Genomic DNA, 57098 nt, shown 5'->3' with positions numbered 1-57098 from the left:
TTGCCACGCATCGGGGCGGTTTTGGCGGAACGTGCGGGAACGATCACAAATGACCTTGCTGCGGCAGAGGACCTGAAACAGCGCGCTGTTGAGGCTGAGGAAGCCTACAACAAAGCACTGGCAGAAGCCCGCGCCGAAGCACAAAAGATCGCTGCCGAGACGAAGGCGTCTATTCAGGCTGACCTCGACAAGGAATTGGCAAAAGCCGATGCCGAAATCGCGGCCCGGGCTGCAGAAAGCGAAAAGGCAATCGCCGAGATCCGCGACAGCGCGGTCGAAAGCGTGAAGACCGTCGCAACCGAAACCGCTGCTGAACTTGTTTCGGCATTGGGCGGTAAAGCCGATGACAAGGCCGTGGCAGCTGCCATCGCCGAACAGATGAAAGGGTAAGCCATGAAACGTCTCACCCTCGCATTCGTTCTGCTTGGTTCGCCTGCATTCGCGGCTTCGAAGAACCCGTTTTCGCCTGAGTTCTACTCGCTGTCGAATACGGACTTCATCGTCGCAATCGGTTTCTTCTGCTTTATCGGTATCCTGGTCTACTTTGGCGTGCCAAAGATGTTGACCAAGGCGCTGGATGATCGCGCGGTTCAGATCAAATCTGAACTGGACGAAGCCAAAGCTCTGCGGGAAGAAGCTCAGACCCTATTGGCCAGCTACGAGCGCAAGCAAAAGGACGTTCAGTCCCAAGCTGATGCAATCGTTGCCGCTGCCAAGGAAGAGGCTGAAGCCGCTGCTGCGAAAGCCAAAGACGATATCGCAACATCCGTTGCCCGCCGTCTGGCCGCTGCTGAAGATCAGATCGCATCGGCGCAAGCTTCGGCTGTAAAAGAGGTCAAGGATCAGGCCGTCAACGTGGCCATCGCGGCCGCTGCCAGCCTGATGAGCAAAGGCATGACTGCCGCGTCAGCCAATAAGATGATCGACGACAGCATCGCTCAGGTCGAGAGCAAGCTGCACTAAGCAGCGCTGGTTATCGAAATTGACGAAGGGCTCGCCACCGGCGGGCCCTTTTCATTTGGGACTATTTGGCTTGCTCGTGCTCGAACCGTTGGCGTGCAACGACCTCGTGTTGGTCCGCTTTGCGTTGCTCCAGCAGCGATGCCTCGACAAAGGCAAGATGCGTTTCGACGGCCTCACGCGCCGCTTCTGGGTCGCGGTCCTGAATCGCTGCATTGATGGCGCGGTGTTGATCCAACAGATGATCGCGCGTCGTCCGTTGTTTGAACATCATTTGCCGGTTGTAGAACACGCCCTCGCGCAGCAGGTCGAACATGGACCGCATCATGTGAAGCATGACCACGTTGTGGGACGCCTCGATAATCGACAGGTGGAATTCAGCATCTAGTGCCGCCTCCTCTTTGCCCGATCGTTTGGTGTGGGCCACCTCCATGCGCTGAAGAACTGTAGCGATCACTTTGAGATCAGTTTCAGAACCCAAACGTGCCGCGCGTTCGGCGGCCAGTCCTTCCAGGTCACGGCGAAATGCAATGTAGTCGAAGACGGCTTCATCATGGCTACCCATGAGTTGAACCAGTGCGGGTGAGAAGGCCGAACCAAGGACATCTGCGATATAGATGCCCGCGCCCGCACGGCTGGCGAGCAATCCTTTTTCCTGAAGCTCTGCCACCGCCTCACGCAGGGACGGGCGTGAGACGCCAAGCCGCTCCGACAGTTCGCGTTCCGATGGCAGCCGTTCCCCCGGGCGCAGGATGCCGCGCAAGATCAGCAATTCGATTTGCCGCACAACCGCACTGGACAGCTTTTCGGCTTCAATTTTCTGAAATGGCATAGGCACCCCGTCGAATTGGTCAAATTATATGACCAGTCTGGCGGGGTGCGCAATGAGTTTAGAGCAGAGGCTCTTAGGCTGCGTTCGGACGGATGATGATATCAACGCGTCGGTTCTGAGCGCGGCCCTCTGGTGTGAGGTTGTCGGCAACTGGCTCCGCCTCTCCGCGCCCAAAGGCCCGGATACGTGACGACGAAACGCCGTTCGCGATCAGTTCACCTGACACTGCATTGGCGCGACGTTGGCTTAGAGCCTGATTGTAACCGGCGTCGCCTGTGTTGTCCGTGTGCCCGACAATATCAACCGTTGTGTCCGGGTAAGCCTGGAGGTTGGACGCAAGCGCACCCAGATCGCGGCGCAGGTCAGGTCGCAGATCGGCGCTGTCGATGGCAAACAGGATGTCCTGCGGCATCGTCACAATCAGCTCAGAACCTGTATTCCGGATGCGGACCTGATCATTGCCCAGCGACGCGCGCAGGTCAGCCTCTTGCTGATCAAGACGTTGCCCGATCAGGGCTCCGGCGCCTGCACCGATCGCGGCTCCGACGATTGCGTTTTTGGCTTTCTGATCCCCGCCCGTGGCGAGACCGGTGATGGCACCCACGGCGGCCCCGGTCAGGGCACCTTGCTGGGTGCGGTTTTGATCAGGCGCGTCGGGGTCAAAATTCGTCGCATCGATACAGCCGGACAGGGCAATCAGGCCTGCGCCGGCAACCAGAGTGAGTTTGTGCATGGAGTTGCTCGTTCCTTGAAAATGGGGCCAGCTCCCCCGGCCCCGTTTTTGTTGAATTCGGGTTAGCGATTGGCCGCTGCGCTGCCTGCGAGTGCGCCAATAGTGGCTCCTACGACGGCACCGCGGCCTTGGGTGTTGTCCCCGGCAAGCGCTGCGCCCGCGACGGCCCCGATGGTCGCACCGGTGGCGACCGACCGTTCTTCGGCCGTCAGGGTTGAACAGGCGCCCAATGTGGTCATCGCGATCAGGGCAAAAGCTGCTGTGAGTTTGGTCATGGGGTTTTTCCACAAATCATGTCTTACACGCCTACCACATGGGGGCTGCACCTGTTGATATGCAATAACAGGCCGATTTGTTCCCCCGAATGGCAAGAGATTGCCTATCCCATAGCCTCTTCCAAACCGTCAGTCCCTTCGGTTTGTGCGGCCTCATAGGCCAACATGGCCCGTTTCACGGCCAAGCCCCAGTGATAGCCACCAAGCCCGCCTGATTTGCGCAGGGCGCGGTGGCACGGCACGATCCAACTGACCGGGTTCCGCCCAACGGCGGTGCCCACCGCCCGCACGGCACGCGGTGCGCCAACCCGGTGCGCGATCTCTGAATACGTCGTCACCTGACCGGATGGGATCTGCATCAAGGCCTCCCAAACCTTGATCTGTAGTGGCGCACCGATCAGGAGTACACGTGTCTCACCACCCCCGAAAGCAGCGTGAACATCGTCTCGGATCATGTCGGGGTCTTCGCGGTAAGACGCGTTGGGCCATCGCCCCCTCATATCCTCCATCGCGGCCTTGCGGCCAGTTTCATCCGCGAAGGCCAGACCACAAATGCCGCGATCTGTGCCCATGGCAAGCGCTTCGCCAAAGGGCGACTGGAACCAGCCATAGCTGATCGTTGTTCCTGCACCGCCCTTGGCAAACTCACCGGGGCTCATGGCTTCCCACCGGATAAAAAGATCATGCAGCCGGGATGTGCCAGACAGGCCAACCGCCCCTGCGGTCTCAAGGGTCGTGAACCGCTCTTTCAGCAGCGATTTGGCGTGGCCGAGCGTCAGGAACTGTTGATACCGTTTCGGTGATACGCCCGCCCAACTCGAGAAGGTGCGTTGGAAATGTGCGGGGCTCATCCCGGCTTCTGCGGCCAAAGCGTCCAGTGAGACAGGTCCCTCGGCGGCATCAATGGCCTCTATCGCGCGCCGGATGACGCCATAATGATAGCTGTGTTCCATATCCATGATCGTGCCTCCATCGCTATGATCTGTTCTAGCAATGCGATCTTGTCCAGACGATCCGAATGATGCGCATCCAGCGATTTTGCGGCCTTTAGGCGTAGAAGCTGGCGGACGAAAAGAAGGGGACCATTGGCCCCCTTCGATTAGCTTGATTTGGCAGCTGAAATGCTTGCTGAAACAGAGGCTACATCTGGCCGATGGAAAAGAAGTAGGTTTCACCAGAGTGGTCATCGACGCCGTCATTGTCGGTGCTGACCCAGGCTGTGCCGTCTTCCATGATGGCCAGACCTTCGACTTTGTCCTGCACATATCCGTTGGTCATCAGCAGGTCAGGCAGCAGGTCGCGGACCTCTTCTTTGGACACGACGGGCAGGTCGCCGCCAAGCGGCGCCGGCACCATGTCTGACATCGGGATGCGGTAGACCTTTTTGGTCACTGCGCCCGATGCGATCTGGTTGTCACGCTCTATCACGTACATGAAATCGCCATGGGCGGTGATTTCCGACAGCCCGACCCAACCGGTTGCTGGCTCCGCCTTTTGGTACAGAACTGCGCCCCATTCTTCGGTCTCGGTGTTGTAGGCGACGAGTTTCACGTGGTTCGCCGGATCGTCGGCCCATTCGCGTTGTGTTGCCATCCAGAGGGTGTCGCCCACCTTGGTGATGCCTTCGAAGCCATAGCGACGCTCGACGGCGCGCAATTCAGACGGCAAAGCGATCTCTTCGTCGATATTGCCGTCGGCTTCGACGTAGTAGATGCCGTGCGGGATCATCCGGTCGGTGCGGCCTTCGGATGCGATCCAAAAGCCTTTGCCGTCAAAGTGGATGCCTTCCATGTCAAGCTTTTGCGCCGGGCGGCCTGCGCGGGTCACGACTGTTGCGTCGGTGATCTGTGCAGGTGTCACGGAGGTGTCGATTGTGAAGATCGTTGGCTGATAGCCGTAGAAGCTATCGTTCACCGCATAAACAGTCGAACCTTCGCCAGCCGACATGCCCGAGATGGCGCCCCAGCCGATCAATTCGTCTGCACCGGCAGAGGTCAGCATCGGATACTGTGCGGCACCTTCTGCAAATTCGTAGATCATGACATGCGCCTCGGCGGCCCCATCTTCGCGCCCGTCAACCTCGTTGGCCGAGACCAGCAGGTTACGCTCTGGGATTGACACGTAGCCCTCTGGCCCGATGCCCGATGGTAGAAGCTGTGCCAGAACGGGGGCAGCAGGGTCGGTCACGTCATAGACACCAACGACCGATCCGCGCTCGGACCCGACGAACACCATCGGTGTGCCGTCGAATGTGGCGGTTTCGATCGACTCCGGCTCGACGCCTTTGCTGTCCGAGCGTTTGTCGGGGTAGTGCCCGATCTGAACCAGCGCATGTTCAAAGGTTGCTCCAGCCTCGTAAACCACGGCGCCGTCCTTGTTAAAAATCGTCCAGCCGCGCGAGCCGCCGTCCATGTCGCCTTCGTTGGCGGTGGCAAAGTGGTCATCGTCCAACCATTTCACAGCGTCGGGTTCACGCACGCGGCCCGGCTGGCTGTCGGTAAAGATCAACGCGCCGCGTTCGTCCACGGTGTCGATGCCGTCCAGATCAACCGCACCTGCGGAGAAGTGGCTGACAATGGTGCCGTCTGCGGCGACCACAACCATGTGGTTGTTTTCCTGCAGCGACACGACAACTTCACCCAGACCGTTGATGTCAACGAATTCTGGTTCCGGGTCGTTTCCGTCAACTTCGGCCAGACCGGTCAGGTCGACCGTGCGGAGGCTGTCGCAGTTCAGGTTGCCGTCTGCGATATCGACCATGACAAGGAAACCCGCAGGCATCTGGCCAGTGCGGCCGTCGCCAAGGTCTTCATCGCGTTCGTTTTCGATGGCGACTGCAACGAATTCACCGTTGGTCGCGACCGAGTCCGGCTGACCGCCCAGGTCACATTTGGCAAGCTCGGTGCCTGATGGCACGGCCAGCGCCATCAGGTGGCCGGAGGTGTTGATGAAGTCTTCGGAGGTGTTCACACCGACAAAGGCGGTTGCGCCTGAAATCGCCACAGCGGTGGGTTCGCCGTCCAATTTGACGAAGCCAGCCGGGGTCGGGTTCGCGGGGTCTGTGATATTCACCATGCCAACGCCTTCGGCGGGGCTGTCAGTGTAGACCAGCGTCATGCCATCGGCGGTGACATCGATGATCTCAGGCGACGATTCCTGATCCCGCATGTCTTCGGCATGGTTCAGCATGACCGGAAAGCTTGCGATGCGGTTGAAGTTCTTCTCGGCGGCGACGCCCGTTGCGGCGATGGCCAGTACCGAGGTCAGGCCCAAAAGTCGTGACATAGGATCCCCCTCTACTGTCAGAGGGCGATGTGCGGGGGCTTTGTAACGGCGCAATAACGAAGATGCGTAGGTTTTATGAAAGGCTTCGGCCGCTCCGAACCGCGCCTTGTCCTTCTATGTTTTAAAAATACTCCGGAGAGCACGAGAGGCAGCGCCTCTCGTCCGCCGCGTCAGCGGCGCCCGCCCATGGTCACAGCCAGCGCGAGCTGGCGAAGAGGGAGGCGGGAGTGCCCGCCATCCCGAAGTCGCGCATCAAACGCTCATGCACATGTATTTCAGTTCCATGTACTCTTCGATCCCGTGATGCGATCCTTCTCGGCCCAGACCGGACTGTTTCACGCCGCCAAAGGGCGCAACCTCGGTCGAGATGATCCCGGTATTGATGCCCACGATCCCGTATTCCAAGGCTTCGGCAACCTTGTAGACCCGGCTCAGGTCGTTGGCATAGAAATATGCCGCCAGTCCAAAGATCGTGTCATTGGCCATCTCGATCACATCGTCTTCGGTGTCGAATTTGAAGAGCGGGGCCATCGGGCCAAAGGTTTCCTCTTGGCTGACTTTCATGGCCTGTGTCACGCCGGTCAGGATCGTTGGCTGAAAGAACTGCCCACCCAGATCATGGGGTTTGCCGCCCATGTAGACTTCGGCCCCTTTGGAAGTGGCGTCGTCAATGTGATCCTTGACCTTGGTCACGGCGGGCTCTGAAATCAACGGTCCAAGGTCCGCGCCGTCGAACCCGTCGCCGACTTTCAGATCAGAAACGGCCTTGGCGAATTTCTCGGCAAAGGCGTCATAAACGCCAGACTGCACATAGATGCGATTGGCACAGACACAGGTCTGTCCGTTGTTGCGAAACTTGCAGGCAATGGCACCGGTGACAGCGGCATCCAGATCGGCATCATCAAACACGATGAAGGGGGCATTTCCGCCCAACTCCATCGAGCATTTTTTGACCTGATCGGCGGCCTGCGCCAAAAGGATACGACCCACGCGGGTTGATCCGGTGAAGGTGATCTTGCGAATGCCGGGGTTTTCGCAGAATTCTTTGCCCGTCGCCGATGCATCGTTCGACGGCACGATCTGCAAAACGCCCGCAGGCAGCCCGGCCCGTTCAGCCAGAACCCCAAGTGCCAAGGCAGACAAAGGCGTCAGCTCAGAGGGCCGTGCAACGAAGGCACAGCCAGCAGCCAGCGCAGGCGCGGCCTTGCGCGTGATCATCGCGTTCGGGAAATTCCAAGGCGTGATCGAAGCGGCGACGCCGATGGGCTGCTTGATCACCGTGATGCGTTTATCGGCCTGATGACCGGGGATCGTTTCGCCATAGATGCGTTTGGCCTCTTCGGCAAAGAACTCGACGAAAGACGCGCCATAGGCGATCTCGCCCTTGGCCTCGGCAATCGGTTTGCCCATTTCGGCGGTCAGGATCGTCGCAAGATCGTCCTGCGCGGCCATCATCAAGTCAAACCACCGGCGTAGGATCTGGCTGCGTTCCTTCGCTGTTTTTGCGGCCCATGCCTTTTGCGCCTTCTCCGCGCCTGCAATCGCCTGTGCGACATCGCTGCGGCTGAGGTCTGCAACCGTTGCGATGACATCGCCCCGGGCTGGATTGGTGACGTCAAAGGTCGCGCCATTTTCTGCATCGACCCAGGTTCCATCCACATAAGCCTTTGTGGCCAAAAGCTCGGGGTCTGATAGCATGGCGGCAAGGTTGGTCGCGGTATCCAGCATGGCGTGTCCTTCTTTAGTGCCGGCCATAGAGGTCCTGCCACGCGGGCGGACCATCAGGCCATGATGTTGCATGATATATGGCGCGCGCAATCGCACGGGCCAGTACTGAGGCGGCTGTATGTCCAATCTCGATCGGGTCGAGCACGGGATCGCTGATCGCACGCGCGCCGCTTGACGCAGCAAAGACAAGGTCACCGTCAAACAGGGTGTGAGAAGGTACAATTGACCGCGCCATGCCGTCATGAGCGGCTGTGGCCATGCGCGTACAGGCCGCCTGATCCAGCGCTGCGTCGGTCGCGACGATGGCAATCGTCGTGGCCTGTGGGTTCAGTTTGGTGCGCAATCCTTGTGGGGCAGGGGAGGGGCTGTTGCCCAACCCGCCGAACTCGTCTTCAAGCTCCCATGGTGCGGCCCAGAATTGACCTGCGTCCCCCGCGACAACCGACCCAAGCGGGTTGGCCGCGACCATCGCGCCGACTGTATACCCGCTCTCCAAAGTCGCTGAGGCGGACCCAAACCCACCCACCAAATCGGCGGTCGTGGCCCCGGCGCCTGCGCCGACCGAGCCAAGAGCGGGGTCCAAAGAGGCGTCTGCCAGTGCCGCAACGCCGAGCGTGGGGTAGGGATTGTCCGACCAATTTTTGTCGCCGCCATTGGCCAGATCGAACAGGATCGCCGCCGGGACAATCGGAACCAGATGACCAGCCGCATTGAATCCGCGCCCGGCCTTGCGCAATCCGTCCGCCACGCCGTCAGCGGCGGCAAGCCCGAATGCTGAGCCGCCAGACAAAACCAGCGCATCGACCTGTTGAACCATGCGGTCGGGAGTCAAAAGCTGTGTTTCCCGTGTCCCCGGCGCGCCACCCATGATGTGAACGCCTGCGGTGAAGGGTTGATCCGCCACTAGGACCGAGGTGCCAGAGCGCAGATGCGCATCCTGCGCATGTCCGACGCGGAACCCGGAGACATCGGTTATCAGGTTGCGCTGACCCGGTGTCATGTCGCGTCCGGCAGTGTACGGCTGCCCAGCCATTGTCCAAGGGAGCGCAAGCGGCTGCTATCGCCGACGGCGGTGTCCATGGCTCCGGGGAAAACCAGAACTGCCGTTGTGTCCAACCCCATCAAGTCGATCAGTTGGTTCACGATAGCTTCCGGAAAGAAATGGCGCAGGCGGGGCTGGGGGTCGACCTTGCTGATGACATCCACATGGTCAAGATCAATGCTTTGTCCACGCGCCGTTGCGTGATCAAGCAGGTGCGCAAAGACCAGCGGCTGGGCGTCAAAGGTGCCTGAGAGCACCTCGATCCTGACCTCGACGCGGGCCATCAGATGCACCGCCCGCCATCAACTTCGAGCGCGACACCGGTGATCATGCTGGCCTCGTCCGAACACAAGAACGCGGCGGCGTTTCCTAAATCCTCTGGTTGAGAGAAACGACCCAAAGGGATGGTAGACAAGAACTTGGCGCGCATCTCCGGGGTGTCTTCGCCCATGAAGCTGGACAGCAGGGGTGTTTCGCCCGCCACCGGGTTGAGCGCATTCACGCGAATGCCGTGCGGGGCCAATTCGACAGCCATGGTGCGCGTCGCTGTGATCATCCAACCTTTGGAGGCGTTGTACCAGTTCAGTTTGGGCCGTGGGCTGACACCAGCAGTTGAGGCGACGTTCAGGATCACGCCTGCGTTCCTATTCTTCATCGCGGGAACAAACGCGCGGGCCATTAGGAATACCGATTTTGCATTCACCGCCAGAACGCGGTCGAAATCATCCTCGGTCACATCCTCTAGGGCCTGCGGCAAGTGGGTGATGCCGGCATTATTGACTAGGATATCGGTGTCGCCCCACGCACTCTGCGCGGCTTGTGCAAGGGCATTGACGGATGCTCCGTCTGCAACGTCGACCTGTTGCGCAAGACCCCCGATCTCTTGGGCCATGGTCTCTGCGCCGTCGCCATTCAGGTCAGCGACCATGACTTGCGCACCCTCAGCGGCGAATTTCCGAACGATCCCTGCGCCAAAGCCAGAGGCGCCACCTGTCACAATCGCTGTCTTACCCTGAAGCCGCATCTGCCTACCCTCGTTCATCCACCACGCTGCATAGGTCAATCGTTAGCGGGATGGGCTTGTTCTGGACAACCTGCATCTTTGTCAGGGTCATTTGCAAAAATGCTGGCACACAATCTGCTGGGAATTTTCTTTGATTTGTCCTGTTGGCGTGCGGTGCGATTTGGGTGAAACTCCGGAGAGATAGGGATGTAAATCCTTTTAACACCGCCTATATCAAGTTCACGGTTTCGTGAGTGAAAGGATAGAGATGAGCGATTTCGACAGTCAGATCAAAGAGAGTCAGGCGCAGGTACAAGAGGCACAGGCAAAGGTTGCCGAGTTGACCAGCCGCATCGAAGCCGCCCGTCAAAAGATGGCAGCAGGCGAAGACATCAGCGTCGATATTGAAAACGCCTCGCTGGATGACGTGCACGCCCATACCGATCTGATGAATGCAAACATCGCCGAACTGATCATGGGGCTGGATGATGTGACAGCCGGGTTCCAGACCGACTTTGACGAATTGCGGTCCAAGACGGGCTGGGAGAGCTTTGTCGGGATTTTCAGCAAGGATCGCTCAGAGTCACTGCGGCAGGAACGCCTGCGCACGGCGTCGATTGATGACAAGCTGCAGGATCTGATCTCAAAATCCGACAACATCGTCGTGCTGCTGCAATCGCAGTTGGACGTGTTGGAAGAGCAAAAGACCAAGGTTGAAGGCAACCTGTCCGGCACGCTTGAAGAACGTGAAGCCGTGGTGGGTGAGCTTGAGGCGTTGAAGTCTGAGATCAGCGGCATGGACCCGCAGATGATCACGCTGGAAAACAAGATTGCCGTTGAACAAGACGCCGCCGCGCGCACCGCGCTTGAGACCGAACTGGCCGAGCTGAACGCCAAGTACAACGAGTTGGTGCGCGAAGAGCAGGTGAAGCTGGCACGCTCCCAAACGCTGGAGCGCTATATCGAGAAGGGCAAGACTTGGGTCGACTCGCTGACCAATCAGGCGGCGACGCAGATGGTGCTGATCAACAAGCTGCAGACAGATACCAAGCAGCGGGTGGTCCTCTATGACGCGCTGACCAAGTCGTTGAAAACCGCGCAGCAGCAGGACGTGGCGCACCGGATCAACGAGATCGGCGTGAAGACGGACCAGGAAGCGCAAACGGCCATGGCCGCGATTGGGTCGGCGACCAACACCCGGATGGCCGAGATGCTAGAGGCGCATGAAGACCACATGGTCTTTGCCCGCGACGTGCTGGAGGCCAAGGCAAAAGCGGACGAACGCTTTGCACGGCGCTTTGCAGCGGTGGTCGAGAAACATGACAGCAATGCGTATGGGGGGTGAGACTGAGGTTGAGGCCCCGGATCAAGTCCGGGGCGTGAATCACTTTATCCACCCGTCCCGGGCATGACCCGGGACCTCGCACCACAAGCGGATAGGCCGAACGTGAAGCACCTCGTTTCACCCTTTCGCCCGGTGGAAACCACCGGACCGCGCCCGACCCGCCCCCCGGGAGGGCGCATGGCGGTGTTGTCGGCAGCAAGACCGTCTTGGATGTTTTGGGCTGCTGGGGTTGAAGCTTCGTTCCGAGCGCCCACCCAGGGTCGGGCGCGGCCCTCAGCTCTGCAGAACTGTTCTCGATGCTGGGTGCGAATTGGGGCGAACAGTTGACGAAAAAGGCCGAAGTAAAGCAACCGTTTGAAACAGCGCGCAGCAATATGCTTTGGGCAGTCTGCTTCTTAGGTGTTGGCTGCTTGATTACATCCCATTTTTGGTTTTGCCTCGGCCTCGTATTCGTTTTGAACAGCTTCATGCATGCATCGCGAGACGCATTGGCTACTGCATTTCGCAGAGTGATTTCTTGACCATGACTGACACCACCAACATCCACGACACCCGCGTCACGCGTCGCTACTTCAAGAAGTTCGAGCGCATCACGCAGCATTTGACCCGTGTTGCGGGGATGATGGAGGCGGAGGGGACCCTAACCAAGCAAGAGGTCGAGGTGCTGGGGCGCTACCTTGTGGGGCTGACCTACACGTTCCGGGCGCTGGGCCACAAATACCTCTTTGCCGGGCGTGTGGCGCGAGCGGGTAAGCTGAGCTTTGACCGGCGCGAGAGCGGGTTTCCGATTGCCGCGGAGTTGATGGAGATGGCTGTGGACGCGGCGCAGGTGGACCGCCATCTGTCGGGGACGCAGTCGGTCGAGGCTCTGAAATCCGAGATGGTCGCCAAAATCGTGGGCGAGCATGAGGTGCCGACCAAGCTGCAATTCGCGCTGTCACAAAGGCTCTATTACGAGGAATTGGCGCGTGGGCATTTGTTCTGGGTGCGGAATGACCCGGATACGGTCTGGCTAGGCAATGAGGGCGAAGGCCGCGATGCGCGGCGGCGGTTTTTGGTGCATTGGGCGGTCTACGACAGTCAGATCAATCTGCCGACCGTGTACCTCATGGACCTTGAGGATACGGGGCGCACCGCGCTGCCCAAGGATGACCGGCGTTGGCCCGAGGTGCAGGCGCATCTGACGGCTCAGGCGCAGGGCGATCTGAAGCTGCTGACGATTGCGCGGGGCTTTGATCAGGATTTTGATGACCTGCACCCGAAACGGTTGCGGCGTATTCATCTGGGACCGATGTATTCGTCGGCCTTTACCGAGCAGGCGGGGCCGTTGCGGCAGGTGTTGGTTGATGCGCAATCGCCTGAGGGCGAGGACTGGGCGCTGGTCTGGACGACCGAGGACCTGAAGTCCGAGCGGGTCGAGATGGAGAAGAGCGGCTGGTTTGGACGGGTTGAGCGCGAGGTCTTTGCGCTTGATCCCTTCGCTGGGCGCGGGGCCGAGACCGGCACGACCGCGACCGAGCGGTCGATCATCCTGCCCGCGCGGGGGTTTCAGGTCTTGGAGGATCAAAAGCCGCCGGGGTTCAGCGATGTGCGTAAGTTTGTGGTGTCGCCCGGTGGGCGGGTGATGCGGGTATGACGCTAGTAGAGGTCGATTTGCCTGACGCTGAGATCAGCGTCGAAATCCGCACCATAGGCGACAAGGCCGATGCTGTAGACCTCTGTCGGATCGAAAGTTTCGGGCATTCCATCATGCGAAGCAGTGAAGCCAGCGAAAGGCAGCGTGACTTCCGTCCACTCGCCCGTTGTCTCAAAAGGCTGCCGATACGAATACCAGCGCCGCGCCATGTTGGGGACACGAAGGAAGACGTAGTAGGGTTCTCCGTTGCCCTTCACGCTGAGACGCAAGCCGGTGGCTGTGTCGGGCCACGGCGTGTCGAACCGGCGGCGGACTTGAATAAAGCCGCCGTTATTCGCCGTGCTGACCTGCCCGGTGAGGTGGACCGCGCCATCGTCGGTCAGGCGGGCAGTGCCTTGGCTGACGCCGCCCATCACACCATCGGCAACGTAGACCCAGTCCTGTGCGGTTTGGAAGTCTTCGAAGATCATTTGAGCCTCGGTCAGAGTTGGAATGGCCAACAGGGCCAGAAGTGCTGCGGTTTTCATGGGCAGTCAGCTAAGGTTGCGCCCGGTTTGGGCAAGGCTGCGCGGGTGGCCACGTCGGATTTGAGTATTTTTGAAACATAGAAGGATTGGGGCATGAGCCAGGCGTCGGATCAGATGGAACTGCGGGAAGAGGACATTCGCGGGCATTATGCGGCGGCTTTGTCCCTTCTGGACGGGTTCGATCATGCGCCGCGGATTGCGACGGCCAAGGAGGTGGCGGTTGAGCGATCACCTGGTGTTTCGAGCGGGCGGCGATTTCGGTCGACGACCGTTGGGCTGACGACGCGCCGGCGTGTTGCGTCCGGGGCGGTGCAGTTGCGGGCGACGATTGAGGGGGCGGATGATGATGATGCGTTGACGTCGCCATTGCAGGCCACAGTGATGCATGCCTTGCGCCGCGCGCTGGCCATTGCCTTTGCAGTGGGTGAAGCCTTTGGTGAAAGGACAGAGTTAGGGGCGCTGAAGCGTGAGAACCTCGCCGGGTCATTGGCACCGGCGAAGCGCGCCGAGTTTGGGGAGTTGCTGCAGGCTGAGGCGTTGATCACGCTCTTTGTGTTTGGCTCGGCTACGGCGTTCCTGCTGGCACCACACGCGTCCGAGGCCACGGTTGAGGTCGGGGATGTGGAGGAGATCCTGCTGGAGAATGCCCCGCTCGCCTTGCAGGGCGTGCTTTGGGAGTTGGATCAGGACATCGAGACCCACGCGCCGGATGATCAGGCTCTGGTCGCTGTGGTTTTGGCCTTTGCCGAGCAGCTGATGGCCAAGGTCGCGGCGCGGGCGTCAACCGCGCCGCGGCTGGCGGCGTTTGAAGAGGCTGCTTGGCATGTCGAGGCGGATGATTTTCCCATCCGGGGGTTCCAGCCTGCCACGAAGGCCAAGGGGTCCAAGCTGACCATGACCTTCAAGAAACCGCATGAGGTCGTGGGCAACCACATCGCCAAATATCAGGCGATGAAGCTGGCGAAGATGTTGATGGCCTATGACTTTGACCGGCGGCTGAACCCGTTCGCGGAACTGGGTGGGTTTATCTTTACCTTCATGGGTGACGGCGCGCCGGGGACTGGCAAGACGACGTTGATCCAGATGATGGCGGGGATGATCAATGATTACTGCGCCGTGGCGGGCTATCCGTTCCGCTACCAGAACCTGAGCACGGACAATATCGACAGCTATCAGGGTAAGTCGGGGCAGAATGCGAAGGCGTTTATCAACAACGTGATTGATCCCGGCGTGATCGGGTTTGGCACGATTGATGATATTGATCAGTTGGCGGGCAAACGTGGGGACCGGCAGTCTTCGGCGGGGCAGTTGGAGATTACTGCTGTGCTGATGGAGAGCTTTGCTGGGGCGAACACGGTTGTGCGGGGGAACTGCACATTTGGAATGTTCTCGAACTATCCCGAGAATGTGGATGACGCACTGCGCCAGCGGGCCGGGGCACGGTTCCTCGTCGACGGGCCGCAAACGCGGGAGGATTACATCGACATCCTCGCCCTGCTTATGGGCAAGAACCACGGCATCCCCGTGGGCGACCATGACCTGATGAGCGCGCAAGAGATCAAGTCAGCGGTGGCGGCGTCATTTGAGAAACACAATCGCCCGGCTGAGGCGGGGCTGCTTGAGGTGTTCGACCGCGTCCATGGGCAGATTGGTGAGCTTGATACGCTGGCCAAGATGGGGACCTATCTGAAGGGTATTCAGGAAGCGGATGAGCGGTTTACCGGGCGCGCGATCAAGAACATCACCGATGCGGTGAAGGTCCGCGCGATGGATTTTGAGCTGCCGGATGAGTGGATGGAAAACCCCGAGCTGTTCCTGCGGAAAGATTACGACACCAAAAAGGCGATGATTGCCGAACTGCGCGTGCCGATCACGACCGACATGGTGATCCAGGAAATCAACCGCTACGCGGATTCTGAGTTCCGGTACGCGGATAAGTCCGACGAGGTCGCGATTGAGGGCATGGTGCGGGATTACGGGCGTCAGGAAGAGGCGAAGCGACGGTGGTTGGAAGGGAAACGGACATCGAATGCTGTCATCGCTTCCAAAGATGGGGGCAAAGAGCCGGGCTGGGACGCCAAAGCGATATCTCAAATCGCAAAATCCGTATTCGGGGGAATGGCTGAAATGTTTGAAGCCCACGGGTGGCCTGAGCGGGGAAGCAAGATGATGACCAGCGTCCAGCGTCATGTTGCGAATGATTATGGGTCGATCGAAGCCTTTGTTGAGAAACATGAACGAGATGCGACGGGTTAAGATCGTGGTATGGTTTAGCCTTGTTGCAAAGCGTGTGGGCGATCATTGGGAAAGCCATTGTTGGGCGGCCTTTGGGGAGTTGAAACCCGTCCTACCGCAGATTTGTGTGGATAGGGCCGCGCCCGACCTGGAGGGCGTTCGGGGCGTGGGTTCTGATGTGGCACATCTAAGCATGCATGTCGGACATGCTGCGCGCAGCATCGCCGGAGCGCCCTCCGGGGGGAGGTCGGGCGCGGCCCGGTGGTTCCACCGGGCCAGACGGTCGGTAGTGGGGTGCCAAGGGTGGCAAGCATTGGCTCGCGTCCCAGGTCAAGCCCGGGGCGTGGGGAGGCTAGGATGCTGATCTTGTTCACAATTGGGATGCCGGTGGGCATTGCGTTTTACTTCGGGCTGCGGGGTGGGAAGGATCGGCCTCGGACGCGGAGGGCGTTTGCGGTTGGGTCGGCCTGGGTGATTGGGTGGACCCTGGCCACGGTTGTTTTGTGGCAGGGCGTGTGGATCTCTGCCGTGGGCGGGCAGGGCGAGAATTCGACCATTCTAATCGCGCTTTATTGGGCGGCGATTTCGTCTGTGATTTGGCTTCCGATGTTGATGATCACATATGTGATCTCAGCCCAGCGGGCGATCCGGCGGGAGGAGAGTGAGACGTGAGCGAGGATGATCTGGCAGTTGATCTGGGGGCGTCAGCCCTGTTTTCGGTCGAACTGATCCTGCCGATGGTCATCCTTGTTGGCGTGGCCTTCTGGGTGCCGCATCGGTTGGCGCAGGAATTGCCGCAGTCGATGCCGGGGCTCGGGGTGAACCTTTTGATTTCGTCGCTCACAATGGTTGTGCTCGCCGCTGTGGTGCTTGCAGGCCTGTACGTCTGGCAGGGAACGCCGCTATCGTTGCTTCTGACCGGTGTCGGCCATCTGGTCTCGGTTGCTGCGCAGACGGCGCTGATCTGGGGGCCGGTGGTCCTGCTCCAACTGGCAATGCAGCCTCAACATTGGAGGCCTGATCTGTGAAACGCCTGATCGAACGCGGGTTGATGTATGGCAACCTTGTGCATGTGACGTCCTCGGCCCTGGTGGAACGGTATAACCGGGCGTTGGAGCATCTGACGGGCAAGCGCACGACGCTGACTGATTTCCACGTCGACATCTCGGGCTACTCACCCGAGATCGGGGCGGAGTTCGGGGACCGGATGTACCTGAACCATGCGGGCGTGAACCGGCAGTTCATTTTGCTGACACTCGATCAGAAACGCGCGCCGTTGCTTGAGGCGCAGTTTTCGACGTCGCGGTCGGTGCTGCGGGATTTCATCGAGGCGAACGAGACCGAGCTTTTTGCTCTGACTGCGCAGGATGCCGTGGCGGGGGAACTCGTGAACAGCGTGTTCGATATGTCCAGCCCGGCGCGTCTGTTCGATATCCGGCAGATCAGGATTGAGGCAGACACGACCAAGGACACCGTGGCCAACGCGACGAAGCTGGGTCAGATGATCAACACTTTCACGTCAGAGCCAGATGCCTGGTACGACGATGTCCTGATCGCAGACATGATTACGATGGCCAAGAAAACGGGTGATGTGATCCGCAACCCCGTGACGCTGAAGAAGATGGTGTTCGAGCAGGGCAATTTCTGGTCGGCGCATTTCGGCGGGGTTTACGTATTCCGCGATGTTGAGCATCCGGCTGTGATTGCGGCGGGGGACCTGAACAAGGACGCCGTGCCGACGAAGTTCGTGTTTTCCATGGAGGACCGCGCGGCGATTGCCAAGTTCCTCGTTTTGAATGGCTTGGCGGAACCGATTGTCGAGGCGCGCGGGCTGGATGCCGGTGCAATCCTGCAGCAGAAGATGGACTTTATCTTGATCAACCACGCTGCTGAATCAAACGTCGATCTCAGCGATCCGGACAGGCGGCAGTTGCGCGCGCTGGCCCGGCAGTTCTCGGGCGATTTACCAGAGGCCTATCACGGTCTGGCGGCGTTGCGGCGTTGGGCGGTAGAAGGGGGCGCGTGGCCCCGGATTGACGCGGATCACCCGGCCTATTTCTATGCGTTGCGGGCCGCGGATGTGCCGGATGCGGATTTGGTGAACCGTCTGCTGGCTGAACTCGCTCCGCTGGATGCGCGGCAGCTATTCATCTGCCACAAGGAACTGTTTTACGACCGCTACGCCACGTGGCCGGACGCAAAGAAGGAATTTGTCTCGCGCTTCCTGGAACGGGAATATCTGGCGGATAAGGCGGGTGCGCGGGCAGCGCTCTTTGGCTTTGACGCGCCGATGGAAGAGATGCCTGCGCGCCGGGCAAAAGGTCCCTGGAGTGCTGCCAAGGCCCAGACCATCACACAGCCCCCGGAAGAGGACCTGATCGCGCGCGTCGGTCCCTGGGGCGCATTGGGGAGACGATAATGGCCTTGATAAGACTTCTTGGTGTGGTCCTGATCGGATGCACGGCGATGTATCTGAGCATCGGGTTTTACCTTCGTGCGAAACGCAAGGACAAGCTGACCGAACAGTGGCGCGCCGATCTGCGTGTGGGCGACCGTGATGTCTGGATGCGCGAAGAGATGGCGAAATTCGACAAGAAGCTCAGACTTTGGCTGATTCTGCTTGTCTATGTGGTCCCCATCGTGTTCGTCGGGTTACTATTCTACTGGCAGAACTACGCGTGAGGGTGTGATGTATTATTTCAAATGGGCGCTGCGGCTGTTCTTTTTTGCGATCGTGGCCATCTTTTTGCATTATACCCTGCCGCAACGCGACATCGTCCAGATCGTTCAGGCGGAAACCCGGATCACCACGTTCAACGGCTGGACGCGCATGTTCTATGCTCAGCCCGACGCGGGTGAGAGCGAAACCGCGAGCCGCGATGTTCGCTACATCCGTGCCGTGCGCCCGAATGAGCGCCCGATTGAATACCGCAACGAAGATACCGGCGTCTTTGGCTGGCCGCCCTATTTCAAGATCAACTCGGATACGATCCAGACCCGTGCCGCAACCGCTGCGTCCCAACAAACCGGCGAGCAGTGGTTCATCGTGCGTCACTATGGCTGGCGTTGGAACTATCCGACGATCTTTCCAAACGTGCTGTCCATCACCCCTGCCGAAGGACCGGATCAGCGTTTGATCCCGTATTTCAACATCGCCGTGATCCTGATCCTGTTTGCGATCTACTGGGCGATTGCGGTGCGCCTGAAGCGGTTCCGCGAGCGGCGGATCGATCCGCTATTTGACGACGAATAGCGCTTTAGCGCTGGGCGGTCCCGCCCGCCTCCCTTCTGCGCGCTGTGCGCTTGAACCAAAGGGGGCGCCGCCTTGCGGCGGCGTGCCTTCGGCGAGAGTATTTGTGAAACATAGAAGGATTGGGCGCGCCTTAAGCGGAAGCGCGGCGCTGTTATTCGCCGTAGGGGACCCAGATGGTTTTGACCTCGGTCGCTTGCGGGAGGAAGGCTTGGGCGTCTGGTGTGGTCCAGTCGCGCGCCGTTGTTTCAACCCAAGTGCGTTTGAGGTTGCCAGCGGATGCCGCCTCAATGCCTGCGGAGACGTCCTCGGACGTGAAGCTCCAGACGGCATCGACGTTGAGGTGGTTTGCCATCGTTTTGGAGAGTTCTGCCGGGGCTCCGGTTAGGACGTTCAACACACCGCCGGGGAGGTCCGAGGTTTCGAGCACTTGTGTGAAGTCCAAGGCGCTGAGCGGGTAGGCGTGGCTGCCCACAGCAACAACGGCATTGCCCATGGCGATCGCGGGGGCGGTGCTGGCGATCAGGCCAAGCAGCGGATGCGCGTCGGGGCAGAGCACGCCGATGGTGCCGACGGGTTCGTTCATCGCCAGAGCGACGCCCCGGATCGGGACGCCTTTGGCGCGGCCATCGTGTTTGTCGGCCCATGCAGCCCATGTGAAGAGGCTGTTGATGGCGGCGTCGACCTCTTTATCTCCAGACCGGCCGCCGACCTGATCGTTGATGCGGGCGGCGAATTCGGTGGCGCGGGCAGAGAGGTTTTCGGCCATGTAGTAGAGGATTTGCGCGCGCAAGTGGCCGGTGGTTTTGCCCCATGATTTCGCAGCGCTGGCGGCAGCCTCGACCGCGTTGCGGATGTCCTTGCGGTTGGCGATGGGGGCCTGACCCAGCAGCGCCCCGCGTGGGCCGTAGATGTTCCGTGAGTAACCTCCATCGGGGCGGGCCTGTTTGCCGCCGATGTAGAGTTTGCAGGTGCGGTCGAGATCGGTGGGCTGACCGTCGCCGGTAAAGGGCGTGACAGGTTTCAAAGCTGCGCGTTTGCCTTTGGGTTTGGTGTAGGCTTGCAGCCCTTCCCAACCGCCTTCGCGGCCAAAGCCGCTTTCGCGGACGCCGCCGAACCCTGCGGCTGCGTCGAAGAGGTTCGTGGCGTTGACCCAGACGACACCGGTGGCGAGTTTTGGCGCGATATCTAGGGCAAGGTTGATGTTTTCGGTCCAGACGGTTGCGGCAAGGCCGTAGCGCGTGTTGTTGGCGACCTCGACGGCCTCACCCGGTGTGCGAAAGGTTGTGGCGGCGAGAACTGGGCCAAAGATTTCCTCCTGCATCAGCGGGTCTGACGGGGCGAGGCCTGTGATGAGCGTGGGCGGGTAGTAGAAGCCGTTTTCAGGAAGCGCGCCGGGGGCATGGTAGACCTCGCCACTTGTGTTGCTGTCGACCATGCTGCGGATGGTTTGCAATTGGACAGGGTCCACGACCGCGCCGACGTCGATAGATTTGTCCAGCGGATCGCCCACGCGCAGCGTCGCCATGCGGGCGCGGAGTTTGTCGTAGAAGCGATCAGCGATGCCTTCTTGCACCAAAAGGCGGGAGCCTGCGCAGCAGACCTGCCCTTGATTGAACCAGATGGCGTCGACGAGGCCTTCGATTGCGCTGTCGAGATCGGCATCATCGAAGACGATGTAGGGGGACTTTCCACCGAGTTCGAGCGTGAGGGGGATGCCGCGTCCGGCGGTGGCTTCGCGGATTTTGCGCCCGACGGAGGTGGAGCCGGTGAAGGCGATTTTGTCGACAGGGGCGCCCACGAGCATTTCACCCACCGCGCCGTCTCCGGTGACGATGTTCACCACGCCTTTCGGGACGCCCGCGTCGCGGCAGATGTCGGCGAAGAGGAGGGCGGTGAGTGAGGTGTATTCGGCGGGCTTCAGGACGACCGTGTTGCCCATGGCGAGAGCTGGCGCGACCTTCCATGCGAGCATCAGGAGGGGGAAGTTCCACGGGATGATCTGACCACAAACCCCAAGCGCCCCGCGGTCGGGCAGTTCATCCTTCATCAGTTGGGCGATGCCCGCGTGGTAATAGAAATGGCGCTGGGCCAAGGGCACGTCGATGTCCCGGCTTTCGCGGATCGGTTTGCCGTTATCAAGCGTTTCCAGCACGGCAAAGAGGCGGCTGTGTTTCTGCAGAAGGCGTGCGATTGCATAGAGGACGCGCGCGCGCTTGTGTCCGTCGCGGGCCCAGCTGGGCTGCGCCTTGCGGGCGGCGGCGACGGCGGCGTCAATGTCTGATTGGGTGGCTTGGCTCAGGGACGCTAACGTGTTGCCGTTGGCAGGGTTCTTGCTGTCGAAATCGTCCGTTGGGTCGGTGAACGACCCACCTATGAAGTGGCCGAAGCGGGAGCCTTGGTCGACGAGCCACGCGAGGGCGTCGCCGGAGGCCTCTGGGGCTGGGCCGTAATCCATGGTGTCGAAGATGTCTTTGATGGTCATTTGCTACCTTGTCGAAGCGCCAGACCCGCCGAAGGCTTGGTCAAAAGTAAGATCGCCGAACACAAATTGTCCTAGAGTGCCGTCACTGAGGCGTCCAATAGCTGTCCCGCTTATACCGTTCAGCTGGCGGGTGATGATGAGGTTGCCGGTTCGGCCATCATTGCATCTGATGGGCACACTCAAAGTCGGTTCAGTTGTGAGCGAGTCGTAGGTTCCTTCGCACCGTAAGCCTCTGGGAGTCATGGCAAAAAAACTACCTTCGCCAGACAGCCTAGCAGTTGCTGCCCCTTGCGCGAGTTCGGTTCCTATACGTCCAGTCGCGGGCACAGATACTTCGTTCGCACAAGCAGATAGGCTCGCTGCTGCAATCAAAAACGAGAAAACTCTAAACACTCTTTATCTCCTTTTTTCACCCAATCGCATGCCGATAGCCTGCCGAATAGGCGCCGGTCACATGGTGTTCCAGTTGCCGCTCAATATCGCCCAGCAGCGACGATGCGCCAAAGCGGAACAGGTCGGGTTGCAGCCACCGGTCGCCGAGTTCCTCTTTGATCAGGCTCAGATAGACCAAAGCGTCCTTGGCTTTGGAGATGCCGCCGGCGGGTTTGTAGCCGACGCGGTATCCGGTGCGCTCATGAAACTCGCGGATCGCGCGGATCATGACGAGCGACACGGGCAAGGTCGCGTTGACGGGTTCCTTGCCGGTGGACGTTTTGATGAAGTCTGCCCCGGCCATCATGCAGATCAGAGAGGCGCGCGCGACATTACGCAGGGTGCCGAGTTCCCCTGTGGCGAGGATCGCTTTGACATGGGCGTCGCCGCAGGCCGCACGCATCTGTTTCATCTCGTCATAGAGCGCCTGCCAGTTCTGGGTCAGCACGTGGCGGCGCGAGATGACGATGTCGATTTCTTCGGCCCCGGCTTTGACGCTTTCTTCGATTTCCATCAGGCGCAGATGCAAAGGCGATAGGCCAGCTGGAAATCCGGTTGAGACGGCGGCGACGGGAATGCCTGTGCCATGCAGCGCCTCAACGGCGGTTTCGACCATGTCGTGATACACGCAGACGGCACCTGTGGTTAAACCAGGAAGTCCAATCGCCTCCAGCAGACTGCTGCGGACGGGCTGACGTGCCTTTGCACAAAGACGGCGGACGCGCCCCTTGGTGTCGTCACCCGAAAGTGTGGTCAGATCAATCAGAGTGATGGCCTTGGCCAACCACGCAGCTTGATAGTCCTTTTTTACCGACCTTCGCCCCGGCAAAGTCTTGGCGCGACGCTCAATCGCCGATGTATTGGCCTGCACGCCCAGCGCCCAGTCCAGATCAAGCTCCATCCCCGGATTGCGCGGCTCAACGGCCTGCGGCAACTGGGTCGGCGTTGTAAGGGTGTCGATGGTTTGGGTCATGGCCTGTTAGCGGTTGCCGGGTTTGTCAGACCTTACTATCAGACCCGCAAAGGAGAACGCCATGACTTTCGATCCAAAATTTGACCGATCGGTCAAAATTGCGCCGTCCATCCTGTCTGCGGACTTTGCGAATTTCGGTGCCGAGATCGAAGCCGTTGAGGCGCAAGGCGCAGACTGGATTCATGTCGACGTCATGGATGGGCATTTTGTGCCTAACATCACCTTTGGTGCGACGACCTGTGCTGCGATCCGGCCGCACATCAAGACGGTGATGGACGTGCATCTGATGGTCGCGCCGGTCGATCCATATATCGACGCCTTTGCAGAGGCAGGTGCCGATTTCATCACGGCCCATGTCGAAGCAGGCCCTCATATCCATCGCACGTTGCAGGCGATCCGAGGGGCAGGGGCCAAGGCGGGTGTTGCGCTGAATCCGGGCACGCCGGCAGATAGCATCACTGAGCTACTGGATCTGGTTGATCTGGTCTGTGTCATGACGGTGAACCCGGGCTTTGGCGGGCAGGCCTTTATCGATATGAGCAACAAGGTGCGCCGCCTGCGTGAGATGATCGGTGATCGTCCGATCCATATCGAGATTGACGGCGGCATGGCCCCTGCGACCGCGCCGCTGATGGTCGAGGCGGGCGCAGATGTCCTCGTTGCAGGCTCGGCGGTGTTCAAAGGCGGTTCGGTGCAGGACCCAGCCCCCTACGGAGAGAATATCCGTGCAATCAAGGCGGCCTGCGCGGGATAAAGAAAGCCGTGCAGGTGTCTGCACGCGTTCTGCACAAATGGGGTGAAATTGCTGCAGGGGACCTGTGTCAGTAAGGTGGGACAATTCTTGCCCATCGGAGGCCTAGATCGTGCCAAATCTGCTCATCGTTGATGACGACCCCTCTATTCGGAATGTTGTGCGGATCGCGCTTAGCCAAGCCGGACACAGCATCGAAGACGCAGGCGACGGGGCCGAAGCCTTGGCCAAGGCGCGTTCTGGTCGGTTTGATTTGATCGTTCTGGATATCGGTTTGCCCGAAGCGGACGGGTTCGAGGTGTGCCGCCAAATCAGAGCCTCCGACCAAGTGCCAATTCTTTTTTTGACGGCTCGTGATGATGAAATCGACCGGGTTGTCGGTCTTGAGCTTGGGGCTGATGACTATGTCACCAAACCCTTTTCGCCCCGCGAATTGGTGGCGCGTGTCGCAGCGATCCTCAAACGGACGGTGCGCCCGGCGCAGACAACGTTTCAGCGCGGACTTCTGCATGTCGATGTAGAGGCGCATCAGGTTCGCGTTGGGGACGCACGGGTGCAGTTGACGGGGCGCGAAATGGCCATCCTCGCCCGTTTGGTCGCGCATCCGGATCAAATCCATAGCCGTGTTTCCCTGACAGACAGCGTCTATGGCCCCGGCATTATTGTGTCGGACAGGACGTTAGACAGCCATCTGCGCAACATCCGCTCGAAACTGCGTGATGCCGGATGCATGGACGTGGTTGAGACTTTGCATGGCGTCGGAGTGCGGCTGGGTCCGTGTCAGACGCCTTGCCACACGGTGGGCTGAACACGTGACCCGCCACGGCATCATTCGCAAATGGCGGCCTCCGCTGGCGCTGGTCCTCGGCGGCACGCTGCTCAGCGTTTTGGTTCTGCCGATCCTTGGATTGTTTGTCCTGCGCTATGCTGCGCCCGTCATGGGGTGGATGGCGGCGGTCGTGACGATCAGTCTGGTTGCGCTGATTGTGACAGTGATCCTTGGCTGGTTGCTGGCGCGATTGATCCTGCGGCCCTCGGCGTCGCTGGTCAGCTGGGCCGATGCCATACGGCACAGCCCAGCGGTCCCCGTGGCGGGTCCAGAGCGGCTCGGCACGCGGGAATTTGGCGACATGGCAGAAAGCCTCCTGCGCATGGGGGATGAACTACAGTGGCGTGTGGCGGACCTGTCGAGCTACTCGGCGCACGTGACCCATGAGTTGCGTTCGCCGCTGACATCGATCCGGGCGGCCGCTGAGTTGCTGAACGACGACATTGATGCTGCGCAGCGTGCGGAATTGGTGAAGACGATCGCCGAAGCGTCGAGCCGCATGGAAAACCTGCTGGTTGCCATGCGGGCCGTGGCGCAGGCGGACACCGCAGAGGCACGAGAGTGTGATCCGCAACCTGTGGCCGAAACTGCACACGCCGTGGCGCAAAGGTTGGGGCTGACCCTTGAGTGCGAGGGCGCGCCCAAAGCGCCATTGCCGTCACCGCAACTGGAACTGGTCCTTGATCATCTGCTTTTGAACGCCCGCGATCATGGCGCAAAGACGGTCTGCATTACGGCCACCGAGCACGGCTTTTCCGTCGCCGATGACGGTCGTGGCGTGTCGCAGAAAAACGCCGAAAAGATGTTCGATCCATTCTTTACCACCCGCAGAGATAGCGGTGGGATGGGGCTCGGACTTTTTTTAATTCAACGAATCGTTCAATCGCGCGGCGGAAGTGTCACGTTTTCGGGCAATCAACCGGGAGCCACGTTTGACCTTTGTTTTCAAAGACCTGCGAACAACCTGACGTAGAAATCGTGGCGAATTCGCACAGAATTCTGACGCGATTCGTTTTTCTTTCCCCGCAGGTCAAAAAACATTGGCGCAGGGTCAAGTGATTCGATATTGTCGAGCGCAAGTCACATAAGTGGCAACGTACCGGCTCGGATAAGAAGCCGGACACTGAGGTAAGGTGGTAGACTAATGGCAGCGATTGATTATGTCGTTCGCGACGGCGTGGGCCGTCTCGTTCGTGGTACCGTAGGCGCATCGGGCGCTAACAATGTGATAGTCGTGGATACCTCGTCAGAGGTGTCACTGAATCTCGCTCAAGGCGATATTTCGGACTATCGACGCATCGGAAACACCCTAGAGATTTATTTGTCAGATGGACGGGTTCTCGTCCTTGAGGGCTTCTTCTCGGAAGTCCAGGTCACTGACAGCAGGCTCTATTTGAGCGCAGATAACCAGTTGGTTGAAATCACCTTCTCGGAAAGCTGGGGCCGGACGAACTACGCGCATTACGACTCCGCCGCGCAGACCACTGCTGAAGGCGAACTATTGTTCGAAGCCTCAAGCGGCGTTGTCACGGAAACTGAAACCACCATGGCAGCAGTGCCTTTGTTCCTTGGCGGCGGCCTTGGCGGCACGGCTGTCGGCGCAGCAGGTCTTGCTGCAGGCGCGGCCGTGATCGGCGGCGGCGGCGGCGGTGGCGGCGGAAATGGTGGCGGCGGCGGGAGCGATCCGTTGCCAAACACCGTGACCAACACCGGCGACATCATCGTCAACATGGACACAGCTGATCTGAGCTTGGGCGGTGGCGCCGAGCCGGGCACTGTTGTGACCGTCACGATTGGCGACACGGTTGCCGAAACCACCGCTGGTGACGATGGCACTTGGGCCATTACGATCCCGGCAGAAGACCTGCCAGCCGATGGCGATCACCAAACAATAATCGAATTTACACCTCCGGGTGGCGGCGATCCAGAAACGATCACAGGCCCCAACGTGGTGGTCGACACGGATGCACCAGCTGCCGAGTTCTCAACTGGCGTCGTGTCCAACGGCGACATCATCAATGCCGAATGGCATGAAGGCGGCGTCGAAATCAGCGGCACCGGCGAAGCGGGCGCAACAATCCGGGTGGATATCAACGGCCAAGGTCGTTCGGCTCTCGTGGCTGATGATGGCACTTGGTTTGTCAGCATCCCCGAAAGCATTCTTCCAGAGGGCGAATACACGGTACCTGTCACGCTGACCGCCACGGACGCAGCGGGCAATGTCACAACCGTGACCGATGCGATTCAGGTCGATACAGCCGCCGAAGCGCTGGAAGTGGCACCGGGTGGCATCGCGATCGACGATATCATCAATGACACGGAAAACGACGCAGGCGTGTTTGTGAATGGCACGGCCTCTCCGGGCGTGACCGTCTCACTGACGTTGGCCGGGGTCACAGTGACCACGCAGGCTGATGCGGATGGGAATTGGACCGCGAACTTCGGCCCCGGTGCCTTGCCTCCGGGTGAATACGGCACCGAGCTTGTTGCGACGACAATCGACGCGGGCGGCAACGTCACGACGGCGCGCGCGCCTGTCCGTGTTGATACCCTCGGCGAGGTCTCGGTTGAGACTGCCACCGTTGAAAGCGACGGGATGGTCAACGCGACCGAGGCCGCTGACGGCATCACATTGACCGGTACGACACAGCCGGGATCAAGTGTCAGCGTCGACTTTGCTGGCAACACCTATACCGCAACGGTCGATGAGGCTGGCGTCTGGACTGTCGATGTCCCTGCCTCCGGGATTCCTTCGGGCGAAAGCGAACAGGCCGTTACGGCGACGGCAACCGATGCCGCAGGCAACGTGACCACGGCCGTTGGCTCGATCACGATCGATACCGAGATCAACGTGGCGTTGGACGACACGCAGGTCGGCGACAACATGATCACGGCTCAAGAGGCCAATGCAGGCATCGTCCTGACCGGCACAACTCAGCCTGACGCGACCGTCAGCGTGACGCTGCATGGCATCACGCGCACGGCGACGGTGGCAAGCGATGGCACTTGGACCGCAAGCTTTACCTCCGGCGATCTTCCATCTGGTGTGATGACGTTGGATATGTCGGTCACGGCAACCGATGCTGCCGGGAACACGGCAACTGATTCTGGCACTGTTGAGCTTGATACCTTGGGCTTCGTGGCCGTTGGCCCTGCACCTGTCGAAGGCGACAACGTGGTGAACGGGGTCGAGGCCGCTGACGGTGTGGTCATCACGGGTACGACACAGCCTGGTTCGTCCGTCATGGTCGAATTCGCGGGCGCAAGCGTGGCAGCCGTGGTTGCCGCAGACGGTACCTGGGCGGCGTCGTTTGCTGCAGGCAACGTACCAAGCGGTACTTACCTGACCTCTGCAACCGCAACAGCGACCAGCCCATCGGGCAACGTCGCGACCGATAGCCTTCCGGTCCGGGTCGACACCAGCGTTGACGGCTTTGCCGTGACTTCTGGCACTGTTGGCGGTGACGGTTTGTTGGGCGCGGATGAATTGAATGGCGGCGTGACCGTGTCCGGGACCACAGAGCCGGGTAGCACGCTGACACTGACCATGGCTGGACTGACGCAATCGGTCTTTGTGCAGCCAGATGGCACATGGAGCGTGACGCTGGACGCCGGCGACATCCCAAGTGGCCAGTATTCAACCGTTTTGACCGTGACATCTACAGACGCCGCCGGGAACACCGACACCCTGGCGCAGGATGTTGATGTCGATACCGTCGCCGGGTCGCTCTCTATCTCGGGCGCGCCAATCGAGGGCGATGACGTCATCAACGAGGTTGAAGCAGCGGATGGCGTGACAGTCACAGGCAGCGCCGACGCTGGGGCCGTGGTTACGGTTCTGCTGGGGTCCGTTTCCAAGACTGTTATCGCGGGTCCTGATGGATCGTGGTCGGCCTATTACGCAAGCACGGAAATCCCTGCCGGGACCTACACGGCCAACATCACTGCGACGACGACTGATGCCGCAGGAAACACGGCAACGGCGTCAGATACCGTTCAGGTAGACACCGAACTTTCGCCGCTGGCCTTCAGCGCGGCACCGGTTGAAGGAGACGGCCGTATCACGGGCGCAGAGGCCTCTGACGGCGTCGTCGTACGTGGCATCGTCGAGCCGGGGTCTACCGTTCTCGTCAGCTTTGGCAGCGTGACGGCGCAGGCGCTGGTCGCCGCCGACGGCACATGGGCCGCCGAATTCTCGGCATCCCAGATCCCTGACGGCAGTTATGTCGCCACATTGCGGGCCGAAGCCACGGATGCGGCTGGCAACACCGATCTGATCACCAGCACGGTGCAGGTCGATACCGCTGTCGAAAATCTGGCCATCACATCCCTGCCGGTTGAAACCGGGGAAACGTTGAATGCGTCGGCGGCTGCCGATGGCATCACATTGGGTGGTACGGTCGAACCGGGATCTTCGGTGTCCGTCACACTCGAAGGTGTGACGCGTCAGGCAACTGTCGGTTTCGACGGAAGCTGGACAGTGACCTATGCCGCCGGAGAAATCCCATCGGGCGAATACACCGCAGATGTCAGCGTCAGCGCAACAGACAGCTTTGGTAACCAAGCGACCGTCACAGCAGACTTCCTGCTCGACACAGAGGCGCCGGGTGCTCCGCTGATAACGGCGTTCTCGACCGGTTTCTCGGGGCTGCGCAGCATCTCGACGCTGGACACGGACGACACGATCGAAATCGCGGAACTGACAACTGCGGGCGCGGTGCAAGAGCTGAACTACTCGGTCAATGAAGACCCGGGCTTTGGCGAGTTGCGCTTCAACTTCACAGCGCCAGTGTCTGATGGCTCAGATCTTGTTGTCACGGCAGAAGACGCGGCGGGCAACTCCACCTCGACCCTGTTTGTGACCGAAAGCGAAACCGATCCAACGGTCGATCTGACGAATTCCGGTCTGGCCGGCTTCGAGATTGAAGCCGTGGACCTGCAATACGCGTCGGACGCTGATCTGACCCTGACGGCAGACATGGTGCGGTCACTGTCGGACAACACTGACACGTTGACGATCCATGGCGGTCAAGACGATCACGTCACAATGACCGGCGCGGTGCGCACAGGTCAGGTACAGCGGATCGGTACGCAAGACTACGACGTCTATACCCTTGGCGATGGCGGTGTCTCGGTCGTGATCGACCAAGATATCAACGTCGTCATCTAAAGCTCCAGCGGGAAGGCCTCCGACAAAACAAGGGGGCCACCCGCACAAAAAAAGGGGCGAACATCGAGCGGTAGAAGGGGGCAGCTGGTGAAACGGCAGCTTGTAAACGGTATCGTTGCGCTTTGTGCATCTACGGCTTTGGCCGGCTGCATGACGCAGATTACAACGCAAAAGACCACAAAAGCACCGCCGGTGACGCGCGCTGCGATTCCGCAGAGCTTTGCGCAGGCCGAGGACTCGGCCATCATCGACAGCCTTCTTTACCGAAAATCTGTCGTGAAATCGGGAACGTCCTTTGAGACGGTCGCGGACAGCGTGTTGGCCGCGAACGCCCGCCCGGCAGAGGCCGATTTGCGCGCCGCCCGCCTTCGGGCGAAGGCTGCGTCCAAGAACTGGCTTCCCAAGATTGGGCCTAACATCTCGTTGTCGTCACTGGGATCGGTGGTCACCGGATTGCTTGTCCAACAGGTGGTCTATGACAATGGTCTGAAAAAGGCAGAACGGGACTTTGCGGCAGCGGATGTCGAGGCCGTAGCCGTCGCGTTGTCGACCGAAACCAATGAGCGGGTGCTTGAGGCTCTGAGCCTCTACCTCAAGGGGCAACAGGCCCGTGAGGCTGCGCATGTGTCGGCGCAGGCAGAAAAACGGCTGGAATATTTCCACGGGATCATGGGCGAACGGGTGCGCGGTGGCGTGTCCGACCTCTCGGATCAGCGCGTGATTGCAAACAAGCTGCGCGAGGCGCGCAATCAGACAATCGCCGACCGTGAAAAGGCGCAGGTCGCCTTGGCCGAACTGAACGCCATGGCAGATGGAAGTCTGGTGAACGTCAACGGCTTGGCAACCATTGAAACCGCACCAACTGGGTTAAAGCCGCTCGCCGTTCTTGAGGCCGAAGCGTTCCGGAGCCGGGATATTGCGCAAGCGCGGATTACGCGCGCCCAGTATTTGCCGGGCGCGACGATCAACGGAACCATTGGCGAAAACGGCGGAGCCAATCTGGACATTGCCTCGCCTGAATTGATTGGAGTGGGCATTCGCGATCAACTGGCTGCTGTGCAAGCCGCCGAAGATGCCGCGAACCGCCGAGTCGCGCAGGCCGTCGAAGACAGCAACCGCAAGCTGCGGCGCCTGTCACAGCAAATGACGGCTTTGGAGCGGCAAGAAGCGCAAGCCAAGGCGTTGGCCGCGAGCGCACGCGAAAACCAGGTGTTGTTCCAGCAGCAATTCGAAGCCGGCGTTCGTTCGATCATGGAAGTGATCAGCAACTATGAGACGGCGATGCGCCTCGAGCGGGAATATGTCCAGCTGAAATATGATCGCATTCGGGTCCGGCTTGAGATCGCTTCGCAATTCGGAGCCTTGGTCGACGGGGCCAAAATATGAGCGAGGACGCCGCGCTTGCCGACAAGATGACTCAGGCCGGTATTCTCGGGGTCGTCTCGTCTGAGCCTGCGGCAAATTCCGAGCGCCAGCCAAAATACTCGTCGGATGATCGCGCAAGGGCGCAATTGATCCAAGCCTATGGCGGTGTTCTGGGTGCCGATGTCATTTTGACCGACGCGCTCGAAGTGCTGGCAAAGGTCGGATTGGACGAAGAGGGCAACATGACGGCCACGGCCGTCGCGTCGGTCCTCGCGACCGCCGATCTGACGCCTTCCATTTTTACGGCGTCAAGCTGTACACCGGACAACTGGCCTGCGCTTGCGCAGATGTATTCTGGCCAGTTCGTCTTGGTGCTGGGCCAATCCGACGCGGGGCTGCGGATTTACGACAGCGCCGAAGTGGACAACGAATTGATTGTTCCGGCTGATGAGTTTGAGCCTTACTTTACAGGCCTCGTTGTGCGCGCCGAAGCCACGCTGGGCCAGCTTCGCAAAACACATATCAAAACCGATCAAAAGCTTCATTGGTTTTGGGGTCAATTCCTGAAATACCGCACGATCCTAGGCGATATCGTCATGGGATCGCTTGTGGCAAACATGCTTGCCGTCTCGGTCGCGCTGTTTTCGTTGCAGGTATATGACCGTGTGATCCCCCACGAAAGCACGGCCACGCTCTGGGTTCTGGCAACCGGGGCGTTCGTTGCTTTGCTGCTCGAAGCTCTGTTGAAGATCAGCCGCGCGCGTTTGATGGACGGCGCAGGGCGGGCGATTGAACTGAAAGTTCAAGACAGTCTGATGCGGCGCATTCTGGGCATGCGGTCTGACCGAAAACCGATGGCGAATTCGAGCATCTTTGCCTCCATGCGGGAATTCGCCTCAGTGCGTGAGTTTTTTACCGCCTCGACCATCGGCGCTCTGGCCGACATTCCGTTTATCGTGATCTTCCTCGCGCTCGTCGCATCGATTGGTGGACACCTCGTCTGGGTGCTGATCCTTGGCGGTCTGTTGATGGTGCTGCCGGGGTATTTCCTGCAACGCAAGATGCTGCAACTGACCCGCGACGCACAGGGGGCCAATGCGCAGGCCTCGCGCGTCTTGCAGGAGGCGATCTTTGAACTGGATACCCTCAAAGCGCATCGCGCTGAGGATCGGTTTCAGCGTATTTGGAACGAGTTGAACGGCCTGTCATCCGTCACGTCTTCCGAACAGCGCCGCCTTGCATCCGCGCTGACGTTCTGGAGTCAAGGGGTGCAGCAGGCGACCTACGTGACCGCCGTGATCGTGGGCACCTTCATGGTGTTTGCTGGCAACTTCACCGTGGGCTCGATCATTGCAATCGGCATCCTGACATCGCGGACTTTGGCGCCGTTGACCCAATTGGCCGGAACGATGGCGCGCTGGAGCAACGTGAAAACGGCGCTCGACGGGCTGGAGATGGTCATCGAAGCCGAGCAAGAGGTACAAGAGGACCGCACCTACCTACGCCGCGAAAAGATCGCTGGGTCGTTCGAAATTCGCGATATGACCTTCCGCTACGAGGAAGATGGGCCGCCGACGCTTGAGATTGGCGGTGTGAGCATCGAAGCCGGTCAAAACGTGGCGGTGTTGGGCACCAACGGGCAGGGTAAGTCGACTCTGCTCAAAATCATGTCAGGCCTTTATGCGCCGACAACGGGCCGCGTCCTGCTGGATGGCGTCGACATCGGCCAGATCGAACCCCGAGATATCCGCCGGGCCGTAGGGTACCTGAGTCAGGACGTGCGCCTGTTCTCGGGTACCCTGCGCGACAACCTCAACCTGAACCAATTGGAACGCGATGATGACCGACTGCTGGAGGCGCTTGATTTCGCCGGGCTTGGTCCATTTGTGCGCGGCCACCACAAGGGCCTTGATCTGGACATTCGCGATGGCGGCGAGGGGCTGAGTGTTGGTCAACGGCAATCCATCGGCTGGGCGCGCATGTGGCTGCAAGATCCGTCGGTCGTTCTGTTGGACGAACCCACAGCCGCGTTGGACCAAACACTGGAAGGTGCGCTGATCCGCAGGCTCGAGCGCTGGCTGGAAGGTCGCACGGCGATCATCGCTACGCACCGCGTTCCGATCCTGCAACTGACCGAGCGCACCTTTATCCTGCAAAACGGACGTCTGGCAGTGGACGGCCCCCGTGACGCCGTTCTGGCTCATTTGAACAAGGCGAAGGAGGCCAATGCATGACGCTTGCCCCTGACATGTCTGCCACGACCATCGACGCACATCTTGAGCACGCCCTGAGGCGTCCAAGCTGGACAATCTGGTTGGTCACCGCCTCGGTCTTTGCCTTCATCCTTTGGGCCGGGTTTGCCTGGGTCGATGAAATTGTCCGCGCCGATGGCGAAGTTGTCAGCCAATCTCGCCCGCAGATAATCCAGAACCTTGAAGGGGGCATTTTGGCCGAGCTGAGCGTCAAGGAAGGCGATATGGTTGCACCCGGCACCATTTTGGCGCGCCTGCATTCGACGGCTTTCCAAAGTAACGTTGATGACCTTCAGGATCAGATCAACGCGCTCGATATCCGGCGGATGCGGCTTGAGGCCGAGATGGAAGGCCAATCCGAGTTTCCGGTTCCGGAGGCCGTGTTCGTTCGCAACCCCGAGATTGTGGCGTCCGAGCAGGCCTTATTGCGTGCCCGCCAAGGTGATTTCCAATCCCGTGCAGCCGGTGCGAAATCGGTTCTCGATCAGGCGGCGCAAGAGCTGAGCCTGTTGGAAAACCTTCTTGAGCGGAAGGTCGTATCGCTGATCGAAGTGACCCGTGCGCGCAAGGCGCATGGCGACGCCAAGGCGCGTTACGATGAGGTCGTGACACAGATGCAGCTGGAGCGTGCCGGGGCTTATTCGGATACGCTGAAAGAGATCGCGACCCTGAAGCAGAACTTGAAGCTGAGCCAGGACCAATTGAACCGCACAACACTGGTAAGCCCCATGCGGGGCATCGTGAACAACCTGTCGGTCACGACCATCGGCGGCGTAGTGCGCCCCGGCGAAGAGATTGCGCAAATCATTCCTCTGGATGAAGAGATGCTGATCGAGGCACAGGTCGCTCCGGAAGACATCGCCAACGTCAAACGCGGTCAGGCCGCGACGATCAAATTGTCGGCCTATGACTACACGATCTACGGGTCACTCGAAGGCCGGGTTCAGTTCATCTCGGCCGACACGTTCAAGGACGACCGCGTCGTCGATGGCGACCCGCATTATCGCGTCACCGTTTCGGTGGATCGAAGCAAGCTGACAGCAAGGCAACGCGCGGTGGAAATCCGCCCGGGTATGCGGGCAACTGTCGAGTTGCAGACCGGAGCCAAGACAATCCTGCAATACCTGCTGAAACCGCTCTACAAGAGCAAAGAGGCGTTCAGAGAGCCTTAACCCGCAGCTCCAAGCATCAATGCTGTCCAGAGGCATGTGCGACTGTTAGCCTGTACACGAACAGGCCGTTGCGGCCGATCTCGGAGGGACAGATGCGTTTCAGTGGCGTGGTTTTGGTATCGGCGATGACGGCTTTAGCGGGGTGCATGTCCTCGGGTCCCGAAACGGACAGCCTGCGCTACCAGCGTATGTATGCACAAGTTGCTGCCTTTATGCCGGATGAGGCGATGGCGGCATTTGTGACAGAGGAAGCGCTACGTGCCGGGGTCAGGCGGTTTGAATTTACCACATCGCGCACGAACTATGGCAAAGCGTCTAGCGCTGGCACAGTGGAACTTAGCACCGTTCTGCCCGGCGGAACGGGGGTCGTGAATGTCACCCATGAGATCGCGCATGTGGCCGCGTTCAAACGCAACTGCGTCGGCCACAAGGCGTGTTGGCTGAACCTATATCTGGATATTGCCCGCCGCTTTGAAGATCGGTTTCCCGGTGCAAAGTGGAGCGGCACGACGCCAACAGCGCGGGTCATGCGCAATGTGGACCGGTACGGTATCCGGCTATGATGGCCAGCCGGACGACCGCCGATCTTCAGGCGGAGTGCGCGCCGTCTGCCAGCGATTTCACAAAGGCAAGGACGTCGGCGGTGCTGTCACCGGCAGCGATCCGTTCGACGATGGCCGAACCGACCACTGCGCCGTCTGCAACACTTGCGATGTCCCGGCTTGCCTCTGGGGTTTTGATACCAAAGCCCACGATAACAGGCAGGTCCGTTGCAGATTTGATGCGCGACACTTCTGGGGCGACATCTGCCGACTGGGCAGCCGCGGACCCGGTGATCCCGGTGATCGACACGTAGTAAACAAATCCTGACGTGTTTTGCAGAACGGTTGGCAGACGTTTGTCATCGGTCGTGGGCGTCGACAGACGGATAAAGTTCAGCCCGGCATTTTGCGCTGGAATGCAAAGCTCGCTGTCTTCCTCCGGCGGCAGGTCCACGATGATCAGCCCATCGATGCCTGCCTCTTTGGCTTGCTCCAGAAACAGGTCCACGCCGCGTGAATAGATCGGGTTGTAATAGCCCATCATCACGATTGGGGTTGTGTCATCCGTTTCCCGAAGGGCGCGCGCGACATCGAGCGTTTTGTCGAGCGTCATGCCCTGTTCTAGTGCGCGCTGGCCAGCCAGCTGGATGGTCGGGCCGTCGGCCATCGGATCGGTAAAGGGCAAACCCAATTCGATGATGTCGACGCCAGCGCCCGGCAAGCCTTTTACGATCTCGACCGAAGCCTCATAGTTTGGATCGCCCGCCATCACATAGGCAACAAAGGCTTTTTGCCCTCTGGCCTGAAGCTCTGCGAATTTTGCGTCGATCCGTGAAATCATGGTGTCCCCCTTGGCATGTCGAGACCTCTTGCGGGGGAATTCGTCCAACGTCAACCGCGCGGCGCGTCAGGCAACGCTCGGCGTGTCACAATTGACCATCCAAGGCACGCCAAATTGGTCGGTACACATGCCAAATGCGGTTGCCCAAAAGGTTTCTGCGATCGGCATGGTCTGCGCGCCGCCTTCGGCCAAGGCGGCAAAGATGCGGTGGGCCTCTTCGACCGTGTCGCAATCGACCTGCACGCTAAAGCCTGAAAACCCTTGATGTGGTGACCACGGTCCAGTGTCCGAGACCATGAGATCGCGGCCATGAATTTTGATGCGCGCATGGGCCAGCCTGTCCTTCAGATCGGGGTCTGGTCCGCCATCGGGCATTTCACCGAAAGTCATCATCGCCATAGGTTCCGTGTCAAAGACCTTGGCGTAGAACATGATTGCTTCGCGCGCCGTCCCGTCGAAGGTGAGGTAAGTGTTGATCTCCATGACGAAGCCTCCTTGTCCTGCGACCAGCTTGGGCCTAGAGAGCAAACCGATCAAGACAGGAGGTCTGGCATGGGTTTCAAAATGGGAATCGTGGGGCTGCCCAACGTGGGTAAGTCGACGCTGTTCAACGCCCTGACGAAGACGGCAGCGGCGCAGGCGGCGAATTTTCCGTTTTGCACGATTGAGCCCAACGTGGGTGAGGTCGCCGTGCCGGACAAACGCCTCGACAAGCTGGCCGAGATTGCCAAGTCCAAGCAAGTGATCCCGACGCGAATGACCTTTGTCGACATTGCCGGTCTGGTCAAAGGCGCGTCCAAGGGCGAGGGGCTGGGAAACCAGTTTCTGGCCAATATCCGCGAGGTCGATGCCATCGCGCATGTGCTGCGCTGTTTTGAAGACGGCGACGTAACCCACGTTGAAGGCCGCGTTGACCCAGTCGCAGATGCCGAAACGATCGAAATGGAATTGATGCTGGCCGACATGGAAAGCATCGAAAAGCGCCTGCAAAACATCGTCCGCAAGATCCGCGGCGGCGACAAGGAAGCTGTGCAGCAGGAACGTCTACTGAAGATGGCCATGGAAGCGTTGGAAAATGGCCAACCTGCGCGTGTTGTCGAGGTCGATGAAGAAGACGCCAAGGCGTGGAAGATGCTGCAGCTTTTGACGACGAAGCCCGTTCTCTATGTTTGCAACGTAGGAGAATCCGAGGCCTCCGAAGGCAATGAACACTCTGCGAAGGTCGCCGAAATGGCTGCTGCTCAGAGCAATTCGCACGTCATCATCTCGGCCCAGATCGAAGAAGAGATCAGTCAGCTAGAGGATGAAGAGGCTGAGATGTTCCTGTCTGAGATGGGGCTTGAGGAAGCCGGGTTGGATCGATTGATCCGCGCAGGCTATGAGCTCTTGCATCTTGAAACCTATTTCACCGCCGGTCCCAAAGAGGCCCGCGCCTGGACGATCAAAGCAGGCACCATGGCTCCGCAGGCCGCTGGCGTGATCCATGGCGACTTTGAAAAGGGCTTTATCCGCGCCGAGACCATTGCCTATGACGACTATGTCACCTTGGGCGGTGAACAGGCCGCGAAAGAAGCCGGTAAAATGCGCGCAGAGGGCAAAGGCTACATGGTCAAGGACGGCGACGTGCTTCACTTCCTGTTCAATAACTGAGCCCGATCAAACAGGTTTGACAACTGGGCCATCCATCATCCTCTGGGTTGGTTGGATGGCGTTTCCGGCGCAATGCGGTTGGTGGCGGCAAGTGTCACCAGATACAAGATGACCGAGCACACCCCCAGCGTGATCATCGCCGCAAACATCAGGTCTGTCTTGGCCCGCCCATTGGCCAAAAGCATCAAGTATCCCAGCCCGTTAGAGGCTCCGACCCATTCGCCAATCACGGCGCCGATGGGCGCATAAACTGCGGCAAGGCGCAGCCCGGACACAAAGGACGGGATCGCAGCGGGCACGCGGATCACCCAGAGAATGCGGCGCGGCGATGCCCCCATCACATTTGCGAGGTCCAACATGCCGGGCGGCGTGCGCATCAGCCCGTCATAGAAGGCCGACGTCACCGGGAAATAGATGATCAGGGTGGCCATCGCGATCTTTGATCCCATGCCGTAGCCCAGCCAGAGGACAAGGATCGGCGCGAGAGCAAAGACCGGCAAAGCCTGTGAGAAAACAAGGATCGGTTTCAGCGCGAGGCGGGCGAAGCCGGAGGTCGCAAGCGTCAGCGCTGTCGCGCAGCCAACAGTGACGCCGATGATCAGTCCGAGCGCGACCTCGGACATGGTTACGCCCGTATGCCACGCAATGAGCATACGGTTTTCCCACCACGTTTCCGCCACGCGCGCGGGGCTCGGGAAGATGAAGCGCGGTGGCTCGAACGCGATGATGATGCCCTGCCAGGTGGCAAGAGCGAGGCCGATGGCGACGAGAGGGCGCAAGACGCGGATCATGCGGCCCTCAGGGTTTTCAACAGGGCGGCCTGCGATTGCATCGTTTCGGCGCTGTCGATGTCGCGGGGGATTGGGCCATTCGGCGGATCCGACCAGTTGAGGCCATCGGAGGTCATCACCGCGATCCGGTGGCCAAGACGCGCGGCGTCGGTGGGATCGTGCGTGACCAGAAGCACGGTTTTGCTGCGCAGCAATTCTGCAGCGAGGTCCTGCATATCAGCACGCGTACGGGCGTCGAGAGCAGAGAATGGTTCATCCAGAAGAACAAGATCGCCGCCTTCATAAAGCGTTCGGGCGAGGGCCACACGCTGGCGCTGACCGCCGGACAACTCCGATGGTTTCTTGGCGGCATGGAGGGTCAGTCCAACCTTGACCAACAGGTCATCCCGGCGGGACTGGTCGGGGCGCATGCCGCGCAGTTTATCGCCGATGCTGACGTTTTCGGCGACGGTGGCCCAAGGTAGCAGCAGGTCCTGTTGCGCCATATAGGCGATGCGCCCAGAAAGCGGTTGGCCGTCGCTTGCACTGATCTTGCCGTCAAACTCTGCATGGATCGGCAGGTCTGCGATCAGCCGCAGGATCGTTGATTTGCCGACGCCTGAGACGCCCAGCAGACAGGTCCATTCCCCGGCGCGCAGGTCGAGCGTGACACCGCGAAAAAGCGGAGTGCCTTCATGCGTTGCGCTACCTTGGAAATGGACTGACAGGCTCAAGGTGTCAGACCCATGTCCCAAAAGCCGACCTCAAGAACTGTCGCCTTTTCAAAGGTATGGGTGAGAGACTGCCAACGTGGGAGGCTCATATAGTCCGCGCCGAGCCGGTCGGTCAGGGCGTTGTCGATAAGCTTCCCGACCGACGTGCAAACCTCTTGGTATTCGTCGCCCGAATAGGTGCCGATCCAATCCTTGTAGGTGTCTGAGGTGGCGGTCTGACCCAATCTCGCGCCGATTTCGCCGTAGCCAAGTACACAGGGGGCCAGAGCCGCGAGCAGATCAAGGAGATCCCCCGAATACCCAGCCTCAAGCACGAACCGCGTGTATGCCATGTTTTCGGGCCGTTCCACTGTGGCCTCTAGTTCGGCCTGACTGATCCCCACGGCGGCGCAGGTTTCAACATGCAGTGCCATTTCATGGTTCACGAGGCCGTCGACAGTGCCAGCCGCCGCCTGCATTTCTGCCAGCGTGTCAGATTTCGTGACCGCAAGCGCCCATGCGCGGGAAAAGTGGATCAGGAACACGTAGTCCTGCCGCAGATAGTGCAGAAACGCCTCGCGCGGCAGAGACCCATCACCAAGGCCACGCACGAATGCATGGTCGGTGTAGGCCGACCATGTTTCACTTCCATCGCGCCAGTTGGTGAACGCTGATCCGTACATCAGTCTGCCCAAACATCGATGGCGAGTTCATCAACCGACCGGCGGCCTTCGACAAGACCGCTTGCGATGAGGAACTCTTCAAACCGCACATAGCGCCCGCTATCCAGAGCGGATGGGCGCAGGGCGAACCGGGGGATGGTGTCGTCCCATGCGCGGTCGTTCAACTCATCCGCAAGTTCAGGCGATGTACCTGAGAAGATTTCCCAAGATGCTTCTGGGTTGTTGACGATGTACTGCGTGGCCTTTTCAGTCGCGGTCAGGAAGCGTTGGATTTTGTCTTTGTCCATGCGCGCTGGGTTGGCGACGTAAATCAATTCGTCATAGGTCGGCACGCCCTCTTCCTCGATATAGAAGCAGCGACCCGGCACACCTTCGATATCCATCTGGTTGAGCTCGAAGTTGCGATAGGCTCCGATCACGGCATCCACTTCGCCGGTCATGAGCGAAGGCGAGAGTGAAAAGTTCACGTTCACAAGGCGCACGTCCTCGAACGCGACGCCGTATTTGCCGAGCACGGCCTTGAGCACGGCCTCTTCGACACCGGCGACGGAAAAGCCGATGGATTTGCCCGCAAGGTCAGCTGGGCTCTCGATGGGGCCGTCTTCCAAAACCAGCAGGCAATTGAGCGGAGACGCAACAAGCGTACCAACGCGTACCAGCGGCAGGCCCTCAGCGACTTGCAGGTGAAGTTGGGGTTGATAGCTGACGGCCAGATCACCTTGGCCTGCGGCAACGAGGCGCGGCGGCGCGGAAGGGTCGGCCGGAGCAATGATTTCAACATCAAGGTTAACTTCGTCGAAGTAACCCAACTCTTCGGCGACGATCAGCGGGCCATGGTCAGGGTTGACGAACCAGTCGAGAAGGACGGTCATCTTGTCCTGTGCAAAGGCCGGCATCGCGGTCAGGGCGAGGGCGGCGGCTGTGAGTGTCAGGCGCATCTTGTTGTTCCTTTGGTCTCTATTCTGGTGGAAGGCTGATCAGGGCGATGTCACCCGGCCAGCGTGATTGAAGGGATTGCCCTGCGTTCTGGGCGCGGAGTCCCGTGCGGCAGGCAAGAACCACGCGCGGAGCGTGGGGTGGGATCGGCAGGTTGGCGAGCATTGTGGTGTCGATATGCATCGCGTCTGGGCGAAACGGGCGGGGGGCTTCGCTCCGCAAGTCGATGATCATGTCGCCGGGTACAATCTGCGCAGGTGCGATGAAGGGAAGGGGGGTGTCGGGTTCCGGCGCAGAGTCGAAGCGAAAGGTGCTGGTGCGCCATGTGCGGGCGTCCAGTGTGAACAGTTGGCCAAGTGGATTAGCCAGACCTTCGCTCTCATGCTCTGAGGGCAGTCCCCGGCCGCGGGTGGGGGTGAAGCCCCCGCCCGGGGGGGCGGCCGGGGGGTGCCCGGCGGTGCCGCCGGGCGACTCAATGGGTTGAAGTAGCACTGCCAAGGCCATCTGTGCCTGCGCTGCACCGATCACGGCAACGACCGGCCCCATGACGCCAGCGGTTGCGCAGGTCGCTGCGCTGGTTGGCAAGTCCGGGAACACCGCGCGTAGCGACGGTGCGCCGCCGCAGAAGCCCCCGACATAGCCAGAGAGGCCGAGTGCGGAGGCTGAGATTAAGGGTGTATTTGTGGCGAGGCAAGCATCCGAGAGCGTAATGGATGCCGCGAATGTGTCAGCACAATCGAGGACAATTGATGCGTCCGCGACGTCGCCCGAAATGGTCTCAGGGTCCAGCCATTCGACGCGCGGCGTGATTTCAATCTGCGGATTTATGCTGCGCAGCATTTCTGCGGCGCAGGTCGCTTTGGGCTGGCCTATGTGGTTCATCCGATAGAGCGGTTGGCGATGCAGATTGCTCTCTTCCACCAAGTCGCCATCAATGATCGTGATACGCCCAACGCCTGCTCCGGCAAGGTATTGCAGCACTGGCACGCCAAGGCCGCCTGCACCTACGACAAGCGCATGGGCTGCGGCAAGTTTCGCCTGCCCGTCTGCACCGACTTCGGGCAGGATTTCCTGGCGCGCGTACCGGTTCATCCGCAGACCTTCAGCCATTCGCGCATTCGCGTATCCGGGTCTGCGTTCAGCGTAATGTCAGTGACCGCCGCGACCGTGTCAGCCCCTGCTGCAAAGGCACCCGGCGCGCGCTCGACAGACATACCGCCAATGGCGCAAAGGGGAATGTCGCCGATCTTGGCCTTCCACTCGGTGACACGATCAAGGCCTTGTTCGTGCCATTTCATCTTTTTCAGGATCGTCGGATAGACGGGGCCAAGCGCAATGTAGTCCGGGGCGAGCGCCAGAGCCCGATCCAGTTCCGCGTGGTCGTGCGTTGAAATACCCAATTTGATGCCTGCGCGGCGTATCGCGGGGATGTCGGCGGTGTCGAGGTCCTCTTGGCCAAGATGAAGCCAGTCTGCCTTCAGATCGATAGCGAGTTCCCAGTGGTCGTTGATCACCAATGCGGCACTTTCTATGCGACACACGTCCAACGCGCGCTGCGTTTCGCTGCGCAGCATCTCGGGTGTCTGATCTTTCATGCGAAGCTGAACGAGGCGCACGCCAAGCGCTACGCCGCGTGCGACCCAGTCTGCGCTATCAAACACCGGGTAGAAGCGAGGCAAGGTCAAAGCACCGCTCATAGCCAAGCCTTTCCGATCACCGGAGTGGAAGGGGCGGCCATGTCACGGACTGGCATGGGGCCGGCATTCGCGGCCAGTTGCCCGGCGCGGGCGGCAAGCGCGAAACCTTCGGCCATTGCTGCTGGGTCATCGGCCTGCGCGACGGCGGTGTTCAGCAGGATCGCGTCATAGCCCAGTTCCATCGCTTCCGCCGCGTGGGATGGCAGACCGAGACCGGCGTCTACGACCATCGCCACATCAGGGAAGGCGGCTCGCATGGTGCGAAGCGCATAGGGGTTGGCGAGGCCGATGCCTGATCCGATCGGCGCGCCCCACGGCATCAAAACCTTGCAGCCCGCGTCAATCAGGCGTTCGGCGATGATTTGATCATCGGTGCAATAGGGGAAGACTTTGAACCCATCAGCACAGAGCGCTTCCGTCGCTTCGACCAGTGCAAATGGGTCAGGTTGCAGCGTGTCGCCATGGCCAATGACCTCGAGCTTGATCCAGTCGGTTTCAAAGTACTCGCGGGCCATTTGGGCTGTGGTGATTGCTTCGCGCGCGGAATAGCAGCCTGCGGTATTCGGCAGGACGTGGACGCCGAGGCGGTCAATCAGGTCGCGGAAGGCCTGACCTTCGCCACCCTCGCGACGCAAAGAAACCGTTGCGACAGAAGCCTTTGACCGGCGGAAGGCGTCCTCAAGCACCGCGGGCGATGGGTATTGCGCTGTGCCAAGCATGAGAGGGTTGTCGAGGGTGACGCCGTAGAAATCGCGCATGTCTCAACCCCCCTGCATCGCGGTGAGAACTTCGAGTTTGTCACCGTCGCTCAGCGCGGTTGTGCCGCGTGCGCCTTTGGGCACAAAAGTGCCGTTCAGGGCGGTGGCCACGCGCGCCTCGCCCCAGCCGAGGGCATCAAGCGCCTCTGCGACAGTGGTCGCGGTGACGTCCTTATTTTCGCCGTTGACCTCAATCTTCATGGAACAGGTCCCCCTTGGTGCCTGTGGTCAGATAGTCCGCCGCCTGCGCCGCCAAGGCGGGCGACATGAGAAACCCGTGCCGGAAGAGGCCGTTGAGGTGCAGGACGTTTCCGCGTTTCACGACGCGTGGGATGTTGTCCGGGAACGCTGGGCGCAGGTCGGTCCCCATTTCGATGATCTCGGCCTCGGCAAAGCGAGGGTCGAGCGCGTAGGCCGCAGACAGCAATTCAAGGGCGGAACGCGCTGTGACTTGGGCGCGGCTCGCGCTTTCGATCTGGGTTGCGCCCAGCATGAAGAGGCCATTTGCGCGGGGCACGATATAAAGCGGATGGCGCGGATGCAGCAGGCGCACGGGACGGTTCAGAGTGATTTCCGCGCTGCGCAAGACGATCATTTCGCCGCGCACACCGCGCAGCGAAGGCAACTCATGCTGCGCAGCGAAACCACGGCAATCGAGGACGCGCCCGTTGATGTTTGCGGGTTCTGCGGCGGCGGTTTCGACGGTGATGCCAGCGTTTTCAACAGCGCCCCAAAGGTCGGCCAATGCTGCGCGCGGGTCGACATGCGCCTCTTGGGCGAAGAACAATCCACGACGGTGGCGACCTTCTAACTCGGGTTCCAAATCGGCGATGGAGGCGGAGTCGAGCGTGGCATGGTTTTCGGTGCGCTGGGCAAAGCGTGTGAGGTCGGCGCGGTCGCGTTCCGGAGCAACGACAAGGGTGCCATTGTGAGTGACGTTGGTGATCTGTGACCAGAAGGCAGCGGCCGTGCGTCCGTGACGGACAACCGGTTCCTCAGTGATGGCGCCTTCACATTCGGGTGCCAGCATACCGCCAGCCCACCAAGAACAGGCATGCGGACCGGGCGGGCCTTTGGGATCGAACAGGCGCACGCCAACACCGCGTTGGTGCAGCGTATAGGCAGCGGTCAGACCCGCGACGCCAGCGCCTATGACGGTCACATCAGCCATTCGTCCACAGAGCGTGGAAATGGTGGACGGGGCCGTGGCCGGACCCGATGTGCAGATCGTCAGCAGCGGCAATCGCCCCTTGCAGATAGGCGTGTGCGGCGGTGACGGCGGCAGGCAGGTCAGCGCCTTTGGCCAGTTCTGCCGCTATGGACGCAGAAAGGGTACATCCGGTGCCGTGGGTGTTTTTGGTGGCGCGGCGGGGGGCGGTGAGGCGGAGCGTGTGGTCGGCTTCGATGAGCAAATCAACGCAGTCTGGTCCGCTGCCATGTCCGCCCTTCATCATGACAGCCTTCGGGCCAAGCTCCATCAATGCGCGGCCTTGATTTGCCATGTCCTCCTCGGTTTGCGCCTCCTCGGTTCCAAGCAGGCGCGCGGCCTCTGGAAGGTTGGGCGTCAGCACCGTTGCGAGGGGCAGGATATGATCACGAAGGGTGCTGATGGCCTCGTCGGGCAAGAGAGCATCGCCGGACTTGGCAATCATCACAGGGTCCAGCACCAGTGGGATGGTTTGCGTGGCCAAGCCCTCTGCGACGGCGGTGATGGCCTCTGGCCCGCCAAGCATTCCGATCTTGATCGCTCCGATGTTCAGATCGTCGAGAACGGCGTCCATCTGGGCGCGGATGTTGGCTGGAGTGATCGGCTCAACAGCGGTCACGGCGCGCGTGTTTTGCGCGGTGATCGCGGTGATGACGGAGGCACCGTAGACGCCGAGGGCCGAGAACGCCTTCAGGTCCGCCTGAATGCCTGCGCCGCCCCCACTGTCGGAGCCTGCGATGGTAAGTGCTTGGCTGACCATGTGGCCCCCTACGCTTTGGCGGATCAGGGGCGGATGGGAACTGCCTGTGGCCACGGACGGGTGGCGGTAGGCTGAAAACCGTTCCCTTCGCCGGCATGACCCGGATCAGGTTCGATGGGTTCGCTCGCGCATCTCAGCCCTAGGACGATTGGTCAAAGGACACCCCAACAGTTGGTGTTGGTAGAGCAAACTAGGTCTGCGGAGTCAATCGGGCCAGCGAATGCTGTTGGACGCGCGCAAACCGGACCTGTCGCCTGTTCGGATAGCGTCGAACCGAGGGGTGGCGCAATCGCGCCGCCCCGTGGGGGCGGTTCGGCGCGGCGCAACGTTGCCGTTGCGCGGGCGCTTAGTTCTGAAACGTCAGCTTTCTGTGTATCTCGCCTTAGCTGATCCTCGGTATCTCTCGGTCAACTCCTCTGGCACCTCAGACCCATCGACTAAGAATGGCAGGATACCTTTGCGCAATGATCGCCCGCGCATCGCCTCGATGTCCTTGTCCGAGCGCGTCACGCGCTGGGACATGCGGCGGCCCCATTCGGCCAGATGGTCGTAGAGGCGGGCGATGACCGCGTTGTGGCTATCACTCTTGGCGAGGTCGGTGATCTCGTCCGGGTCCTTTTGCAAATCGAACAGCATGGGGCGGAATCCGCCTTCGGCGTGCATGAGTTTGTAGCGCCCGTCGAATACCATGAAGAGGCGGGCGTCGCGGGGGCTGACGCCAAGTTGTGGGCATTGAGGTGAGGCGGAATAATCATATTCGCTGATCACGTAGTCCCGCCAGTTGGGCGTGTCGCCGTCGAGCCACGGCTGCAGCGAGCGGCCTTCGATGATGTGGTCGGGAACCGCAGCACCTGCCGCGTCTACAAATGTGGCCGCCAGATCGAGGCTCTCGACCAGCGCCTCGCAAGTGGTCCCACGGGTCGCATCGGCACGGTTACGCGGATCGTAGATGATCAACGGGATTTTGACGCTGGGATCATGGAAGAGGTTTTTCTCCCCCAGCCAGTGATCGCCAAGGTAGTCGCCGTGATCAGAGGTGAGAACGATCATGGTGTTGTCCATCTGGCCGGACGACTCCAGATGATCAAGAAGACGGCCAAGCTGGTCATCGCATTGGGCGATCAGGCCCATATAGGCCGGGATGACTTTATTTCGGACACTCTCCTGTTGAAACGCCGCGCCGACTTTACCGCGCATGTGGACGTCATAAACCGGGTGCGCGTCCTCTCGTTCGGACGGGTCGCGAACTGGGGGCATGACGTGGTCGGGGCCGTACATGTCGTGATAGGGCGCTGGCACAATGTAGGGCCAGTGCGGCTTGATATAGCTCACATGGGCGCACCAAGGGCCGGTTGCCTGATCCATGAAGTCTATGGCGCGGGAGGTCAGCCATGGCGTTTCGCTGTCTTCTTCGCGGATGTTTGCGGGTTTGTCGGCGTTCTCGAATATCCAGCCGGAGGCCATCGTGTCGTCGTCGTTAATGCCCGCGTTCGCGAAATCTGCCCATGGGTTGTCACCGGGATAGCCGCGATCCTTGAGGTATTCGTTATAGGGCGACCGTTTTTCGTCATAGAAGCCGTCGGGTCCATAGGCCCACAGACCGTCATCGCGCACCCAAGCATCAAACCCGCATTCGGCCTGCCGTGCGCCGATCACCGTGTCAGGCGACAGACCGAGGCGCGCCATGCCTTCCGCGTCCACCTTCATGTGGGTTTTGCCGATCAGCCAGCAGTCCATCCCGGCTTTCCGCAGGTGGTCGCCGAGCGTCATTTCGCCCACGCGCAGCGGAAAGCCGTTCCATTGCGCGCCGTGGGATGAGGCATAGCGACCTGTGTAGAAACACATGCGTGAGGCACCGCAGATTGGCGATTGAACGTATGCGTTGGTGAAGCGGACGCCCATGGCCGCGACGCGGTCAAAGTTGGGTGTTTTCAGGTGCGGGTGACCAGCGCATCCCAGGTAATCGAAGCGCAACTGGTCATACATGATGAAAAGGATGTTCATGGCAGGGCCCGCGTTGGTGTTCATGGCAACATTCCAGCGCGGGCCGTCTTTGCCAAGAAATTCATGTGGCCGCCGCCGGGGAGAGCGCGGCGGCGACCACTGGGTTGCCCGCTATTCCGCAGCGACTTGTAGGACCGGCTGAGCGGCTTGAGTGGAGGCATCCCCACCAGAGCTTTCTGGGGTCGGAAGGGCATCCGTCTCAGCCGGTTTGGTGCGGCGGTGGATGAGGGCAAAAACAGGCGGTGTGAAGTAGAAGCTGACGACCGTAGACAGCAACACGCCACCGGCGATGGAGACTGCAAACGGGGGCCAGAACCCGCCCCCTTCGAGGATCAGGGGCAGGAAGCCACCGAATGTGGTGATCGTGGTAGACACGATATGGCGCGACGATCCACTGACGACGCGGGCCATGGCAGAGCGGTCACCAGAGGAAGCTGCCGGGTCTGCCTGAAGACCTGTCAGGATGATGATCGCCGCGTTGATCGAAACGCCGATAGAGCCGATCACCCCTATGATCGCATTGATCCCGAACGGGTATTGCATGATCGCAAGCGACAGCATCGACAGACCAGCGGACAGAACGCAAACCACAAGCGCCACGACCGTCAGGCGGAACGAATTGAACGTCAGCGCGATGGTGGCAATCGTCAGTGTGACGATCAAACCGACCGAGGCGAGAAGGTTGCCAACTGTGTTCGACCGGGCGTCGCTGTCACCACCGAGGGCGAGTGTGTAGCCGGGAGGTGTTTCAAATCCGGCCTCATCCAAAGCAGTCAGGACCTGTTGCAAGGCTTCCTCCGGGAGCACGCCAGGCACGATGAAGGCCTGAATGACGTTCTGGCGCACGCCGTTGTCGCGGGTGATAACGCTTTCCGCCGGTTCGACGATTGGGTCTGCGAGTTCCGAGAGTGGCACGGCAGGGAATGCGCCGGTGGCTGAAACTGCTGCTGCATTTGGTAGCAAGATCGGCATATCCGAGATCGCCCCGAGGTCGCTGCGCAGGCCGTCGCCCATGCGGACCCGGACGGGCAATTGTTCGGTGCCTTCGACCAGCGATCCGCCGGTCGCGCCGACAAGCGCTGCATTCATTTGCGCGGCGATATCAGTGACGTTCAGGCCCAGCAGGCGGGCTTTGACTTCATCAATCTCGTAGCGGATTTGAGGCGCGCCGCCGCTGACGCCTGCGCGGACCTGTGTGACCAGATCAAGGTCTGCCATGATGGCGCGGACTTCATCACCCAACTCGCGCAGTGTGGTGAGGTCTTGTCCTTTGATCTTGATTTCCACAGGGGCTGCGACGGGTGGTCCCTGGACAAGACCACGAACAATGACTTGCGCCTCAGGATAAGCGGCATCGAAACGGTCCTGTAGATCGGCCACAAGGCGCTTTGCGTCCTCATCGGTATTGGTCGTGATCATCGCCTGCGCGTAGCTGGGTTCCTGCGACCGCCCACCGGTGATGTTGTAATAGAATGCCGGGCCGGATTGGCCGATGCTCCAATAGATGCTTTTGACCCCGTCGTCGGCGCGGATGATCGCGTCCATGGCCTGCGCCGTCTCTGCCGTCTCGGTTATCGCGGTGCCCGGTGGCATGTCGACTTCGAGGTAGAACTGATCACGGTCGACGCCGGGAAAGAACTGAGCCGTGAGCGTTGGGAAAGACGCGAAGCCAAGCACAGGCAAAATCAGCGCGACGGCGATGGCTTTGACTGGATTGTTCACGGCAAGACGGATCGACGCCTCGAACAGGCGACCAAGGATTGGGATCGAGATGCCGTTTGAAATAAAGCTGCCGCGTCCTGCGGTGGGTAGGATCCAACCTGCCAGAGCTGGGGTTACCGTTAGGGCAACCACAAGCGACCAACACAGCATCAAAACCACTGCCAGTGCGATTGAGCCGACGAAGTCCCCGGCAGGTCCAGGCAACAGGATCATTGGGGCGAAGGCGAGAGCGGTCGTGACCGTTGATGCCAAAAGTGGCGCGGCGAGGCGTTTGACGGCATCGCCAACTGCGGCGATGCGCTCCATCCCGTCGCTGAGCCTGCGGCGGACCTCATCGGTCATCACAATGGCTGCATCAACGAGAAGGCCAAGCGCCACAATCAGCCCAGTCACAGACATCTGGTGGATCGGCAGGCCGATCATGTTCATGGTGGCAAGCGTCGCCAGCGACACGACCGGAAGAACGAGCGCCACAATCGCTGCGGCGCGGATACCCAGCGTCAGGAACAGAACGGCGACCACAAGGCTGACACCTATGGCCATGTTTGTTCCGACTTCAGCGAGGCGGTTGGCGGTGTAGGTGGATTGGTCGAACAGAAGAGTCTCGGTCATGCCAAGCGGCACATCTTCGGAGCCTGCGGTCAGTTCATCACGGACAAAGCCCATCCAGCGGTCAATTTGAACGCCATCCTGCGCGAGGACGCCAACCAGAACGGACGGACGACCATTGGCAAAGGCCAGTTCGTCGGCAGGGGCGCGCGCACCGCGTGTGATTGTGGCGACGTCACCAAGTGTGACGGTCGCGCCAGACGCGTTTTCGCGCAGGACCACGTCGCGCAGGCGTTGCAGCGTTTCGATCTCTCCGCTGACATTCAGGGTCAGATCTACGTCACCTTGTAGGCGACCAGATTGCACCTTGCCGTCGGCCAGCGCGATGCGAGAGGAGATTTCGGCGGCGATGAGTCCCAGAGAGGCGGCTTTGGTCTGATCGACGCTGACGAGCACCTCTTCCTCTGGCACGCCAAAGAGGTCGACGGCACGTGTCGACGGGATTGCGCGCAGACGGTCGGCCAATGTGTCAGCATGACGGTTGAGCAGTGTGAGTGGCAGGCCGTCGTGATCGGCGGACACGGCAACGACGGCGGAGTAGGCAGAGATGCCTTCGGCGTTGAATTCAGGAGCAAGGACACCGGCGGGAAAATTGCGGCGCGCGTCTTCTACTGCATCGCGGGCTTCCGCCCAGACCTGTTCGATGGTGGCTTCGTCGAGTGTTTCGAGCAGTTCAACAGAGACGACTGACACACCGGAGCGGGAGACGGATGTGACCGTGTCGACTTCAGCGATTTCGCGAAGTTCTTCTTCGATCTCGGCGCTGACAAGTGCTTCGACCCGTTGGGGATCAGCGCCGGGGAATTGCGTTGTGACCGTCGCAAAGAGGTTGGTGATCGTCGGGTCCTCTTGCCGCCCGAGCGACAGGAAAGAGGACATGCCAGCCGACACCAGCACGAGGATGATCAGCGCGACAATGCGGGGCTGACGGAAGGTGAGCGTTTCCATGGCCTGATGTCCTTAGCTGAGCGGCTGCGGTTGGACTTTTTGCCCGACGGTGACGCGCTGGGGCCCTTCGTCGATGCGACGGGTGCCATCAGGGAACGAGCCACGCACAAACACACGTTCGGTTTCTGCGTGCAAGATTTCGACCGTGGCGTTGCGGACGATGTCCTCCTGATCAACGGTCAGGATTGTCCACTGGCCGCGCGCGCCCTCTTTCAGGCTCGTGGTCGGGACCCATGTGCCGGGCTTTGCCACGCGATCTTCGATGATCAGACGGGCGGTGTCGCCAAAGGCGACAGTCGCCGCATCATCCAGCGCAAACAAAGCAGTCCGTGTGCGCGTCACAGGGTCAATATCAGGGCGCAGCGTGACAAGCGTGGCATCGAACGTGCCGCCGCCCACTTCGATCTGAGCGGTTTGCAGGTTGCCGGGATCAAGGTCGAGCGGAACACCAATGCGGACCTGCGGTTCCGTTGTTTCCACAAGGCTCAGGATGCGTTGACCAGGTGCCAGCGTCTCACCACCATCGACTAGGCGCGCGGTGACGCGGCCATCAATCCGCGCACGGATTTCAGATTTATCTGCGCGGATATCAACATTCAGAAGGTTTGCGTCGATCTCGGCAATGCGGGCCGTCAGTTCGTCGCGCTGCGACAGCGCCTGATCAAGCCGTTCTTGGGTGGTAAAGCCACGACCCGTCAGGGCCTCGTTCCGCTCAACTGTCTGATTTGCAAATCGCAGCTGTGCCTCAAGTGCCGTGCGCGATGCATTCAAGCGGGTGCGTTCGGCTTGCAGCAACGCGGTATCCTGGCGGGCGAGGATTTGTCCGGCGGTCACGGTATCGCCTTCATCGACAAGGATGTCCTCCAGTCGACCAGACAACTCAAAAGACACATCGACCGATTTCTGAGGTTCGACCTGACCGATAAAGCGACGCGTGACTGAATATCCGTCTTCGGTGACCATGGGCACAGCGGCGACCGGGATCAAAGGAGCGGCCTCGGGCTCTGGCGCTGCTGCCGCGCGCTCTGCCAATTCCTCGGACCCGATGGCAACAGCATAGGCGGACCCAGCAAGAACGCCCCCCGTGATCGTGAGCGTCACAACCCCGCGCGCCAGTCGCCGCAGCAGCGAGGGTTTCGAACGTTTTTGGTCGTTCTCTTGCGCGTCGGCCATGTCAGGTCCTTTCAAGTTAGTGTCTCTAACATATGTAAGAAGCTCTTACTTTGACAAGGGGTACGCCTTTTGCGAAAGATTGGATCATGAACGAGACGAAAAATTTGACGGCAGAGGCCACGAAAGCGGCTGACCGCCCGAATAAGGCGCAGCCATTGGCCAAGACGGGCTATCACCATGGCGATCTGCGTCAGGGCCTGATCGAGGCCACACGGCGTCTGGTCGAGGAAAAAGGGCCGGACAGTTTTTCTGTGTCCGAAGCTTGTCGTCTCGCGGGTGTTTCCACGGCGGCGCCTTACAAGCACTTCAAAGATAAAACAGAAATGCTCGTGGCCGCCGCGTTGCAGGGTATGGAACGACATCGCGCCAACATGCTGGCGGCAATTGAACCGTTACCAGAGGGGTCGCCCGCGCGCGTTGCCGCTTTGGGGCGCGAATACGTGCATTTCGCATTGCGCGAACCGGGTATCTTCCGCCTGAAATTCGGCGGATTCACCGACCGTGAAACGATCCCTGAACTTCAGGCCGCCGGAGAGCAGACCTTTGGCATCGTCCTGCGCGAAGTGGCCAATTGCCTTGGCGAATCAGAAATCACCGATGAAGTCCGCAAGCGTGGTTTCATGCTGTGGAGCTTTGTTCACGGGCTCTCGTTTATCCTGCACGACAAAAAGCTGTCCGATATGGGCGGCGACATCGATCTGGACGGATTGCTGACAGATATGGGTATGCGCGTGCTGAGCGACCGCCCTGACAATGCGCATAACGGCTGATCAGTCTTTGTTTTCCGGCCTTTCCCAAACCGGCGGCAAATAAGCATTGGCGCGTTTGGAGCGTTTGATCTCGCGCGAAACGGCGATGGTATCTCGGATCAGAACAAATGTGCCGTGGTCCCATGGCGCATCCGAAAATGACCAGCGACCTTCGACACGTGTGAATGTCGAATTGACCGTACCGTCATACTCGATCCGACTGCTGTCAAAGTCCGAGTAATTCTTGGACCAGCGCACGATGTTGCCTTCTCGGACACCGATAATCCCTGCGATAAGCGTATCTAAATCGAGCGATTTGAATGTATTCGGCTCCATCGTTTCACCGCTGATGGCGCCATCCTGATCAGACAGGACGGCGTTAAAAGCCACGGGCGGAAGGGCCTGCGTGACGTAGCTGTAGCGACCCATCCATGGGCCGGTTAGGTTGCGGGGCGTTGCGGACAAAGGAGCCATCCTTTGAAAAACTTGATCTGTCCGGCTTTTAGCCGATGCGACCATGGCGTGTCGCCAGTGATTTTCGAGGCCGCCGCAAATGCGACACAACCCTTCGCTTAGAACGCTTGTCCGCGTCAGAAGATCGGCCTAGCTTTCGCTGCGTAAATGCCGGGACAAGACCTCGACGACCGCTAAAGCAGGTGCCACCGCGCATCGCGCCTTCTGAGTGATAGGATCAAGCCATGGATGGATCGACCCATTTACCACAGCATCCGCTGCGTCCCGCGTCAGACGTCATGCGGTTGGAGCGTCTTGGTGCGATGATGCCGACGCGGCTGTCCTTTTTGCGGGTGCTCATGCGCACGCTGGCCGATCAAAATGCGGTTGTAACGCGTCCGGTCTGGGACATGGATGCCAATGGGTTTGGACACGCGGTCTACACGCTGGCTCTGGATGAACGGCCCTATTCGCTGGTCGCATTCTCTCAGGCTCTCAGCGATGCGGATCGCAGCGACCGGGTGATTGCAACGGCGTGGGACGCGGCATTTGTGCTGTTTGATGGCGTGCCGGACGCAACCGAGATCGCGCGCCTGAAGGCAAACGCGCCGTTGCAGGAAGGGGGGCGGTTCGGGCCACGCGACCTTGTGCTGTCGCGGGCGAACAAGTCTGTGCGCCTGTTTGCGCATGTCGTCGAGGCTTTGCGCGCTGGTCAGCAGCCGGATGCTCAAACCTTGCGTCAGACTGGCTATTTGATGCGCACAACGGCGGTATACGGGAATGGCAAGTTTGGGCTGGCGGATCGCACCACTTATTGCGATCGACCTGCTCTGTCGGGGCCTTTCATGGCCGAAATGTTGGCGGTTTGGCTGATCCGGGCCTTTACCGTCGATCTGGCCGAGCATCTGGGCGGTCGCCCCATGGAGCGCGCCTTGAAACGATCGCTTGGTGTGGGGAATGCCACGGGGCTGGGCATGGCACCGTTCTTGGTATCGCATCCGCTTTTGCTCGACGCTTGGTTTTCGGTGCGTGAGACGGCGCTGGCCCGTGTTCTTGCGCAGGATGAGATCAGCGCCGGCAAAGCGGCGGAGTTGCGTACGCAGGCACAGATGGCAGCAGAGTATCTGGATGGATGGAAGGTCCCAGACCCGGACGCGGCACAGGTCATCGAGAACTTGCGCGGGGAGTGGGCGTCATTTTGCGAAGAATTGCCTGAGTTGACAGGGCATGGCGCGCTGCAAACTGTTTGGGACAAGGCTCAGACCGGTTCCATCCCGCTGCAGGAGCTGACCTTTTCATGGCTGCTTGAACCGTTCGGTGACTTGGTCGACGGGTTGGCAGACTGTCTCGCAACACCGTTCTCGCCTGTGTTGAAGCCCAAGATGATCTGCTCGGAGGTGCGTGATCTCATTCAATCGACTGCTCCGTGGGTGCTGAACGCGGACTTCGAGCGCGAAGAAGATCAAGCACAGTTTTGGTATGTGTCGGAGGCAAAGCTTGAACCGCGTTTGGGTGACCGCCAACGTGAACCTGGCGCAGACCGCGAAACGCCATTGGATACGGCTCGGCAGGCCGCAAATCTGATGCGCGATCTGCCAGATGATGACACGCCGCTTTGGCAGTTTCTGGCCTCCCACCCACAACATCGGGCCGTAGCGCAACGTATGCAGGCGCTACCAGCGCACCCCTATGCCGAAGTTCAGTGCAACATTCTGGGCCGCGAAGCCGCGCCGATCCATTTGCTGCGCGCCAAGCTGTCGATGTTTGGGGCGACCGGGTTTGACCCCAAATCGCGTCTTTGGACCCGTGTGACGCTTGCCAAAGGCCTGCCATTGATCGACGAGATCGGAACCGAGGCACCGTGGCTGCCGACCTGAACCAAGCCACCGACGGATATTCCCGCGCGGAAATCTATGCACTCTTGCTGCGCGCGTTGCGCGGGGCAGGGGTTTCCCTTGGGTGGTGTCAGGATGTGGCGCAAGCCGTCGAGTTTGCCGGAACAGATGAGTGTCTGTCAGAGATTGCCGGGGTTTTGGGGTCTGATTGGCGCGTCGAGATTGCTGGACCAAGCATTCGCGGCTCAGGCCTTGCGCCAATCATTGCCGGATGCGACTGCGTTCTGGCAGGGGACGCGCCTGCGCAGGTCCATGGTGCTTTCTCGGCGGCAAGCGCAGCCATCGTTGCCCATCGCGCTGCAACGGCGGGGACATCGATTGCCGTTTTGCCGGATACCGATGGCGTCAGGCTTCAGCTTGGGAATGCGCTACTGCCCGAGGCAAGCCTTGAACGGTTTCACCCAGAGCCTGCCGTTTTGGAAACGCTGAAGCGCTTTGCGCATCTGACCTATGTGCCTGAAACGGAAGAATCGCGTCAGGCCGGCGCGGGTGCAGGTCTCACGGATAACGACTAGAACGGCGGATCAGGGTAGCCAACACGTGCCAAAGCAAGGCCTTGCGGCGGGCAAACAGGCCCGCAGGCAGAACGGTCGCAGGCTTCCAAGGCCTTTTTTACCCGGATCGATTCCCACGATCCCGCACCAACACGTTCCAGCGTCCCAACGAAACTTCGCACCTGATTGTGCAGGAAAGACCGTGCCCGGACCTTGAACCGCACCTCTTGCCCGCCGGAATACGGATGGTCGGTGATGGTGATTTCATCCACGGATTTCAGGGGCGACGCGGCCTGACAGATAGACGACCGGAAGGTCGTGAAGTCATGTTTGCCAATCAGATGCTGTGCGGCCTCTTGCATCGCGTCGATGTCCAGCCGGTTCGAGACCTGCCAGACGAGCCCTGCATCCAAAGTGACCGGCGCGCGACGGGCAACGATGCGGAACAGGTATTCGCGTTCGACGGCGGAAAACCGGGCGTGCCAATCATCCGCCACCTTTGCGCAGGCCGTGATGGCCACGGGCAGTGGCTTCAAGTGATAATTCAAGGCCTCAGATAGGCGGAACGGATCCCAGTCTTTTTGCAGGTCGGCATGGGCGACCTGCCCCCATCCATGCACGCCGGCATCGGTGCGCCCTGCGGCAGCAATGGACGGCACGTCTGGTTCCAGCTTTGCCAGGGCAGCCTCTATCGCGCCCTGCACACTGGGCTGATCCGCCTGCCGTTGCCACCCGGCAAAGGGGGCGCCGTGATATTCGACCTGAAACGCAAATCTGGGCATGGCTGGCGACTTAGCCCGCGCGTGTGCGCCTTGCAACGGGGGGCTGACCTGCTTTCCCCCTAGGCATTGCCGGTGGCGGTTCCTATCTTGGCTCGGCAGACTGCGGGGGACTTGGTGATTATTTCCGATATTGCAGAGGGTGTGACCCGCAGCGTTTCTGGTGTGACCGACACTGTAGCCGGGTTCTTTGTGGACCCTGTCATCCGCTTGGGGGTCACCGGGCTGAGCCGGGCTGGCAAGACGGTGTTCATTACCTCGCTGGTTGCAAACCTACTTGATCGGGGGCGGATGCCGCAACTGGTGGCGGCAGCGAACGGGTCCATCCAGACGGCTTATCTGCAACCGCAGCCTGACGACACCGTCCCGCGTTTCGAATTCGAAGATCACCTGATGGCCATGACCGGGACCTCGCCGCGTTGGCCGGATAGCACGCGCGCGGTGAGCGAATTGCGACTGTCGCTAAAGGTGCAGCCGCAAGGCTTGTTTGGGGCGCTGGGCGGACCCAAGACGGTGCATCTGGATATCATTGATTACCCGGGCGAGTGGCTGCTGGACCTGTCGTTGTTGGATAAGGACTTCCGCACATGGTCGCGCGAGACATTGGCGCGCATGGAAAAGCGTGACTTTGCAGCGGAGTATCTGGCGGCGGTCGCGAAAGTCAGTGCCAAGACATCCTATGCCGAACCGCAGGTTCAGGACCTCGCCCGGACCTTCACGACCTACCTCAAAGACGCAAGGTCGCGCGGGTTTTCCGACTGCACACCTGGGCGGTTCCTGCTGCCGGGTGATCTGGAGGGCTCGCCTGTTCTGACCTTTGCGCCGATGGACGCCTCCGGTGCAGCGCGGCGCACCATCGCGCGCGAAATGGAACGCCGGTTCGAGGCCTACAAAGCCAAGGTCGTGCGCCCCTTTTTTCGGGATCACTTTGCGCGGCTCGACCGGCAAGTGGTACTCGTGGATGTGCTGGGCGCGATCCACGACGGGCCACGCGCGGTCGAGGATTTGCGCCAGACAATGGCCGACATTCTGGGCGCGTTCCGCCCCGGTCGGAATGCGTTTTTGAGCCAGCTTCTGTTGGGTAAACGCGTGGACCGCATCTTGTTTGCCGCTACCAAGGCTGACCATTTGCACCACGAACAGCATGGCCGCCTGACCGCGATCATGGATGCCCTGACCCGTGAGGCGCGGGACAGGGCACAATTTGCCGGTGCCGAAACACAGGCCGTGTCTTTGGCGGCGTTGCGGACCACGACAGAGGACCGCTTGGATCACGGCGGGCGCCAGATTGCGGCGGTGACCGGCATGTTGGCCAGCGGCAAACGGGCCGCGTTCTATCCCGGCGAATTGCCAACGGATGCGTCCCGTATCCTTGCCCCGGCGCGGGAAGGCGCAGAGGATTGGCCCTTTGGCGATGTGCAGGTGCAAAGCTTTG

The 57098-nt window shown here is 60.2% G+C and carries 52 protein-coding genes and 1 riboswitch (2 of these 53 only partly in view); of the genes, 23 read left to right on the top strand and 29 right to left on the bottom strand.

The genetic code is table 11. The annotated features are described in order from the left end of the window. Both FE702_RS09470 and FE702_RS09465 read left to right on the top strand, forming a co-directional pair. On the top strand, positions 1–390 hold the 3' portion of the coding sequence (locus FE702_RS09470) for a F0F1 ATP synthase subunit B' (RefSeq protein WP_147125990.1). Its footprint begins 138 nt before the window's first position; the window shows 390 of its 528 coding nt (coding positions 139–528); the start codon falls outside the window, past its left edge; its stop codon occupies positions 388–390. Positions 391–393: 3 nt separating this feature from the next. Beyond that, entirely contained in the window at positions 394–963 is a 570-nt protein-coding gene (locus FE702_RS09465; RefSeq protein ID WP_147125989.1) for a F0F1 ATP synthase subunit B, read from the top strand. A gap of 61 nt (positions 964–1024) precedes the next feature. Here the strand turns inward: FE702_RS09465 and FE702_RS09460 are convergent, their stop codons facing one another. From FE702_RS09460 to FE702_RS09420, 9 genes are all read right to left on the bottom strand, one after another. Beyond that, positions 1025–1792, bottom strand: a complete 768-nt coding sequence (locus tag FE702_RS09460; protein ID WP_147125988.1) for an FCD domain-containing protein — start codon at positions 1790–1792, stop codon at positions 1025–1027. Between the two features lie 73 nt (positions 1793–1865). Further along, positions 1866–2525 (bottom strand): YiaD family glycine zipper/OmpA-like lipoprotein, encoded by a 660-nt coding sequence (locus FE702_RS09455; RefSeq protein ID WP_147125987.1) that lies wholly within the window; start codon positions 2523–2525, stop codon positions 1866–1868. 62 nt (positions 2526–2587) lie between these two features. Then, complete coding sequence (locus FE702_RS09450; protein ID WP_147125986.1) at positions 2588–2800, bottom strand: YMGG-like glycine zipper-containing protein; 213 nt, start codon at positions 2798–2800, stop codon at positions 2588–2590. A 104-nt stretch (positions 2801–2904) separates the two neighbouring features. After that, positions 2905–3759 carry a bifunctional helix-turn-helix domain-containing protein/methylated-DNA--[protein]-cysteine S-methyltransferase gene (locus FE702_RS09445; protein ID WP_147125985.1) on the bottom strand — a complete coding sequence of 285 codons (855 nt, stop codon included), beginning with the start codon at positions 3757–3759 and terminating at the stop codon, positions 2905–2907. Between the two features lie 181 nt (positions 3760–3940). Further along, the gene (locus tag FE702_RS09440) at positions 3941–6085 is read right to left on the bottom strand and encodes an esterase-like activity of phytase family protein (protein ID WP_147125984.1); all 2145 of its coding nucleotides are present in this window, start codon (positions 6083–6085) and stop codon (positions 3941–3943) included. Between the two features lie 252 nt (positions 6086–6337). Next, entirely contained in the window at positions 6338–7813 is a 1476-nt protein-coding gene (locus FE702_RS09435; protein WP_147126185.1) for an NAD-dependent succinate-semialdehyde dehydrogenase, read from the bottom strand. A gap of 13 nt (positions 7814–7826) precedes the next feature. Beyond that, positions 7827–8813 carry a P1 family peptidase gene (locus FE702_RS09430; RefSeq protein ID WP_147126186.1) on the bottom strand — a complete coding sequence of 329 codons (987 nt, stop codon included), beginning with the start codon at positions 8811–8813 and terminating at the stop codon, positions 7827–7829. After that, positions 8810–9139 carry a hypothetical protein gene (locus FE702_RS09425; protein WP_147125983.1) on the bottom strand — a complete coding sequence of 110 codons (330 nt, stop codon included), beginning with the start codon at positions 9137–9139 and terminating at the stop codon, positions 8810–8812. Before FE702_RS09425 ends, FE702_RS09430 begins: the two co-directional genes overlap by 4 nt. Beyond that, positions 9139–9879 (bottom strand): SDR family oxidoreductase, encoded by a 741-nt coding sequence (locus FE702_RS09420; RefSeq protein ID WP_147126184.1) that lies wholly within the window; start codon positions 9877–9879, stop codon positions 9139–9141. Before FE702_RS09420 ends, FE702_RS09425 begins: the two co-directional genes overlap by 1 nt. Positions 9880–10126: 247 nt before the next feature. Here FE702_RS09420 and FE702_RS09415 point away from each other — a divergent pair, with 247 nt between their 5' ends. Together FE702_RS09415 and FE702_RS09410 are read left to right on the top strand one after the other, a co-directional pair. Continuing rightward, positions 10127–11203 (top strand): coiled-coil domain-containing protein, encoded by a 1077-nt coding sequence (locus FE702_RS09415; RefSeq protein ID WP_147125982.1) that lies wholly within the window; start codon positions 10127–10129, stop codon positions 11201–11203. A gap of 523 nt (positions 11204–11726) precedes the next feature. Next, positions 11727–12839, top strand: coding sequence for a hypothetical protein (locus FE702_RS09410; protein ID WP_147125981.1), 1113 nt, complete (start codon positions 11727–11729; stop codon positions 12837–12839). Between the two features lie 2 nt (positions 12840–12841). On the opposite strand, the gene FE702_RS09405 is transcribed toward FE702_RS09410, so the two are convergent. After that, a complete protein-coding gene (locus FE702_RS09405; protein ID WP_147125980.1) occupies positions 12842–13366 on the bottom strand; it encodes a CIA30 family protein in 525 nt (174 codons plus the stop codon). A gap of 93 nt (positions 13367–13459) precedes the next feature. Between FE702_RS09405 and FE702_RS09400 the strand changes: the two genes are divergently transcribed. From FE702_RS09400 to FE702_RS09375, 6 genes are all read left to right on the top strand, one after another. Continuing rightward, positions 13460–15622: an AAA family ATPase gene (locus tag FE702_RS09400; protein WP_147125979.1), complete on the top strand. Its 2163-nt coding sequence runs from the start codon at positions 13460–13462 to the stop codon at positions 15620–15622. Between the two features lie 336 nt (positions 15623–15958). Then, on the top strand, positions 15959–16273 hold the full coding sequence (locus tag FE702_RS09395) for a hypothetical protein (RefSeq protein ID WP_147125978.1): 315 nt from the start codon (positions 15959–15961) through the stop codon (positions 16271–16273). Further along, complete coding sequence (locus tag FE702_RS09390; protein WP_147125977.1) at positions 16270–16629, top strand: hypothetical protein; 360 nt, start codon at positions 16270–16272, stop codon at positions 16627–16629. The genes FE702_RS09395 and FE702_RS09390 overlap by 4 nt, the downstream gene beginning before the upstream one ends. After that, positions 16626–18020 carry a DUF6638 family protein gene (locus FE702_RS09385; protein WP_147125976.1) on the top strand — a complete coding sequence of 465 codons (1395 nt, stop codon included), beginning with the start codon at positions 16626–16628 and terminating at the stop codon, positions 18018–18020. Before FE702_RS09390 ends, FE702_RS09385 begins: the two co-directional genes overlap by 4 nt. Beyond that, a complete protein-coding gene (locus FE702_RS09380; RefSeq protein WP_147125975.1) occupies positions 18020–18283 on the top strand; it encodes a hypothetical protein in 264 nt (87 codons plus the stop codon). The genes FE702_RS09385 and FE702_RS09380 overlap by 1 nt, the downstream gene beginning before the upstream one ends. 7 nt (positions 18284–18290) lie before the next feature. Further along, the gene (locus tag FE702_RS09375; RefSeq protein WP_186827037.1) at positions 18291–18854 is read left to right on the top strand and encodes a DUF1523 family protein; all 564 of its coding nucleotides are present in this window, start codon (positions 18291–18293) and stop codon (positions 18852–18854) included. 151 nt (positions 18855–19005) lie between these two features. Here FE702_RS09375 and FE702_RS09370 read toward each other — a convergent pair whose 3' ends face one another. Together FE702_RS09370 and deoC are read right to left on the bottom strand one after the other, a co-directional pair. After that, positions 19006–21336: an aldehyde dehydrogenase family protein gene (locus FE702_RS09370; protein WP_147125973.1), complete on the bottom strand. Its 2331-nt coding sequence runs from the start codon at positions 21334–21336 to the stop codon at positions 19006–19008. Positions 21337–21745: 409 nt separating this feature from the next. Then, complete coding sequence (deoC, locus tag FE702_RS09365; RefSeq protein WP_147125972.1) at positions 21746–22741, bottom strand: deoxyribose-phosphate aldolase; 996 nt, start codon at positions 22739–22741, stop codon at positions 21746–21748. 61 nt (positions 22742–22802) lie between these two features. Here deoC and rpe point away from each other — a divergent pair, with 61 nt between their 5' ends. The 8 genes from rpe (at position 22803) to FE702_RS09320 (ending at position 34843) form a co-directional block, all read left to right on the top strand. Then, positions 22803–23495, top strand: coding sequence for a ribulose-phosphate 3-epimerase (gene rpe / locus FE702_RS09360; RefSeq protein WP_147125971.1), 693 nt, complete (start codon positions 22803–22805; stop codon positions 23493–23495). 109 nt (positions 23496–23604) lie between these two features. Then, positions 23605–24300 carry a response regulator transcription factor gene (locus FE702_RS09355; protein ID WP_346722155.1) on the top strand — a complete coding sequence of 232 codons (696 nt, stop codon included), beginning with the start codon at positions 23605–23607 and terminating at the stop codon, positions 24298–24300. A gap of 4 nt (positions 24301–24304) precedes the next feature. Continuing rightward, complete coding sequence (locus FE702_RS09350) at positions 24305–25294, top strand: sensor histidine kinase (RefSeq protein ID WP_186827036.1); 990 nt, start codon at positions 24305–24307, stop codon at positions 25292–25294. A gap of 171 nt (positions 25295–25465) precedes the next feature. Then, entirely contained in the window at positions 25466–29491 is a 4026-nt protein-coding gene (locus FE702_RS09340) for a beta strand repeat-containing protein (RefSeq protein WP_186827035.1), read from the top strand. A gap of 150 nt (positions 29492–29641) precedes the next feature. Next, positions 29642–30877 carry a TolC family protein gene (locus FE702_RS09335; RefSeq protein ID WP_147125967.1) on the top strand — a complete coding sequence of 412 codons (1236 nt, stop codon included), beginning with the start codon at positions 29642–29644 and terminating at the stop codon, positions 30875–30877. Next, the gene (locus tag FE702_RS09330; protein ID WP_147125966.1) at positions 30874–33090 is read left to right on the top strand and encodes an ATP-binding cassette domain-containing protein; all 2217 of its coding nucleotides are present in this window, start codon (positions 30874–30876) and stop codon (positions 33088–33090) included. Before FE702_RS09335 ends, FE702_RS09330 begins: the two co-directional genes overlap by 4 nt. After that, on the top strand, positions 33087–34280 hold the full coding sequence (locus FE702_RS09325; protein WP_255449642.1) for a beta-barrel domain-containing protein: 1194 nt from the start codon (positions 33087–33089) through the stop codon (positions 34278–34280). The genes FE702_RS09330 and FE702_RS09325 overlap by 4 nt, the downstream gene beginning before the upstream one ends. A 92-nt stretch (positions 34281–34372) precedes the next feature. Then, on the top strand, positions 34373–34843 hold the full coding sequence (locus FE702_RS09320; RefSeq protein ID WP_147125965.1) for a hypothetical protein: 471 nt from the start codon (positions 34373–34375) through the stop codon (positions 34841–34843). A 25-nt stretch (positions 34844–34868) separates the two neighbouring features. Here the strand turns inward: FE702_RS09320 and trpA are convergent, their stop codons facing one another. Next, complete coding sequence (gene trpA / locus FE702_RS09315) at positions 34869–35660, bottom strand: tryptophan synthase subunit alpha (RefSeq protein ID WP_147126182.1); 792 nt, start codon at positions 35658–35660, stop codon at positions 34869–34871. Positions 35661–35729: 69 nt separating this feature from the next. Continuing rightward, positions 35730–36146 (bottom strand): VOC family protein, encoded by a 417-nt coding sequence (locus FE702_RS09310; protein WP_222611795.1) that lies wholly within the window; start codon positions 36144–36146, stop codon positions 35730–35732. A gap of 69 nt (positions 36147–36215) precedes the next feature. Here FE702_RS09310 and ychF point away from each other — a divergent pair, with 69 nt between their 5' ends. Beyond that, positions 36216–37313, top strand: a complete 1098-nt coding sequence (gene ychF / locus FE702_RS09305) for a redox-regulated ATPase YchF (protein WP_147125964.1) — start codon at positions 36216–36218, stop codon at positions 37311–37313. 35 nt (positions 37314–37348) lie between these two features. Here the strand turns inward: ychF and FE702_RS09300 are convergent, their stop codons facing one another. The 13 genes from FE702_RS09300 to FE702_RS09240 form a co-directional block, all read right to left on the bottom strand. Continuing rightward, positions 37349–38104 (bottom strand): ABC transporter permease, encoded by a 756-nt coding sequence (locus tag FE702_RS09300; RefSeq protein ID WP_147125963.1) that lies wholly within the window; start codon positions 38102–38104, stop codon positions 37349–37351. Continuing rightward, positions 38101–38817: an ABC transporter ATP-binding protein gene (locus FE702_RS09295; RefSeq protein ID WP_147125962.1), complete on the bottom strand. Its 717-nt coding sequence runs from the start codon at positions 38815–38817 to the stop codon at positions 38101–38103. The genes FE702_RS09300 and FE702_RS09295 overlap by 4 nt, the downstream gene beginning before the upstream one ends. Continuing rightward, entirely contained in the window at positions 38814–39479 is a 666-nt protein-coding gene (gene tenA, locus FE702_RS09290; protein ID WP_186827034.1) for a thiaminase II, read from the bottom strand. The genes FE702_RS09295 and tenA overlap by 4 nt, the downstream gene beginning before the upstream one ends. Continuing rightward, positions 39479–40417: an ABC transporter substrate-binding protein gene (locus FE702_RS09285; protein ID WP_147125961.1), complete on the bottom strand. Its 939-nt coding sequence runs from the start codon at positions 40415–40417 to the stop codon at positions 39479–39481. The genes tenA and FE702_RS09285 overlap by 1 nt, the downstream gene beginning before the upstream one ends. Positions 40418–40436: 19 nt before the next feature. After that, entirely contained in the window at positions 40437–41525 is a 1089-nt protein-coding gene (locus FE702_RS09280) for a HesA/MoeB/ThiF family protein (protein ID WP_147125960.1), read from the bottom strand. After that, positions 41504–42100, bottom strand: a complete 597-nt coding sequence (locus FE702_RS09275) for a thiamine phosphate synthase (RefSeq protein WP_147126179.1) — start codon at positions 42098–42100, stop codon at positions 41504–41506. Before FE702_RS09275 ends, FE702_RS09280 begins: the two co-directional genes overlap by 22 nt. An 8-nt stretch (positions 42101–42108) precedes the next feature. Then, complete coding sequence (locus FE702_RS09270) at positions 42109–42870, bottom strand: thiazole synthase (RefSeq protein WP_147125959.1); 762 nt, start codon at positions 42868–42870, stop codon at positions 42109–42111. Positions 42871–42873: 3 nt separating this feature from the next. After that, positions 42874–43071 carry a sulfur carrier protein ThiS gene (thiS, locus tag FE702_RS09265; RefSeq protein WP_147125958.1) on the bottom strand — a complete coding sequence of 66 codons (198 nt, stop codon included), beginning with the start codon at positions 43069–43071 and terminating at the stop codon, positions 42874–42876. Next, positions 43061–44041 carry an FAD-dependent oxidoreductase gene (locus FE702_RS09260; RefSeq protein ID WP_147125957.1) on the bottom strand — a complete coding sequence of 327 codons (981 nt, stop codon included), beginning with the start codon at positions 44039–44041 and terminating at the stop codon, positions 43061–43063. The genes thiS and FE702_RS09260 overlap by 11 nt, the downstream gene beginning before the upstream one ends. Continuing rightward, entirely contained in the window at positions 44034–44837 is an 804-nt protein-coding gene (thiD, locus tag FE702_RS09255) for a bifunctional hydroxymethylpyrimidine kinase/phosphomethylpyrimidine kinase (protein WP_147125956.1), read from the bottom strand. The genes FE702_RS09260 and thiD overlap by 8 nt, the downstream gene beginning before the upstream one ends. A 65-nt stretch (positions 44838–44902) precedes the next feature. Then, positions 44903–45014, bottom strand: a riboswitch (TPP riboswitch). 183 nt (positions 45015–45197) lie between these two features. After that, complete coding sequence (locus FE702_RS09250; protein ID WP_147126178.1) at positions 45198–46841, bottom strand: sulfatase-like hydrolase/transferase; 1644 nt, start codon at positions 46839–46841, stop codon at positions 45198–45200. A gap of 111 nt (positions 46842–46952) precedes the next feature. Continuing rightward, a complete protein-coding gene (locus FE702_RS09245) occupies positions 46953–50120 on the bottom strand; it encodes an efflux RND transporter permease subunit (protein ID WP_147125955.1) in 3168 nt (1055 codons plus the stop codon). Positions 50121–50132: 12 nt separating this feature from the next. After that, positions 50133–51293, bottom strand: a complete 1161-nt coding sequence (locus tag FE702_RS09240) for an efflux RND transporter periplasmic adaptor subunit (RefSeq protein WP_147125954.1) — start codon at positions 51291–51293, stop codon at positions 50133–50135. A gap of 86 nt (positions 51294–51379) precedes the next feature. On the opposite strand from FE702_RS09240, the gene FE702_RS09235 reads away from it, so the two are divergent. Further along, positions 51380–52063 (top strand): TetR/AcrR family transcriptional regulator, encoded by a 684-nt coding sequence (locus FE702_RS09235; RefSeq protein ID WP_147125953.1) that lies wholly within the window; start codon positions 51380–51382, stop codon positions 52061–52063. On the opposite strand, the gene FE702_RS09230 is transcribed toward FE702_RS09235, so the two are convergent. Next, positions 52064–52471, bottom strand: coding sequence for a hypothetical protein (locus FE702_RS09230; RefSeq protein WP_147125952.1), 408 nt, complete (start codon positions 52469–52471; stop codon positions 52064–52066). A 269-nt stretch (positions 52472–52740) separates the two neighbouring features. Here FE702_RS09230 and FE702_RS09225 point away from each other — a divergent pair, with 269 nt between their 5' ends. Next, positions 52741–54372, top strand: a complete 1632-nt coding sequence (locus tag FE702_RS09225; RefSeq protein ID WP_147125951.1) for a hypothetical protein — start codon at positions 52741–52743, stop codon at positions 54370–54372. Beyond that, positions 54357–54905 carry a hypothetical protein gene (locus FE702_RS18605; protein ID WP_186827033.1) on the top strand — a complete coding sequence of 183 codons (549 nt, stop codon included), beginning with the start codon at positions 54357–54359 and terminating at the stop codon, positions 54903–54905. Before FE702_RS09225 ends, FE702_RS18605 begins: the two co-directional genes overlap by 16 nt. On the opposite strand, the gene truA is transcribed toward FE702_RS18605, so the two are convergent. Beyond that, positions 54902–55666 (bottom strand): tRNA pseudouridine(38-40) synthase TruA, encoded by a 765-nt coding sequence (truA, locus tag FE702_RS09215; RefSeq protein WP_147125950.1) that lies wholly within the window; start codon positions 55664–55666, stop codon positions 54902–54904. The two genes, FE702_RS18605 and truA, sit on opposite strands and share 4 nt — an antisense overlap. A gap of 114 nt (positions 55667–55780) precedes the next feature. On the opposite strand from truA, the gene FE702_RS09210 reads away from it, so the two are divergent. Next, positions 55781–57098, top strand: partial view of a YcjX family GTP-binding protein gene (locus FE702_RS09210; RefSeq protein ID WP_147125949.1) — the 5' portion only. It continues 95 nt past the right edge of the window; only the first 1318 of its 1413 coding nucleotides appear in the window; it begins with the start codon at positions 55781–55783; the stop codon falls past the right edge of the window.

This window comes from Shimia ponticola, from assembly GCF_007995215.1.
In the GTDB taxonomy this organism is placed as follows: Bacteria; Pseudomonadota; Alphaproteobacteria; order Rhodobacterales; family Rhodobacteraceae; genus Shimia_B; species Shimia_B ponticola.
The sequence above is the reverse complement of the archived record's forward strand: the minus strand, read 5'-3'. Positions and strand labels throughout refer to the sequence as shown.

What these genes read in the sequence shown, in the direction of transcription:
- FE702_RS09465 (WP_147125989.1), top strand. Translation starts at nt 394, where the DNA reads ATGAAACGTCTCACCCTCGCATTCGTTCTGCTTGGTTCGCCTGCATTC.
- FE702_RS09460 (WP_147125988.1), bottom strand. Translation starts at nt 1,792, where the DNA reads ATGCCATTTCAGAAAATTGAAGCCGAAAAGCTGTCCAGTGCGGTTGTG.
- FE702_RS09455 (WP_147125987.1), bottom strand. Translation starts at nt 2,525, where the DNA reads ATGCACAAACTCACTCTGGTTGCCGGCGCAGGCCTGATTGCCCTGTCC.
- FE702_RS09450 (WP_147125986.1), bottom strand. Translation starts at nt 2,800, where the DNA reads ATGACCAAACTCACAGCAGCTTTTGCCCTGATCGCGATGACCACATTG.
- FE702_RS09445 (WP_147125985.1), bottom strand. Translation starts at nt 3,759, where the DNA reads ATGGATATGGAACACAGCTATCATTATGGCGTCATCCGGCGCGCGATA.
- FE702_RS09440 (WP_147125984.1), bottom strand. Translation starts at nt 6,085, where the DNA reads ATGTCACGACTTTTGGGCCTGACCTCGGTACTGGCCATCGCCGCAACG.
- FE702_RS09435 (WP_147126185.1), bottom strand. Translation starts at nt 7,813, where the DNA reads ATGCTGGATACCGCGACCAACCTTGCCGCCATGCTATCAGACCCCGAG.
- FE702_RS09430 (WP_147126186.1), bottom strand. Translation starts at nt 8,813, where the DNA reads ATGACACCGGGTCAGCGCAACCTGATAACCGATGTCTCCGGGTTCCGC.
- FE702_RS09425 (WP_147125983.1), bottom strand. Translation starts at nt 9,139, where the DNA reads ATGGCCCGCGTCGAGGTCAGGATCGAGGTGCTCTCAGGCACCTTTGAC.
- FE702_RS09420 (WP_147126184.1), bottom strand. Translation starts at nt 9,879, where the DNA reads ATGCGGCTTCAGGGTAAGACAGCGATTGTGACAGGTGGCGCCTCTGGC.
- FE702_RS09415 (WP_147125982.1), top strand. Translation starts at nt 10,127, where the DNA reads ATGAGCGATTTCGACAGTCAGATCAAAGAGAGTCAGGCGCAGGTACAA.
- FE702_RS09410 (WP_147125981.1), top strand. Translation starts at nt 11,727, where the DNA reads ATGACTGACACCACCAACATCCACGACACCCGCGTCACGCGTCGCTAC.
- FE702_RS09405 (WP_147125980.1), bottom strand. Translation starts at nt 13,366, where the DNA reads ATGAAAACCGCAGCACTTCTGGCCCTGTTGGCCATTCCAACTCTGACC.
- FE702_RS09400 (WP_147125979.1), top strand. Translation starts at nt 13,460, where the DNA reads ATGAGCCAGGCGTCGGATCAGATGGAACTGCGGGAAGAGGACATTCGC.
- FE702_RS09395 (WP_147125978.1), top strand. Translation starts at nt 15,959, where the DNA reads ATGCTGATCTTGTTCACAATTGGGATGCCGGTGGGCATTGCGTTTTAC.
- FE702_RS09380 (WP_147125975.1), top strand. Translation starts at nt 18,020, where the DNA reads ATGGCCTTGATAAGACTTCTTGGTGTGGTCCTGATCGGATGCACGGCG.
- FE702_RS09375 (WP_186827037.1), top strand. Translation starts at nt 18,291, where the DNA reads ATGTATTATTTCAAATGGGCGCTGCGGCTGTTCTTTTTTGCGATCGTG.
- FE702_RS09370 (WP_147125973.1), bottom strand. Translation starts at nt 21,336, where the DNA reads ATGACCATCAAAGACATCTTCGACACCATGGATTACGGCCCAGCCCCA.
- deoC (WP_147125972.1), bottom strand. Translation starts at nt 22,741, where the DNA reads ATGACCCAAACCATCGACACCCTTACAACGCCGACCCAGTTGCCGCAG.
- rpe (WP_147125971.1), top strand. Translation starts at nt 22,803, where the DNA reads ATGACTTTCGATCCAAAATTTGACCGATCGGTCAAAATTGCGCCGTCC.
- FE702_RS09340 (WP_186827035.1), top strand. Translation starts at nt 25,466, where the DNA reads ATGGCAGCGATTGATTATGTCGTTCGCGACGGCGTGGGCCGTCTCGTT.
- FE702_RS09335 (WP_147125967.1), top strand. Translation starts at nt 29,642, where the DNA reads ATGACGCAGATTACAACGCAAAAGACCACAAAAGCACCGCCGGTGACG.
- FE702_RS09330 (WP_147125966.1), top strand. Translation starts at nt 30,874, where the DNA reads ATGAGCGAGGACGCCGCGCTTGCCGACAAGATGACTCAGGCCGGTATT.
- FE702_RS09325 (WP_255449642.1), top strand. Translation starts at nt 33,087, where the DNA reads ATGACGCTTGCCCCTGACATGTCTGCCACGACCATCGACGCACATCTT.
- FE702_RS09320 (WP_147125965.1), top strand. Translation starts at nt 34,373, where the DNA reads ATGCGTTTCAGTGGCGTGGTTTTGGTATCGGCGATGACGGCTTTAGCG.
- FE702_RS09310 (WP_222611795.1), bottom strand. Translation starts at nt 36,146, where the DNA reads ATGGAGATCAACACTTACCTCACCTTCGACGGGACGGCGCGCGAAGCA.
- ychF (WP_147125964.1), top strand. Translation starts at nt 36,216, where the DNA reads ATGGGTTTCAAAATGGGAATCGTGGGGCTGCCCAACGTGGGTAAGTCG.
- FE702_RS09300 (WP_147125963.1), bottom strand. Translation starts at nt 38,104, where the DNA reads ATGATCCGCGTCTTGCGCCCTCTCGTCGCCATCGGCCTCGCTCTTGCC.
- tenA (WP_186827034.1), bottom strand. Translation starts at nt 39,479, where the DNA reads ATGTACGGATCAGCGTTCACCAACTGGCGCGATGGAAGTGAAACATGG.
- FE702_RS09285 (WP_147125961.1), bottom strand. Translation starts at nt 40,417, where the DNA reads ATGCGCCTGACACTCACAGCCGCCGCCCTCGCCCTGACCGCGATGCCG.
- FE702_RS09280 (WP_147125960.1), bottom strand. Translation starts at nt 41,525, where the DNA reads ATGGCTGAAGGTCTGCGGATGAACCGGTACGCGCGCCAGGAAATCCTG.
- FE702_RS09270 (WP_147125959.1), bottom strand. Translation starts at nt 42,870, where the DNA reads ATGCGCGATTTCTACGGCGTCACCCTCGACAACCCTCTCATGCTTGGC.
- thiS (WP_147125958.1), bottom strand. Translation starts at nt 43,071, where the DNA reads ATGAAGATTGAGGTCAACGGCGAAAATAAGGACGTCACCGCGACCACT.
- FE702_RS09260 (WP_147125957.1), bottom strand. Translation starts at nt 44,041, where the DNA reads ATGGCTGATGTGACCGTCATAGGCGCTGGCGTCGCGGGTCTGACCGCT.
- thiD (WP_147125956.1), bottom strand. Translation starts at nt 44,837, where the DNA reads ATGGTCAGCCAAGCACTTACCATCGCAGGCTCCGACAGTGGGGGCGGC.
- FE702_RS09250 (WP_147126178.1), bottom strand. Translation starts at nt 46,841, where the DNA reads ATGAACATCCTTTTCATCATGTATGACCAGTTGCGCTTCGATTACCTG.
- FE702_RS09245 (WP_147125955.1), bottom strand. Translation starts at nt 50,120, where the DNA reads ATGGAAACGCTCACCTTCCGTCAGCCCCGCATTGTCGCGCTGATCATC.
- FE702_RS09240 (WP_147125954.1), bottom strand. Translation starts at nt 51,293, where the DNA reads ATGGCCGACGCGCAAGAGAACGACCAAAAACGTTCGAAACCCTCGCTG.
- FE702_RS09235 (WP_147125953.1), top strand. Translation starts at nt 51,380, where the DNA reads ATGAACGAGACGAAAAATTTGACGGCAGAGGCCACGAAAGCGGCTGAC.
- FE702_RS09230 (WP_147125952.1), bottom strand. Translation starts at nt 52,471, where the DNA reads ATGGGTCGCTACAGCTACGTCACGCAGGCCCTTCCGCCCGTGGCTTTT.
- FE702_RS09225 (WP_147125951.1), top strand. Translation starts at nt 52,741, where the DNA reads ATGGATGGATCGACCCATTTACCACAGCATCCGCTGCGTCCCGCGTCA.
- truA (WP_147125950.1), bottom strand. Translation starts at nt 55,666, where the DNA reads ATGCCCAGATTTGCGTTTCAGGTCGAATATCACGGCGCCCCCTTTGCC.